Annotated in this window: 45 protein-coding genes and 2 pseudogenes (1 of these 47 running past the window's edge); 19 read left to right on the forward strand and 28 right to left on the reverse strand. The window is 38.8% G+C overall.

Annotation, left to right across the window (positions count from 1 at the left end; genetic code table 11):
- Nucleotides 1–113: 113 nt before the first annotated feature.
- From tnpA to H3001_RS05415, 7 genes and pseudogenes are all read right to left on the reverse strand, one after another.
- Entirely contained in the window at nt 114–437 is a 324-nt protein-coding gene (tnpA, locus tag H3001_RS05385) for an IS66 family insertion sequence element accessory protein TnpA (RefSeq protein WP_087212315.1), read from the reverse strand.
- A gap of 427 nt (nt 438–864) precedes the next feature.
- On the reverse strand, nt 865–1893 hold the full coding sequence (locus tag H3001_RS05390) for a helix-turn-helix transcriptional regulator (RefSeq protein ID WP_061411157.1): 1029 nt from the start codon (nt 1891–1893) through the stop codon (nt 865–867).
- A 2-nt stretch (nt 1894–1895) separates the two neighbouring features.
- On the reverse strand, nt 1896–8039 hold the full coding sequence (locus H3001_RS05395) for a DEAD/DEAH box helicase (protein ID WP_181214290.1): 6144 nt from the start codon (nt 8037–8039) through the stop codon (nt 1896–1898).
- A complete protein-coding gene (locus H3001_RS05400) occupies nt 8036–11233 on the reverse strand; it encodes a hypothetical protein (RefSeq protein ID WP_181214291.1) in 3198 nt (1065 codons plus the stop codon). Before H3001_RS05400 ends, H3001_RS05395 begins: the two co-directional genes overlap by 4 nt.
- A 539-nt stretch (nt 11234–11772) precedes the next feature.
- Nucleotides 11773–12846, reverse strand: a pseudogene (locus H3001_RS05405) (site-specific integrase); the annotation flags it as partial.
- 603 nt (nt 12847–13449) lie between these two features.
- A complete protein-coding gene (locus tag H3001_RS05410) occupies nt 13450–13944 on the reverse strand; it encodes a hypothetical protein (RefSeq protein ID WP_181214292.1) in 495 nt (164 codons plus the stop codon).
- Nucleotides 13919–15118 (reverse strand): hypothetical protein, encoded by a 1200-nt coding sequence (locus H3001_RS05415; protein WP_181214293.1) that lies wholly within the window; start codon nt 15116–15118, stop codon nt 13919–13921. Before H3001_RS05415 ends, H3001_RS05410 begins: the two co-directional genes overlap by 26 nt.
- A gap of 455 nt (nt 15119–15573) precedes the next feature.
- Here H3001_RS05415 and H3001_RS05420 point away from each other — a divergent pair, with 455 nt between their 5' ends.
- Together H3001_RS05420 and H3001_RS05425 are read left to right on the forward strand one after the other, a co-directional pair.
- Entirely contained in the window at nt 15574–17172 is a 1599-nt protein-coding gene (locus tag H3001_RS05420; RefSeq protein ID WP_181214294.1) for a ParB/Srx family N-terminal domain-containing protein, read from the forward strand.
- Nucleotides 17162–18019: a DNA adenine methylase gene (locus tag H3001_RS05425; protein WP_181214295.1), complete on the forward strand. Its 858-nt coding sequence runs from the start codon at nt 17162–17164 to the stop codon at nt 18017–18019. The genes H3001_RS05420 and H3001_RS05425 overlap by 11 nt, the downstream gene beginning before the upstream one ends.
- Before the next feature lie 80 nt (nt 18020–18099).
- Here the strand turns inward: H3001_RS05425 and H3001_RS05430 are convergent, their stop codons facing one another.
- From H3001_RS05430 to H3001_RS05455, 6 genes are all read right to left on the reverse strand, one after another.
- Complete coding sequence (locus H3001_RS05430) at nt 18100–22092, reverse strand: Eco57I restriction-modification methylase domain-containing protein (RefSeq protein WP_181214296.1); 3993 nt, start codon at nt 22090–22092, stop codon at nt 18100–18102.
- Entirely contained in the window at nt 22089–23123 is a 1035-nt protein-coding gene (locus H3001_RS05435) for a restriction endonuclease subunit M (RefSeq protein WP_181214297.1), read from the reverse strand. The genes H3001_RS05430 and H3001_RS05435 overlap by 4 nt, the downstream gene beginning before the upstream one ends.
- Nucleotides 23124–23378: 255 nt before the next feature.
- Nucleotides 23379–24581, reverse strand: a complete 1203-nt coding sequence (locus tag H3001_RS05440) for a site-specific integrase (RefSeq protein WP_181214298.1) — start codon at nt 24579–24581, stop codon at nt 23379–23381.
- A gap of 1 nt (nt 24582) precedes the next feature.
- Nucleotides 24583–25062 (reverse strand): hypothetical protein, encoded by a 480-nt coding sequence (locus H3001_RS05445; protein ID WP_181214299.1) that lies wholly within the window; start codon nt 25060–25062, stop codon nt 24583–24585.
- A 3-nt stretch (nt 25063–25065) separates the two neighbouring features.
- Complete coding sequence (locus H3001_RS05450) at nt 25066–25986, reverse strand: relaxase/mobilization nuclease domain-containing protein (RefSeq protein ID WP_181214300.1); 921 nt, start codon at nt 25984–25986, stop codon at nt 25066–25068.
- Nucleotides 25983–26348: a MobC family plasmid mobilization relaxosome protein gene (locus H3001_RS05455; protein ID WP_009319097.1), complete on the reverse strand. Its 366-nt coding sequence runs from the start codon at nt 26346–26348 to the stop codon at nt 25983–25985. Before H3001_RS05455 ends, H3001_RS05450 begins: the two co-directional genes overlap by 4 nt.
- An 857-nt stretch (nt 26349–27205) precedes the next feature.
- Between H3001_RS05455 and H3001_RS05460 the strand changes: the two genes are divergently transcribed.
- Together H3001_RS05460 and H3001_RS05465 are read left to right on the forward strand one after the other, a co-directional pair.
- The gene (locus H3001_RS05460) at nt 27206–27517 is read left to right on the forward strand and encodes a helix-turn-helix domain-containing protein (protein ID WP_181214301.1); all 312 of its coding nucleotides are present in this window, start codon (nt 27206–27208) and stop codon (nt 27515–27517) included.
- 33 nt (nt 27518–27550) lie between these two features.
- The gene (locus H3001_RS05465) at nt 27551–27853 is read left to right on the forward strand and encodes a helix-turn-helix domain-containing protein (RefSeq protein WP_022459656.1); all 303 of its coding nucleotides are present in this window, start codon (nt 27551–27553) and stop codon (nt 27851–27853) included.
- A gap of 75 nt (nt 27854–27928) precedes the next feature.
- Here H3001_RS05465 and H3001_RS05470 read toward each other — a convergent pair whose 3' ends face one another.
- The 3 genes and pseudogenes from H3001_RS05470 to H3001_RS05480 all read right to left on the reverse strand — a co-directional run.
- On the reverse strand, nt 27929–29053 hold the full coding sequence (locus tag H3001_RS05470) for a Fic family protein (RefSeq protein ID WP_181214302.1): 1125 nt from the start codon (nt 29051–29053) through the stop codon (nt 27929–27931).
- 96 nt (nt 29054–29149) lie between these two features.
- Nucleotides 29150–29524, reverse strand: coding sequence for a hypothetical protein (locus H3001_RS05475; RefSeq protein WP_181214303.1), 375 nt, complete (start codon nt 29522–29524; stop codon nt 29150–29152).
- Nucleotides 29525–29527: 3 nt separating this feature from the next.
- Nucleotides 29528–29719, reverse strand: a pseudogene (locus tag H3001_RS05480) (tyrosine-type recombinase/integrase); the annotation flags it as partial.
- A 279-nt stretch (nt 29720–29998) separates the two neighbouring features.
- Between H3001_RS05480 and H3001_RS05485 the strand changes: the two are divergent.
- Together H3001_RS05485 and H3001_RS05490 are read left to right on the forward strand one after the other, a co-directional pair.
- Nucleotides 29999–31228 carry a site-specific integrase gene (locus H3001_RS05485; protein ID WP_117892900.1) on the forward strand — a complete coding sequence of 410 codons (1230 nt, stop codon included), beginning with the start codon at nt 29999–30001 and terminating at the stop codon, nt 31226–31228.
- 19 nt (nt 31229–31247) lie between these two features.
- Nucleotides 31248–32474, forward strand: coding sequence for a site-specific integrase (locus tag H3001_RS05490; protein ID WP_181214304.1), 1227 nt, complete (start codon nt 31248–31250; stop codon nt 32472–32474).
- A gap of 329 nt (nt 32475–32803) precedes the next feature.
- On the opposite strand, the gene H3001_RS05495 is transcribed toward H3001_RS05490, so the two are convergent.
- The 5 genes from H3001_RS05495 to H3001_RS05515 all read right to left on the reverse strand — a co-directional run bounded on the left by H3001_RS05495 (nt 32804) and on the right by H3001_RS05515 (nt 36210).
- Nucleotides 32804–33685: an SDH family Clp fold serine proteinase gene (locus H3001_RS05495; protein WP_087383685.1), complete on the reverse strand. Its 882-nt coding sequence runs from the start codon at nt 33683–33685 to the stop codon at nt 32804–32806.
- A 4-nt stretch (nt 33686–33689) separates the two neighbouring features.
- Nucleotides 33690–33890, reverse strand: coding sequence for a hypothetical protein (locus H3001_RS05500; protein WP_087383688.1), 201 nt, complete (start codon nt 33888–33890; stop codon nt 33690–33692).
- Between the two features lie 469 nt (nt 33891–34359).
- Nucleotides 34360–35382 (reverse strand): Fic family protein, encoded by a 1023-nt coding sequence (locus H3001_RS05505; RefSeq protein WP_181214305.1) that lies wholly within the window; start codon nt 35380–35382, stop codon nt 34360–34362.
- Between the two features lie 161 nt (nt 35383–35543).
- Complete coding sequence (locus H3001_RS05510) at nt 35544–35849, reverse strand: helix-turn-helix domain-containing protein (protein WP_072541409.1); 306 nt, start codon at nt 35847–35849, stop codon at nt 35544–35546.
- Between the two features lie 40 nt (nt 35850–35889).
- Nucleotides 35890–36210 carry a helix-turn-helix domain-containing protein gene (locus H3001_RS05515; RefSeq protein ID WP_117892891.1) on the reverse strand — a complete coding sequence of 107 codons (321 nt, stop codon included), beginning with the start codon at nt 36208–36210 and terminating at the stop codon, nt 35890–35892.
- Nucleotides 36211–36663: 453 nt separating this feature from the next.
- Here H3001_RS05515 and H3001_RS05520 point away from each other — a divergent pair, with 453 nt between their 5' ends.
- The 8 genes from H3001_RS05520 (at nt 36664) to H3001_RS05555 (ending at nt 46011) form a co-directional block, all read left to right on the forward strand.
- Nucleotides 36664–37128, forward strand: coding sequence for a DUF3408 domain-containing protein (locus tag H3001_RS05520; protein ID WP_117892888.1), 465 nt, complete (start codon nt 36664–36666; stop codon nt 37126–37128).
- A gap of 229 nt (nt 37129–37357) precedes the next feature.
- A complete protein-coding gene (locus H3001_RS05525; protein ID WP_181214306.1) occupies nt 37358–37732 on the forward strand; it encodes a plasmid mobilization protein in 375 nt (124 codons plus the stop codon).
- Nucleotides 37729–38655: a relaxase/mobilization nuclease domain-containing protein gene (locus H3001_RS05530; protein WP_181214307.1), complete on the forward strand. Its 927-nt coding sequence runs from the start codon at nt 37729–37731 to the stop codon at nt 38653–38655. Before H3001_RS05525 ends, H3001_RS05530 begins: the two co-directional genes overlap by 4 nt.
- A gap of 49 nt (nt 38656–38704) precedes the next feature.
- Nucleotides 38705–39478 (forward strand): hypothetical protein, encoded by a 774-nt coding sequence (locus H3001_RS05535; RefSeq protein WP_181214308.1) that lies wholly within the window; start codon nt 38705–38707, stop codon nt 39476–39478.
- Between the two features lie 4 nt (nt 39479–39482).
- Nucleotides 39483–40685, forward strand: a complete 1203-nt coding sequence (locus H3001_RS05540) for a site-specific integrase (protein ID WP_181214309.1) — start codon at nt 39483–39485, stop codon at nt 40683–40685.
- A 240-nt stretch (nt 40686–40925) separates the two neighbouring features.
- Nucleotides 40926–41573, forward strand: coding sequence for a DNA methyltransferase family protein (locus tag H3001_RS05545; RefSeq protein WP_181214310.1), 648 nt, complete (start codon nt 40926–40928; stop codon nt 41571–41573).
- Nucleotides 41563–43095: an Eco57I restriction-modification methylase domain-containing protein gene (locus H3001_RS05550; protein ID WP_181214311.1), complete on the forward strand. Its 1533-nt coding sequence runs from the start codon at nt 41563–41565 to the stop codon at nt 43093–43095. The genes H3001_RS05545 and H3001_RS05550 overlap by 11 nt, the downstream gene beginning before the upstream one ends.
- A 3-nt stretch (nt 43096–43098) precedes the next feature.
- Entirely contained in the window at nt 43099–46011 is a 2913-nt protein-coding gene (locus H3001_RS05555) for a GIY-YIG nuclease family protein (protein WP_181214312.1), read from the forward strand.
- A 557-nt stretch (nt 46012–46568) separates the two neighbouring features.
- Here H3001_RS05555 and H3001_RS05560 read toward each other — a convergent pair.
- The gene (locus tag H3001_RS05560; protein ID WP_181214313.1) at nt 46569–47450 is read right to left on the reverse strand and encodes an AAA family ATPase; all 882 of its coding nucleotides are present in this window, start codon (nt 47448–47450) and stop codon (nt 46569–46571) included.
- Between the two features lie 113 nt (nt 47451–47563).
- On the opposite strand from H3001_RS05560, the gene H3001_RS05565 reads away from it, so the two are divergent.
- From H3001_RS05565 to H3001_RS05575, 3 genes are read left to right on the forward strand one after another with little or no spacing between them, the layout of a single operon-like run.
- Entirely contained in the window at nt 47564–48562 is a 999-nt protein-coding gene (locus H3001_RS05565) for a hypothetical protein (RefSeq protein WP_181214314.1), read from the forward strand.
- The gene (locus tag H3001_RS05570; RefSeq protein WP_181214315.1) at nt 48559–50004 is read left to right on the forward strand and encodes a hypothetical protein; all 1446 of its coding nucleotides are present in this window, start codon (nt 48559–48561) and stop codon (nt 50002–50004) included. The genes H3001_RS05565 and H3001_RS05570 overlap by 4 nt, the downstream gene beginning before the upstream one ends.
- A gap of 4 nt (nt 50005–50008) precedes the next feature.
- Complete coding sequence (locus H3001_RS05575; protein WP_181214316.1) at nt 50009–51088, forward strand: S1 family peptidase; 1080 nt, start codon at nt 50009–50011, stop codon at nt 51086–51088.
- A 133-nt stretch (nt 51089–51221) separates the two neighbouring features.
- Here H3001_RS05575 and H3001_RS05580 read toward each other — a convergent pair whose 3' ends face one another.
- The 3 genes from H3001_RS05580 to H3001_RS05590 all read right to left on the reverse strand — a co-directional run bounded on the left by H3001_RS05580 (nt 51222) and on the right by H3001_RS05590 (nt 53446).
- A complete protein-coding gene (locus H3001_RS05580; protein ID WP_246368500.1) occupies nt 51222–52340 on the reverse strand; it encodes a site-specific integrase in 1119 nt (372 codons plus the stop codon).
- Nucleotides 52341–52850: 510 nt separating this feature from the next.
- On the reverse strand, nt 52851–53153 hold the full coding sequence (locus H3001_RS05585) for a helix-turn-helix domain-containing protein (protein WP_181214317.1): 303 nt from the start codon (nt 53151–53153) through the stop codon (nt 52851–52853).
- Nucleotides 53154–53155: 2 nt separating this feature from the next.
- Nucleotides 53156–53446, reverse strand: a complete 291-nt coding sequence (locus H3001_RS05590; protein ID WP_181214318.1) for a helix-turn-helix domain-containing protein — start codon at nt 53444–53446, stop codon at nt 53156–53158.
- Between the two features lie 240 nt (nt 53447–53686).
- Here H3001_RS05590 and H3001_RS05595 point away from each other — a divergent pair, with 240 nt between their 5' ends.
- On the forward strand, nt 53687–54514 hold the full coding sequence (locus H3001_RS05595; protein WP_181214319.1) for a phosphoribosyltransferase: 828 nt from the start codon (nt 53687–53689) through the stop codon (nt 54512–54514).
- A 172-nt stretch (nt 54515–54686) separates the two neighbouring features.
- On the opposite strand, the gene H3001_RS05600 is transcribed toward H3001_RS05595, so the two are convergent.
- The gene (locus H3001_RS05600; protein WP_181214320.1) at nt 54687–56027 is read right to left on the reverse strand and encodes a hypothetical protein; all 1341 of its coding nucleotides are present in this window, start codon (nt 56025–56027) and stop codon (nt 54687–54689) included.
- Nucleotides 56028–56413: 386 nt separating this feature from the next.
- On the opposite strand from H3001_RS05600, the gene H3001_RS05605 reads away from it, so the two are divergent.
- Nucleotides 56414–56710, forward strand: a complete 297-nt coding sequence (locus H3001_RS05605) for a helix-turn-helix domain-containing protein (protein WP_181214321.1) — start codon at nt 56414–56416, stop codon at nt 56708–56710.
- 152 nt (nt 56711–56862) lie between these two features.
- Here the strand turns inward: H3001_RS05605 and H3001_RS05610 are convergent, their stop codons facing one another.
- Nucleotides 56863–57654: a PRTRC system ThiF family protein gene (locus H3001_RS05610; protein ID WP_181214322.1), complete on the reverse strand. Its 792-nt coding sequence runs from the start codon at nt 57652–57654 to the stop codon at nt 56863–56865.
- Nucleotides 57651–57671: the end of a prokaryotic E2 ligase family D protein gene (locus H3001_RS05615; protein WP_181214323.1), read on the reverse strand. 684 nt of this gene lie beyond the right edge of the window; 21 of the gene's 705 nt are visible here — the last part of the coding sequence; the start codon falls outside the window, past its right edge — the gene reads right to left on this strand; it ends in the stop codon at nt 57651–57653. Before H3001_RS05615 ends, H3001_RS05610 begins: the two co-directional genes overlap by 4 nt.

A 57671-nucleotide genomic window follows, 5' to 3' on the forward strand; every position in this document is an offset into this window, starting at 1 on the left:
CGTTCCTCACTTCACTGTTCATTTTCTCATGTACCACTCCGCATAGCGAACTGATACCCTTGCGCATATCTGTCCTGCCAGGACACAGGAAGTAGCGCATCGTGTCGTTCAGGTTAAACATGACCGTCTCGAAGACTTTGGGTAAATATTTCCTTCAGCAAATCTTCAGAACCGCTCCCGAAGTGGGCACGAAGTCCATTGGGAAACAGCAGCGCAACACCATGCGGCAATTGTTCTTCTTGGGAAGACTCCGTAAATGCCTGTTTAAAACTGATAGGAGCCAACTCGTGTTTGATACTGCTCCTGTCAACGGAACATTTTCTACGCCAGTAGTGATAGGTTGAATAACTTACACCTATCTGTTGAAGGTACGACTTCAACGGCAGCTCGCTTTGTTGCACCTGCAATTCTAATTCTTCAAATTCTTGTCTGTTCATAATAATTGAGGTTTGATTGTATTCACTGCCGCAAAGCTACAACCAAACCTCAAAGTGTAAAAGGTGCATTTCTTCGAATGAACTATACAGCCATATAGCTCTTTCATTTAATACTAATACTTCCCTGAAAGATGGGATATTTAAATGAAAAAGCCATAATACTGCCGTAGATAAAGAGTGTATATGTATAATCAATCTTCTATACAAAATTCGTAATCAGATAAAAATATATCAGATTTTATATACTTTCGCTTTTTGAAGAGTAGATTTAAAGGACTCTTAAAAGAGGCGTATCATTACTCAATACAAAGCTTGATACGCCTTTTCTTTTAGAATGTTCAATTTTAATATTTTGCACACTATCACGTTCCATATAATGTTGGTTAATATCTGCTCTGTTATATCTGTTTATTATAAAAGTATAATTTTATATGCAATCGCAATGCACAGAGCGATATTTGTTGAGACATTTCTCAATTTTAGTCTTAATGCTCATTCTGTATTTATCTGGAGCTAGGACTTCAACATCAGGTCCAAAAGCTAGAATTAATTGGTCAAGTTCTCGTGTTGGTATTACTTTGATGGTAACTATGCACTTGTATTCATCAATAATTTCCTGTGAGGTGTGCAGTGGCTTTGAAACAATGTATTTAAATCGTTCTGAACTAAATTGCAAAATAATTGTTTCGGCTTCCTGTACTTCATAAGGCACCGATACCCCTACAATATCATCAAAGTAAGAGTTAAAATCCACAAGGTCATTTTTACAGAATGGTACATCACTTCTACTTATCCCTTCAATTCGGTCAAGGGCTCGGTTGACAATATAATCTCTCCCATTAATACGTCCGAATATGAACCATCTGTTATTATATTGTTTCATATAATATGGATGAAGCACATTCGTTGAACTAATGCCTGCGTGTGTTGTGTAGCTTACTTCGAGGGGCTGGTGATTGATTGTTGCGTCTATGAGAGTTGAAAGGTATTCAAGCCCTTTTAAACATGAGTTACACTGAAATGAAATAAGATTTTCTCTATCCGATTTTACTCCAAAACGAAGTTCTAGATTGGAGATAACATCTTCAAGCCAAGCATTACCAGTAACTCCACGATATTTACTAAGCATTTCAATTATCGAGCGTAAAGAGTTAACCTCGGTAACCGATAGACCATTCTGGTAGATTGAATAGTTTGGCTCAGAATATCTGTAGTAGCATTTCTTTCCTCCAAATGGTTTGGCATCAAGATAGATGTTATCGGGTAGCATCTTTCTTATGGCATTTAGGTCACCTCGTAACTGACGCAACTTGATGGTAGAGTCCGAACCTTCCAATTCATAAAGATGATTGTTGACTATTTCAAGGAGATCTTCGATAGTATATTTCTTATTCCAGTCACTGAAGCATCTGTCCAGCACTTGATAACGATACTGAGCGTTTCTATTTTCTGACATTGTTAGAGTTGCTTATATGAGATGGTGTAAAGTATTCCGTTTCCTATCTGCTGTTTATTGAACAGTTCGAGATCTATATTCCAATCTTCTCTGAAATCGCGGTCGGTGCATTCAGCGTTATCTCTTCCAAATGGTGCCCATCCTTTTGCTATACCTGCATCTGGACGTATACAGACCTCTGCATTATCCGCTTTAACCGTCAGACACCGTTCATGCTCAACATAACCTGTATCTTGAATCTCCGGTTCTATTCCGGTCAGTTCAAATATAGCATCCTTCAGGAAATGATTTCTCTTCTTACCGTTGGCAAAATCTTTTATAGCATTTACTGCCACATCTGAGTCATTAATTGAGACGATATTTGTGACGATAACCTTAATTGATACCAAAACTAAGTCTGCTTCATTCTTCAGACTGGAAATCATTTTTGCCAAAAGCATACAGCCTAAGGGCGTTTTTAGGTATCTATCAGAATATTCAATAGAAACAGCCTTGCCTCGTAGGTTAGATATTATTCTATTCCAATTACCAGTTTCCGGAGCTTTCAGAGAATCAAAAAAACGACCCAACGAGCTGTGTTCTCTTATTCTATATTCGAACATAAAGGAAGAATCGTCCGATGAAAAGGCGCTCAACAGTTGCATTCTATTTATGTCGGCATAGGACAATGAATTTGGCTGTGTGGTTATGAATACATCTCCACTTCCCCAATTCTTAGAATAGGATGTATCAATATTTTTCCCAAAGTATGTTTTGACGATTCCGTCATTCATAATCACGACCATCAACGGAAATAATCCTGTCGGCAGTGTGTTTTCAAGACATTTAAAGTTGGTTTTAAATACCTCCGCAATTAAAGTTGCACTGTCAGCTGACGAGAGCGATTTTACATCTGGTACGCTTGGCAGTATAAAGGCAACGTCAACTCCTTCTAGAGATAGTTCTGTGAGAATTTTTTTAAATGGGAATGTTTCCGCATCCCATTGAGAAATGTTGTCGTCGACAAATATTCTGATACCAGAGATGTCCTTGTTCCGTGTGAGCTGATAAAACTCGGTCGTGATGTCTGATGTCACAGCATGAGAATCAGGCATTAAATAAATAATTTCCTTTGGGGCAACACGGGCCTTGACTTCCTGTCTTAACCATTCTAGAGCCTTGGGCCGGTTAAGATAGTTCGTATACCATTGCGATCTGCGATCTATAAGGCACTTCGTGCAAGACCGTTCACAGTCGCATCTTTCAAGAGTCTCCAAAGCCATTTTTAGGACTTCATCTTTATATTCTCGGAAGAGTAATGAATAACCTGCACCACCGAGAGCAGTATCATATATGAAAATAGAATGATTTATGCCATCATAGCCGAATTCAATCTCTCCATCGTTGACTCCGAGCAGCTCCGTGAGTTTACGGCTAAGAATCACGCCGAGAGAATAGAGTGTCTCTGTGTCTTCTACCAGATTGTTGTCCTTGTCATAAAACTTGATCTCAACAAAGTCAGTCTGGTATCTTCCGACCAACAACACATGACGTCTTACTGCAGCACCGTCATTTTCGCCACCAGGACAAGAGGTCGAAGCTAGAAGATGTTTATGGTGCGACAGCATCCGCTCTGTGGAGTCTGGTGATTTTTCTGATTTCATTCTACCGCAATAAGGACAGAAAGCATATCCATACCCACTCGTTCCTTTATTATAAAAGAGAATCTCAGACCTTGGCGTTGAACAGCGGATAGACATTTTTGCAGAATTTGTCTTCAGAAGCCAGGCATCCATTTCAAGCAAAATAGGCTGAATGAAATTCATACTGCCGAGAGAGTCCATTTTTCGTGTCGGGGTCGAATCCCATGCTACGGAGAATGCAGCAGGTTCAACGACCTCTGTAAAACGCTGATCTGTCGATAGTGAGATGTCCTTTATGCCATGCATAGTTCCATGCCGACCGCACTTGGGACAATCCGTCTTAGCACTTCCATAGATAATAGTTGTATAACCACAATGAGTGCAATTTTGTATGATATACCTTGAAGTGCTGTCATCGTATTTTGTCTTCAGACGAATACCATTGGGCTCATAGACCCATTCGTTTTTCACTACTGGATTACCGGGAGCATAAGAGGAGATGGCCTGACTTATATGCAATGTCGGTGAGTTACCGTCAACCTTTTCCTTACCACCTAGCAGACACTCAACTAGTCCTAAGGGTAAACCTGCACTTGGCAGAAAAGAATTTTCAGCAAGATATGACAACATCGAGGTCTTTAAAAGATTTTCCTCTTGTTTCTCTATAGCTTTGATAGCATTGGTCGTTCCTGATTCATTCTTCAGAGATTCAATCGCCTTTGCAAGAGCTCCTTTATGAGCATCAAAGACATTGTAAACAGCAACTATGTCTTTCTTGACTACTTGTGCGGCATCCGCCAATGTTATCTGAGCAAGACTTGTTCCCTTGATTAATTTTGAATATGGTTCTTGAAGACGTTCAACCTTTCCGCTGATTACACTATCAATATAATTTAGAAACTTATCAAAGAAAGACATCCCTTCTGCCGTGACAAAAAAGTCCCTAAGAGTTGCCGTAACCCTGATTCCCCCTTGATCTGCTACAAAGGATGCGAATACCATCGCATTAACATGACGTTGAATCAACTGACGGCTTTCCAATTTTAACAACGGAGTTTCTGTTACATGTGTAATCGGATAATCTGGATTGTTCCATGTATGAGTTCCAATAGGATTGGGAGCACAAACAGTTAAAGCCAAGGCTTTAGTTTCATTTCTTCGTCCTGCACGTCCCGTACGCTGAAGGTAGTTTGATGATTTTGGCGGCACATTATTCATGACGACTTCTGTAATACCGCCAATATCAACCCCCATCTCCATTGTTGTTGAGCAAGAAAGAATATTGATTTTCCCCTCATTAAACTCTCTTTCGTATCGGTCAAGATCTTCTGACGATTGCTGAGCAGAATGTTCAGCTGATATAAAAATCGGTTTTGAAGCAAATACTCTGGAGTTCATAACCCCGAACACACCAGCAGCCTTTTGTTCAAAGAAGTTCTTCTCAATCCATTCCATGACATTCTTTTCTGTCTGATCCGCAGACTTGAATGGGAAAAGCGGATTTACAAACTCCGTCTTGATTTTGAATCTATCGAAATTTTCACGACCGATGTAACCGTTCATTCTTGGGCTATAGCCACAGAACGGTGCATCTATAATAACATTGTCAACAGGACAGAGATAACCTTTTTCGATAAGTTGCAGCTTAACTTTATCCCCCATGAGATCGAGCATATATCCTTGATTTTCTACATCTGTTGCTTCAAGAACATTTTGTCTCAGAAAATCCCATGCGGCATCAAGCATTGAGTTGATGTCAGCAATCTTTATCTGATTGATTTGAGAAATATCATCATAACCTAGAACTGCACATAGAAGAAGAACGAGTCTATTCTGATTCTCATTAATCCCTTTTGAACTTACATTGACTTTAAACCATTTCGATACAGGGCTCCCATTCTTCCTCAGTTCTGAATTTGAAGGATATATAGGAGAACAGTACTTATTTTGTGTAAGGTAATCTTTATAAGCTCCAGAAAGCATATAATGACGACCTCCACGAATGACATAATCCATACAAATCTTGAGAAAATTCTGCCAGTCGGTGTCTGTACATCTTTTCTGAATGAGTGCTGGGCATTTCGCATTTTTAAGTGCTGGATAGACAAGACGTACGAATCCCATCGTTTCCAATGAGTTCGCCCGTTTAGGAATCCATCCGAATTGGTCGACAAGAAGTGCTTTCAGATAGTCCGTTGCATTCTTGAAATTTTTTCTGCCACGTGCTTTATCAACATGTTCATACAACTTCTTGAAATTTGAGTCATTTTCAAGAGACTGGCTTATTTGCCCCCATGACACCTCCTCTGGATTGGGGATTACTGGTGTGCCATTCTTTTTTTCTTCAAGTCGTTTAAATTTTTCAAAAAGTAAGGTCGGAAGATGTTCCCGAATACTCAGATATGCATTGTATTCTGCTTCCTCATCAGGAGTCAGACCACCAGGTTTCACATCATTCAAACGCATGTCGGCAAGTTTATGAAAAATGGAAGCTCGAATCCATGAACGTTCTACATCCTGATTAAGTCCCATCGCAGAACGTGCAGACCCTTGACGGCTATCGGTAAATGTTATATACTTTCGGCCTTCATATACAACGTCTGCGTCATTACTGTCAATGGGTTCAGCATTATCAAGAAGCAATGTTGCTAAAGTACGTCCAATTTGAGTAGCACTTATTCTGAGATAATCAAGGTTTTTAAACTCGCTGAGATTATTGCCACAATGAGGACAAAGAACGTGATTATCTCCTGAGTGTCGAAGAGATTGATATATTACAGGAATACTTTCTTCACTTTTTAAAGAAGTAAAACACTTGTTGCTTCTATTGTCTTCAGGGACTAGTTCTATTTTACCATTCCGATGATTGAAGATGTGATATGTTCTATTCGCATTTTTCCTTAGACATGCTTTCTTCGGAATGGCGAAAAAGAAGCGAGAAAAGCCATCCGCCTCATTTTGCTCAACATCTTCTATATTTCCCATATCTTCCAAATCAATGAGATCTTCCTTTTGCTCATAGAAAAGACTCTTGTCAAGATCAATTACATTGGTGTGCATCCTAAATCCCTTAGTTGTGCTTGTTTCACCCACTATAATGGGAGAGCCGCAAGACGAACATGTAGCAAGTTCCAGCATCTTTGATTTACAAACTGGACAATTCATATTTTGATATGTTGTCAGACTTCCTATCGACAATCTATATTCCTTATGACGCTGACAATCGGGATTGGTGCAAACATACACTCCACTTATCGATCTAACAAATAAATGAGCACGTGTTGGCAATAAAGCTCCAAGGCCGCCTCCTTTGTTTATACCTTTCACTTTTTCCCCGAGAGCATCTATTATTTCCAATGAGGTATCCACATTTTTCCCAATTCCTTTATCAAGCATACGACCAATTTCCTTTGCTTTCAATACCGGCGAAGAGTTAAGCTTTTTTCTCAACTTCTCAATATCAGAATAACTCAATTCGATACTAAACTTTTTGTTTATTTTGGACAATTGATCTTCTGCAATTCCCTTGTTTAGTTCTGGAATAATGCGCTTGCCACTAATTATTTTTATATCTTCAAATGGTTTTCCAGTGAGTTGAGACACAAAAGTTTTTAGCTTTATCGTCGTTTTGGGGTCACTTTCATCCCCGATAGTCGCTGATGTTACAGCAAAATTCACTTGATCAATAGTTACGCCAAAAGCATCTAGTACACGACGGATTTGCAATGATAATTCAGCGGCTGAAGAGCCAGTATAAGTATGTGCTTCATCTAAAAGAATCCATTTGAGCTTCCCTTTGGATTTTTCCAAGATTTCACGGTCTTCTGCTCGTACCAACATATAGTTGAGCATAGTTGGATTAGTAAAGAGAATCTGAGGCGGAGTTTTCCTTATTTGAGGCCTTGTTACGAGCTGTGGATAATGAGATGCAGTATATCTGTCAGACCGATTTTCTTTGTCGGTCTCTCCATTATATATCGCATAGGTAACCTTTTCGGGAAGAGCTTTGCACCAAGCATGAATACGTTTCTGTTGGCTTTTCATCAGTGCATTCAAAGGATAAAGGAATATGGCCTGAACACAATTTTTTTCATTGGTTTTAGCCAAATCTTGCAACACTGGTATCATAAAACACTCTGTTTTACCTGATCCTGTTCCGGTAGTCACGACAATGGTTTGTGGTCGAGAAGAAAGCATAGTTCTCCAGCTTTCTGTTTGATGCTTATAAGGATGCCTGTCTAATGGAAATCTCAAATCCTTGTCAACTTCTTCGCTACTCAGTGCATTAACAAATGAAGGAGTTAACAATCTGAGTTTAGAAGAATGTTCCTCAAAACTGTCGGCACTCTCCTCCCAAGGGAATATTGATTGGAATACAGGTTCTGCAAAAAGAGGCTCATCCTTAGTCAAAATCCTCTTGATATATTCTTGTTCTTGGGCTTGACCCTTGAACCAAAGAGAGGCAAGAGAATCTATTAATAATTCCTTGGCCTTATTGTAGAATGAAAAATAATTCATATTCATTTGTTTACAATTTGTTTTACTGTCCCAATGAATATCTCACTGTAGGTTTCTTTAAAGTATTTTCGGTAAAAATTAATGATACGAGCATAGTCTCGACTTTCCAATAAAAAAAGATTTGTGCGATTTTTTACTTGTGCGAAGTTTTCCGCAGCACACATTGCGGACTCAATCATTACACGATAGGACTTGTGCATCTCTTGATCTACATAATATTTATTTTGAAGTACAAATCGGGTTAGAGGTAGGTCTATATTGTTATCTGTACACCCATGTATTTTTGATTTAAATTGATTTATGTCCGCTCTTGAGAAAATCCTGGCATTTCCGATATTCCCTCCCGCAACATATTGGGTAAGTTCAGACGCAACTTCTGCAGATAGTGTAGCGTTGAAAAGTGCATTTATCAGTTCTGTAATCTCACCTAATTTTGTATTCATTATATTAATGAGTGTTGGAGGAAGCGAACGTATGAAACTCTCAATACATTCTCCCCACACAGTGTGCGGAATCCAATGTACTGCAATGTTTAATTCATCTTCAAAACGGTCAATTTCTTGAATGAGAACATCGGAAGCGCCATTAATCCAACAAGCTAATATTAAGTTAACCAATAATTTAGGTTCACAACCAATAGCTTTGAAAGCATTATATGTGGTAAATGGAAGATTAAATTCTGAAATAATACGGAATGCTTTTACTGTCTTTGCCCAATACTCGCCGGCAAAAACATCATCCTTGCAAAGCCTTTCACTCCAAAGTATTGTGTTAGCAGCAGACATCTCTCCACGTACTTCCGAACTGTAATCTTCTTGTTCAAAATTGTAATACTTAGGAACAAGCCTGCGCGAACTTTCGGGACCAGAGAAAAGAATTGCTTCCGAATTCAAAAGCTCATCAGGAATTGTAAACAAGTTCATTTGTCGATTATACGGCTCAAGCTTTATCTGCACTAATTCAGCTGGTTTTATATTTTCTGAAACCGGCAATGCATATACATCACCGTCATATATGAAATCGGAAGTGTCTTCGCTGGTATAATCTGTGATTCGAATTTTATCTGAACTCAACTCACTATCAAGAACAAATTTTCTTATATAGATGCGTTTGTCACATATTTTTAGTTCTATGGAACTACTACGGTCAAAAGTATTTGCACCATATAATTGAAACATTCTTGCAAACAAATCACGATAATCGGATAATGGAACTATACCTTCAATTACTGGACTCTTAAGATGCTTGATTGTATTGTCATCCTTTATTTTATCAGATTTGTAAGTTACATCTATCATACCAGACTGTCCATGACTGATTATATTAAAATATCTCAGGTTATCATAAGATATGATTTTTCCCGATGGCACAATTTTCCCTTCCAAATCAGATATTACTATACCCTCAAACGGTGCTACAACAGATACTTTCAAAGGAGGATTATTCTCGGCAATTATTTTCAAATTACACGTAGGAGAATATTTAGAAGCACAGGCATCTCTGGAAATCCTCCAGGTATTTTTATCCGTCATTTCAACAGATAAGTTTTCGCATTCATCAACTTTTGCAGAGATAACATGGCGAGAATATAGGTGTAGCTCTGTGGAAAACATTGTTTCGTTGCGAGAGACAAATGTCATATCGTCTATGAAATAAAATGTTTCCATCACGTATTTATTGTCAGGAAATTCAACCTTGATATCAACAAGCCCAAATGGCAAAAGGCATGAATTGGACAAATTCCGCCACTCAGCCTTACTATTATGAACACGATATTTAGGCTTGATATTCCCGACTCTAGTGCCAGTTTGGTCAAAAACGCTTATTACTGGAATGCGAGTCAATAACTTAAAATTGGATTGCTCTACCCATTGTATATATGTACCTCTGAATTCAGCGCTATAAGGCGTGAACTCATTGGTTATGGTTATATCCTCATTCGACATGCAATTGTGTAAATCTACTTTATCAGTAAACTTAATCGCCGAATAAAGTTCTCCATTTAGTAATAGATTGTGACTACCATCACACTTCCAATTAGTAGAGAAAACAGCTATATTATTTTCAGCATTCGCTGTCGATTTCAAAGAATATACATTATCATCAAGCATTTGGAAAACCTGAGGGCATTCAAAATTCGGAGGATAACTACCACATAAAGTTGGAAACAATCTGTCATCGTTGTCACACCTGATCTTAACTTCAACTACAGGTTCTCCACTCCACTTTATATCATTTGCTACGCCAACAGTTATACGAGAATATATCGCACCGATAACCTCTCCTTTGTCATCTTTAACTAGGGATTTTCTTACATATTTTCCAACAAGTATACCAGAGACAAACACATCGAAGGTGTAGCACGATTGATAGTTTAGACCTTCAATAGATTTTGATGAAATCTCTTTTACTATATTTAAATTGACAAAAAGATTTGCAGTTTTACTTGAGGTCAAACGAAGTTTCCAACTTAGAGAAAGTGGTTTGGTTCTATGTTCACTCTTAACTCGCCGGTATTCTCTTTTTAAGGATTTAGTCAGTTCCGACAAAGAGGAATCCGTATCATCATATGGTAGCCAGCGGTCTTCTTCGGATATGATTGCATGAGCAATCTGTAATGAAACATCGTAAATATTGTCATTTTTGAACGCTTTCCCAAGATAAGCTATACAATTAAAATTCTTGATTAAATCTATATTATTATCATCCCAATCAATATTTATTGAAGACAATTCTTCAACCAATCCAATGAGAAAACGTGAAAACCCGCTAAGATTAGTTCCGTTCTTTATGTAATTTACAGGAAGACCTCCTTGATTTAGTAAAGTTCTAAAATATTCATTCCCCTTGAGAGAGTGAATAAATGCAAATCCATGACTTTTAAGCCCATGACGTGCAGCTTTATATAGTTGCTCCCAACAATAATGAGGCAGTCCTAATCCGACTGCAACATCTTCTCTGGAAGGAATTCCTCCATTATAGTCTCTTCTCCACCATTCAGCGTAACACAAGGCCGCCTCTATTCCAAAATCTTCTAATCGATACGCATTTTGGATAAGAGTCTCCTTTAAGTTTGTATATTCTTCCTCGGTTAATTTAAGTTTCCAAAGGGGCATATCTGGGGTTATGGACGGTCTGTTACGAGCATCCAAAATCCTCATCAAAACAACATGCTGTTCACTATTGCATATATTAACCATGTTCTAAAAATCAATTGGTTTATAATCTTTTGTAAAGATAGCGCAATTCTGTGCAATCACAATGCACAGTAAACAAAAAATCCAAGATGGATACATTTCTTTCCATGTATTGATAAATGACTTAATTACTAGACTCACTTAAATTTGTTGGTATTGCAATAGATTTGGAGCGATAATCGAAAATAAGAAGTCAAAGCAATAAACGATTTTACCAAAATTCTGCAATGATAGAGAAAGTAGACACTGGACATTATCCATATTTTGCAGTCCATCTAGCTTTTCTCCAAAGGCAAGGGATGATTTAAAAACTAATATGCACAGCATTGTTCTTCGTTTGAAAAGCTTGTTTGCTATTCCTTTTTCCCTAACAATTGTTTTGGCAATTATAGAAATACTCTGTATTTTTGCATTTAATAGAGCGTTCTTTTGTTTTAATGCAAAACAAGAAAAATATAGAACTTCGCTCGTTTCTAAATCGTTACCTGTTAAAAAATATATTCTTATAAACTGCTTATTTTCAGCGTGTAGGATAAATGGTGATGCCTAGCGGTGTGTGTGGTCAGATTCTTTTTGATGCCGCAGAAGTCCGCAATCTCCTTCAGGTAGCTGTTTGCCTTCTGATTGCAGACAACAGGAAGGCAAGTCCCTTGTTTAAGACATATCGGATGTGATTCGTTTTTCTTCAGGATTGCCAATGGAACAGGAAGAAGCGGAACATTTGCTATGGAACTTGACTTTCTTCTTCTCTCCAGCTTTACACGTCCTTTTCTTATCCACCAGTCACCGTTATTGTCCTGCTCCAGATGTTCCGGTCTCAATGTGGATACATCAGCGAACGCCAGACCGGTGAAGCACGCAAACAAAAAGATGTCCTTGACAAGCTCCAGTCTCGGAATATCAAATTCCCTGTTCATTATAGCCTGAAGCTCGTTATTTGTCAGGAATACCGGATCAGTCTCGTCCTGTTCCATCTTATATCCGTAAAACGGGTCTTTCCGCATCCATTCTTTGGCTATTGCCATATTGGTGATTTTCTTCAGACATTTCATGTAGCGGACTATTGTGTTACGGCACAGTCCGGCTTCTGTCTTCAGAAAAACATCAAAAGCCTTGATGAAATCAGGGGAAAGTTCATGGAATGTAATATCATCCTTCTCATAAAAACGCGGCACAAACGTTTCAAGTTTTCTGAGCACATTCTTATAACGGTTGATGGTAACGGGAGAATAGTCTATGTCAACAACCTTTTCCATAGAGGAAATTTCTTCTTTGACTGTTCCAAGCAACGTCCGGACAGTCTCATCCTTTCCGAACACACGCTTTAATATCGTCTTTGGAGTTATCAGTGCCGATTCAAAGGTCAGTTCCTTGTGCTTTTCGTATGCGCGTGTAGTGAGGGCGGAAATATAGTTATTCAATTCGATGGAAGCCCTGTCTTTTCCTTTGCTGCATCCCTTTGCCGGATTCCAGTTCTTTAATGGAATGCTTCTCTGTATTCTTATTTCTTCATATTGCCCGTTGATGGTAATCCTCATTAGGATTGGAGCCTCGCCATTTTTCAGCAGTTTTGTTTTCAGAACGAAAAATAGAATGTTCATTGTTCCTTGTTTCATGATCATTTTCTTTTTGAAGTTGCACATTCGGTTATTTCGTCAATCCTGAATTGAGCGGATGGCTGGAGAGAAATGTTAAATTCGGTGGCTTTTATTATTGCCGGCTCTAAAAAAACACCGTTTTTTGTTTCTCTTACTATTATCCGCCTGTAGGTACAATCATTATCATCGGATAAGAAAGCCTTTAGCAGACGTTGTATTTCATCCGTCATTCAGTAGGGTATGCAAATGTAGAATTTCATCCCTGAAAATGATTCACGCAAATCGTTGAGAATAAGTGAAGTATGGTACATATCGGTGGTTTTTTCATGGGACTCAAAAAAAGCCACCGAATCAGCAATTTTTTATTGCACCAGATTGCATATTTTTGCGGGCAGTACATAAAGAAAAAACCGCTGAAATAACTGTATTTCAGCGGTTTTCATGATTTTTCGTTTTGTAAAAGTGGTGCCACCAGGAATCGTAATCTAACGATAAGTGGCTGAATATCTTTGATGTATCTTTTAGCTAAAGAAGTAATCTCCCGCTATTGCTCCACCGGATTCTTGCAATATTTTGCACTAGGTTGCGTGGAGGTTTCCGCAACAAAGATACGGAAAAATATTAAAAGATATTACATAATGATTTTAGTTTATCAATTTCTGTTCTTAAATTAATCAAACTAAGGTTAGACTCTAAAATTAGCTTATTAGAAACATAGGATATTTTTGATTTAATAAAGAGTGACAAATCTAAATTAATATTATAAGAAGAAATAAATGAATTTATGGAATTCAAAGCTAGATATGCCATCGGGAAAACTATATTTTTACTGTTTCCTATTTCATATTCAGCTAATTGTAATGCATATATAATAGCATGAGTTAAATATGTATTTCTTTCATTTTCTATAGAATGAAGGCTGACCTTTATATTATTTTGTTTAACAAGATTTTGGATATTCCGTTCACTATCACTATTACCATATTTCAGATTAATATCTATGAGTTGTAACTCAAATTCCTTTTGTGAGATCTGCATTTGGCAATTATTCGCTTGTCTTAACTCATTTGAGAATTGATTGTATAACTGACTACTGTCCATCTTGCTGCCCTCCATTTTCAGAATCATTTTTTATTTGATTTTTTTTCATTGCTTCTTGAAGCTTTTCAATAAACTTAGCAAGGTTTGCATTTCCTTCTGTAGTATCATTAATACTATTTTGTAATGTAGTTATGATAACTGCAAATAATCTTTTTTGTTCTTCAATAGAACTTATTTGTTCTTTAACATCATTTAGATAAGAATCTAATTTCTCTTTTACTTGTTGTAATGCAATTGTAAATTCTCCTATTGAAGCTAGTTTTGATTCAAAACCTTCAGTTTTTTCATTTATCTTTTGGGTGTAAGTCTTTGACTGTTCTTGAAGTATATTATAATATTCTGATAATATTTTTTGACTCTGCTCATCAGAGTTTCTTCTCAGTCCATTTAAGTATTCATCTGCTCTTCTATATAGATCGTTTTGTTGTACACTAAAATTAGAAGATATGCCTTCCAGTTTTTCTCTATGCTCTTTAATGATTTGTTCTGTATCTTCTTTTAGTTTTGTAATTTGTTCATTATTCTTCGCCTTAATATATGCGATACTATCATCTCCTACTTTTTTAAGTCGCTTTATATCTTTAACCCCTTCTCTTCCTTGTTGAATAAGTTCGTCCATCTTGAAAATAGAATAAAAACTAAAGACTAGAAAAAGTATGGTTAAAATAGCAGCCCACATAGTAATATTATTGTACTCATGGTCAATTTTAGTCAAATGTAAATCTATCATTGCTTTAGTTTGTCCTTCTAATAATGTTCTTTCAGCATTAAATTGTAAAGAATCACGTGATAACTTTGACTGATGTTGTTCTTGTATCTTAATTGACTGATTATAATAATTAGATATAATAGTAGACAGATCTTTATATTGATTTTCGGATAATTTTTGTTTGGAACCTAATGTATATTTTATCAATGAATCAGCCAATAATGCATTATTGGCTTTCTGGATATTTTCAATCAGTGCTGTATTATATGCTGAAATGCTGAAACATAAACTGTCTGTTTTATTGATATGATTAATATAATAATCTTTTATTCGCTTTTGAGACAGATTCAATGTATAGCTAGAATAACATAGATATCCAATAAATAAGCAACAAAATAGCCCTGTTATACTTAAGAAAAACTTCCCATAGGAAGTAGCCATTCTTTTTAATATTGCGAAAAATAATTTTTTATCGTGCATCTTTTATTTTTTATCTTAAAGATTCTTTTTACATGAAATATAATGTTGCCAAAGTTACTTTATTCATGGCTGAAAAACAAAATTACTGATTACAAACTAAATTAGGATTTTCTTTTTTATCTTTCATTATTGCGCTATCGGAGGTTTGTAGTGTTTATAAAAGTTAGATGACTAATTTTAAAATTTAAGATTTTTATAACAATGGTACAAATCTTATATTGAATAAGATTTCAAGATAGTAATTATTAATAGTCCATTTCTGCCATTCTATATAACTGGGGTAAATAAAAAATGAATATTAATTATATGCTATTAGAGGATGAAATTATTAGAATATAGTCTGCTTATGTATATAAGTCTTTTGCTACAAGTTTACTTATTTCGATAATCTATGATTATTATTAAAATAATATAACTATCTTTGTATCAAGATTAATTAGATTATATAATTGAGTATGAAAATAGATTATTCAAGTTGGAGTACCCGTTTATTATCAATTGACAATCTAAAATTAGATGTTAAGAATCCTCGCTTCTCCTATCAATCTACAAAAGAAATGAATCAAACAGAGATAGTAAAATATCTCATTACGAACTATGCTGTATATGAATTGGCTAAATCCATTGCTATAAATGGATATTTGTTGAATGAAGAACCTATTGTTTGTAAAGAAGGAGATTATTATGTCGTATTGGAAGGTAATCGCCGAATTGCAGCTTGTAAAATACTATTGAATCCCTATAAATACCTTTCTCCACAACGAGCAAAAGAACTATCTAAATATGGTTCGATTGAAGATAAAATAAGATGCAATATAGCACCTACTCGAAGAGATGCAGATACTATCATTTACAATAAACATACAGGTATTCCATTACAGAAATGGGATAAGGTTAGCCAAGATGCATTTTTAGTAAATTTATTGAGAAATGATAATCTGTCGGCGGAAGAAGTTGCCTTAAGATTAAGTGTTCCTGTTTCTGAAATAAGAAAAGCTTTACGTCGTTATTCTATACATCAATATAGTATTAAACTTTTTCAAACTGAGCCATATGAACTAGAACAAATTCAAGAACAAGGATTTCCTATAACTAATTTTGAGCGTTTCTATGATGATGAGCGAGGCTTGAATTTTCTTGGACTAAGTTTTGGTAGTAATGGTGAAATATTAAAGCGATTACCTCAAGAAGAATTTGATAAACGTTTCAAATTTATAGTAAATCAAATCTTATCGCAAGACTTAACATCTCGAACCTTTAATAATGAAAAGGATAAAGAAGAGTATTTTTCTTCTATTAAAAGTTATAACAAAGATAAATTTGACTTAGATATAAAATCATCTCAAGCACCAATGGAGTCTAAAGAGGTTAATGACTCTAATAATACCAATAAAGATCAAATTGAAGTAAATGTACAAGGAGAAACGGAAATAATTGCAAAGACAAAACGTACTCGTAAAAAGTCTGGATTATTTGCTGATTATAATTGGGGAGATACTGGTGTTAATAAATTAGATGCATTATTCAGGAGTTTACAAGAATTAAATCATAAGAAACATACTGATATGGCAGGAATAATCTTACGTTGCTACGTTGATATGCTGATATATGAATTCTTGAAAAAGAAAAAACAAATTGGAGAAGTTAATAAAGAAGATGCAATTAATAGTGCAACTAATAATGATAAAAAATATAATGAATTAAAACAGTATATAAAATCGGCATATGCTTTGAGTGATGAGGAAATAAAAGATGAAGAATTAAGACGTTATACTAGATTTACAAATAAAGAATCGTCAGGTAAAATACCTGAATTAGGAAATATGGTTGCATATATTATTCGCCATCCTGAATTGCTTGACGATAATACGCGATTAATACAAGTTTTGGATAAATTCAAGAAAAGTCGTACTGATTTCATTGATTTGACAGCTTGTAATATGTTTGTACATAACCAATATTACTCTGCAAATGCAATAGCACTTGAGGCAAGTGCAAATGATTTAGCACCTGTTTTAGATGCTATGTATATAGCGATAAAGAATGAAGAATAATAATTATAGCCCATTAAGGTATCCAGGAGGAAAAAGTCGCTTAATAGATTTTATGAAATCTATAATAGAGCAAAATAATCTGAAAGGAGGCACATATATTGAGCCATTTTCAGGTGGAGCAGCTATTGCTTTAGCATTGGCTATCGATGGATATATGAAACGCGTTGTTATTAATGATTATGATCGGTCTATATATGCATTTTGGCATAGTATACTATATTATACTGATGCATTTATTGATAAAATACGTAATACTCCTTTATCTATTGATGAATGGTATACACAACGACAAATTCAACAAAATAAACAAAATGTAGATCTGTTTGATTTGGGGTTTTCTACATTTTTCCTTAATCGTACTAATAGATCTGGAGTTCTAAAGGCTGGTGTAATTGGAGGATTACAACAAATTGGCACTTATAAAATCGATGCTCGTTATAATAAAGAACAACTTATAGAACGCATACAACTCATTGCTCAATTTAAGGATAAGTTTATTTTACATAATGAAGATGCAATAAACTTATTACGTCGATATCGTAATATCGCTCGCAAAAATTTAATATACTTAGATCCACCTTATTATATAAAAGGGAGAGAACTTTATGTAAATTTCTTTAAAGAGGCAGATCATATTGCATTGTCACAAGCTATACAACAAAGGGATAACATGAATTGGATTATTACCTATGATAATCATGCCTTTATTCATAATTTGTATCCCAATGCAAAGTCATTATCTTATGCATTACCATATAGTGCTGGAACCAATAAGCATGGTGTAGAATTACTTTTTAGTAAACAAGATATAATTATACCAGAAAATCTTTTACCTTCTTTGGTATAAACCTTAAGCTACATCATAGATAAAAATGTAGAATTTATAATGTAGTTCTATTCTATCTATATAATATTCTTGATAATGTATTAATTATTGTTTTTTGAATTATGGACGTTTTGTATATATTTTTGACCATTTTCATCAATACCCAATAATTTATAAAGCTGTGTATTTATATCTTTATCATAATCAATCAAACTATTGGTATCCGTATAATCTAATAAATCTGGAACTTTTTTCGCTAATGAAGTAAGCGATTCGTCCGTTAGGAGAAACGCAAAACGAATAACCTCACTCGTTGCGTATTTGAAGAAATTACGAGCTTCTTTTTCTGTCGCAAATGTTTTTAACGCTACACGTGAACGTCCAAATGCGCTATGATTATCAACAATAGCTATCTGGTTACTACGCTTTTGTCCTCCAGCATTAGCACTGGAAACAATTACTTTCCACTTATTCAAATATTCACTTCCTGATGTTATAACGTTTTTATCAGCAATATACCAACGAGCTCTTCCGCTTTTACCAGCTTTGTCATTAGTAAAAAGTTTTATCTCTGTCTCCGGATTATAATAATCACCATCATTGTATTCTTTTACGAGAGAAGGATTCTTTTCAACAAAATCACTTTCAATAGAGAATAAATTACGAGGAAGTATGGAGTCATGCAAACATCCGAATGATTTGATTGCATTATCTAATCTTTTTATAATTTCATTATCTTGTGGGTTAAGAGAAAACATATCATTTCCTGGATTGTTAGCTTGGACAGTAATCGTTTTACCATCTACAGAATATTTATATGTAAATCCATATTCTTTCTTTTCCATGTTTTTTAGTACAATGGAAAGTCCATCTGCAATAGCTACATCTTTAAAAATATCTTTAGAACAAGGGAAAAATTCAAGTAGAGCTAAATGGGGATCATTCATTTGAGTCAAACCGAATTTTTCAAGTCCTTTTCCTGAACGATGAATCCACCGAGAGCCTGGATATATTAAGGCTGTATATTTCCCTATCTTTTCACTGATAGTTTGGAAATATTGAAAGATACTTATGCTAACTTTTTGTCCGTTTGTACTTTCTTTCTGATCAACAACCTCTTGATATGGTGGATTTCCCACTATAGCATTAAATTTCATATTGTCATTATCTATGGCTTTCCAGTAAGAACGACCTTTGGCAACTTTGGCTATAAAGTTTTCGGGCTTATTCTTAATCTGGTTGATTAAATCTTCAAAATATCTTGTATTTACTTTAGCTTTACGGAATCCTACAAGCGTGCGTTTGGTAATACTCTTTGCCATCGGAGTCTTACAGATGACAAAGATGTTCTCAGCTATTACCTTATCCCATACAGCCTGCTGCTCCTCTACCGTTTCTACAGCAAACAGAGAAGCCTTCACTCTGGCCCGGTAAATGCCATACGCCATATAGAGCGGATAAAGTCCGGATTTGGAATTGATTTCCAGAATACGGGATTCAGGAGAAAATACTTCTGCAGTAACTTCTCCTTTGTCTATAAACCGTGGTTCAGAAATCACATTCTGATACTCCGTGTCATAGAAGTTATAGCCTCCAAGACAGTCACCGAGGTGCATGTTTACCACGCGCCACGGAGTAAGCACCGTTTCCTTGTCCGGATTACGGAAAGTACTGAAGATGTCCGTAATTCGTTCGATTCGTTCCTCAATACTCAGTTTGTCCGCAGCACGGGCTATCGCACGGATTCGTTTTCCGGCAGCACAGAATATTTCCGGATCATAGTATTTTTTGAAGCTGTTGAATTTCTGTTTGGTCACTCCCTTTGGCATGAACTCTTCCCATGACTGCGGGTCAATGAGTGAGGCAAAATTATCAATCGTGATTTCCTGATTCTCATCACTCAGTTCCGCACCATAAATCAACAGGGGCATACGGATGGATATGCCACGGAGTATGGAAATGGCCGCTTCTCTGTTCTTGGTTTTCTTTTTCAGTTCTTCCAGCCGCTTCCGATCTTCCTCTGTAAGTTCCTTCTTTGGTTTCTTCTCCAGCTTCTCCTTTTCCTCGTATTCCTCATTGTTCAGGCCTTGACTGTTGATGTCCACCTGGTTGGTCTTGGGCATGGCCTTGGTCTGACCGATAATCTTTTTCAGGTCATCGAATTCCTGTAGTTCCAAATCATCCAGTTTCATCAGCTCATCGTTATACAGACTGCTGTCTTCAAACCCGTTACGGACGACACGTTCCACATATACCCGTTTCAACTGTTCCAACATACGGGGTACATCAAAGCGGTTCATCTGTGAGCCCTCTATGGATATGATGGGACAGAAATTGATAAACTCACCCATAGCCTTACGGTCGCTTTGTGAAGTTTTTCCGGCTTTGGACGATATTTTGGCTGTTTCGGCAATCACTTTCAGGGTACGGTCAGGAGCAAAATCAAAAACATAGCACTGCTCCTTCATCCGTCCGTTGATGGTGGCTGGTGTCTGTACGCGGAAGATGGTCTGCATATAACTGGATGCGGCTGTATTATAAGAACCGGACAACATGAATACGGCTGTCCATGCCTTTACACTTACTCCGGTCGTCAGCCGTCCGCAAGAAAGGGTAATGGTCCGTGTGGCATCCGGATCTTTTCCGATAGCCTTTTCCACGGCTTCCAGGGCATCACGGCTTTCCTCGTCCTGATCACCGTCACCGGCTACATTGACCACCTTGAAATGCTGGAACACCGGATGTGTCTGGAGCATGGCACTCAGTGCCCGTGCTTCCTTCACGCCGGGCACCATCCAGAGGGTATGGCGGAAAATATTCCGATATTCCTCGTTGGCATATGGATAAAGGCTGTCCTTGTCTTCCTTGGTAAGAAGATTCAGAAAAGCCAGCACATCTTTTTCATGACAGAAACCGCCGGATTCATTGACCCGGAAAAATTCCCTGAAGTTAAAGGCGACATCCTCATCCACAAATTCATGAAGCAGCCGTCCCAAATCGTAGGTATAGATATTGAGTGTAGGCAATGAGGCATACGGATTGGGATCACCAAAATGTAGTTCGTCCCAGCTCACCTTGGCCCGCTGTTCCATCACATAGTCCCATGTATAAATTTCATCTTCCTTGAAATCATCCAGCAGGTTGAATGGAGTACCTGACAGACGCAATACTTTGGTCTGTTCTTTGACCAGCTCTCCCATAACCGCTTTACCCAGTTCGGTCTGGGTGCCTTCGTGCGCTTCATCCACGATAATCAGGTCCCAATCGGTAGCAAACACTTCGTTGTTTTTGTCGAAGTTACCACCCACAAGTTCAGAACCACGCAAATCCTGCATGGAGGCAAAATAGACATAATGCAATCCGTGGCTTTCTGCCCGCCGTTCAAGACTGCTGTAGCTTTCTCCGTTGTTCTTGGAACCGTATGCAAAATCCTTGCGGTCGTAAAATATCTTACCGAAATCCTCAAACCATCCGGAATCCACCACAGGGCGATGAGTCAGAATCAGGGTGCGCTGAAACTCCATATCCTTGACAACCTGCAGAGCAGAAAGGGTCTTTCCGAAACGCATCTTTGCGTTCCAGAGCATCTGGTTGCCTTTCTTAAACTGTTTCTTGGTCTTGCTGATGGCTTCCTGCTGTTCCGGTCGAAATACAATTGGGGAATATTCACGGGTAATTTCCGTTGATGAAAGGGAATTCCGCCCTTCCTTTACAGCCGCAATGGCACGCTTGACGGTTTCCAGGTCGGTGATGAACCATTCATTGGCTTTGTTGACTGTATCGAAGACTTTCTTTTTGACGCCGGAGCGTTCCAAGACATTGTGTACCTCTTTGTCGTTGAATGAATGGAGTCCGCCACGGTTGTAAACGGTCAGTTCTGTATATAGCAGATCGTATGCGATGCCTGCCGTCTGCGTGTATTGGTTGATACGCTTTCTTGCCGTTTCATTGAGTGCCTTGCTGTTAGGAGACAGACCGAACACGTTTTCATCCTCACAGGTTGCCTCGCCAATCTTCAGGCATCCATGGTGCGCCGTATCATTGATACGAAACACATAGATAAGTTTTAGTTTCAGGGACGATGTGAATCTCATGCTTCTTCATTTATGAGGTCGATAAATCGGATTCGTTTCCCCTTTTTGCCTGTTGCCTTGTCCGTAGCCCGCCAGTCCTTGATAATACAGTAAATTCCGTTGTGCTTGGTCAGGTCATTTTTCAGACAGCCCTCGCACGGCTCCCGTCTTTCAATCGTACCGAACAGACTTGGTTCCATCCGCACACGTTCTCCGCAACTGTCAGGAACAACACCTTTCAGTCCGTCCATCTGCCATACATTCCAGGAGATGATATAGGCTATATGGTTGATGGATTTAATTTGCGGATCTTTACCGAACTTGTTCCGGTAATATTCGATGAAGGATAAGAGAAGGGCTTCACGGGCAAGAAGAAGACTGTCACCCTGCCATTCATAGGCATAGATGCTTCTGTAAGCATCCTTGGCTGCCTCCAGCCATTCACGCGTTGTAGCAGTATTCTCACTGACAATACGGAGCTTACGGTCAAGCAGACCGATACGTTTCTCCACGGGAATGAATGTTCCGGTAGTCGTATCATACCTGCTTACCAGATAAGGAGCTTCTCCACAGGTGATTTCCAAGCGGTTTTCTCGTACATAGTCTTTCCATGTCCTGCCTTCAGGAAAAGCAATCTTATTAGGATTGATTTCCCATGAATGTGTACCGTCTTTAGATGTCACTTCATGGTTGAATACATCCTTTCTGCCAAACCAGGCTTCATCGATAAGGTTGTTCTGGGCATTACATATCCAGGACGGAGTAAATACTTCCGCCATTTCCCGGGAACGTGTGCTTTGGGTATCCCTGTGTTTCAGAACACGGGGCATGACCACATGACCGTTCTCTCCGGTTATCAGCTCCGGAAGAATCTGCGATCCGTATTCATAACCTCTGCCTAGCGGTTCATAATCGGAAGTAGCCCAGAATATGTTACACTGTTTTCCTTCCTTACTCGTTGTATGATCTTTGAGCAAGGTATTCAGCAAGTCGGGTGAAAGTTCTTTCAGCTTGTTCTCCTGTATGTCGGCTTCTCCGGTCGTTCTCTCCATCTTCTTTCTGTGCGTAAAGGGGATGAGAAAGTCCCGGTGTCTGCGTCTTTCTTAGACAGAGGGAGATTTCAGGCTATAAGGCTGATTTGCTGATGAATTATATGTAGGATTGCTAAACTACAATTGAAATTCAATGACTTCCGGATGAAAATCCAACGGCCGGAATTGCAGGATTTTCAATAAAATGTATAACTTTGCGCAAGAGTGAGTCCCTCTGTCTAAGAAATGAATGCTTTTGCTAAACGTTCTCCAATCCTACAGACTTTTCAGAATTTGTGCGTTGGCTTTGTCCACTACGGAATTGTCCAATGAGGCCAGATAAATTTGTGTGGTCGCCTCGGAATCATGTCCCATCCCTTCACTGATAACCGAAATCGGAATGTTCTTGCCTTTGGCTGCGCTTGCCCATGAATGACGGGCACAGTACATGCTAAGAGGAACGGATATATCGGCCAATCTGGCTATTTCTTTAAGATTTCTGTTTATTCCGGACATGACATTCCTGTAATGCTTGTGCGTATCCTTAAAAGGATATTTCAATACCGGCAAAAGATAAGGACTGAGACTGTCTTCCGGGTATTTGCCGACAATCTCCTGCATACATTTTTCCCATCTGATAACCAGCTGCTGCCCGGTCTTTCGTCTGCGATACGATAAGAATCCATTCTGAAGATCTTTCTTTTTTAGGTGAGCCATATCTATGAACGACATGCCACGGGTATAGAAACTGAACAGGAACATGTCCCTTGCAAATTCCAGATTAGGCTGTAAGGACAGATCCAGATTCTTCATACGCTTGATGGCGGATAAGGAAACGGCACGCTTGACGGTCTTGTCCACTCCCGTATAGACATGCCTGAAAGGATTACGCTGTTCCACCAGTTCCTTTTCCAGGGCACGGTTATATACCGCCCGAAGGATACGCATGTAGAATGAACTGGTATTCCGTACGGCACCTTTCCCATGAAGGTAGGCTTCATAAAGCTGCATCAAATCCGAATCAATTTCGGACAGCAGAACATCCCTGTCCCTTCTGAACTGCATGAAACTTTTCAGGGTGCAGGAATAATTTTCAGCCGTGCGCATCTTGCCCATTTGTTTGAGACGGGCTATGATGCCCTGCATAAAGTTGAACAGCGACTGTCCCTCTGTATTGTTTTGAAAAGAAGCGACAATATCATCTGCCGTATATGCAGCTTTCCGGTTATCCAGTTGGCGGATAATCATGTCCAGTCGTTTCAAGTCCCATTCCATGCGTTCCTGCAAGGAAAGAAGCAGATTGCTTCGTTCCGAACTAACAACAATGATACAGCTTCCAGCTTCGTTCCATTCATCCGTAAATATCCGGTAATCCGTCTTTAACTGACGGATTACACGGTTCTGAATAATCTGATAATAAATGGTACCTTCCTTTCCCTCTATGGTGGAAGGTCTGAATTTTACTTTCACACTGGCCATATCAATCGGATTCAGATTTTACCTGTAATTTAAGTTTCTCCTGCATCAGGCTGTCGGAAACAGCTTTCAGCTCGTTTTCGTACCCGTCAGCCTGTTTTCTGACCCAGTCGATGGCCTTCTCGTCACGATGGATGTCGAAAACCTTGTTCAGCCAGAGAATATCTTCCGGAGTACACCCGCTCCAGGAGCGGATGGCACGGAACTTCAGGGCATCATCCGCATATTGCCGGTTGGACTGCCAAAGTCTGATATTTCCCCATAAGGACAGGCTGCATACCACGCCCATTCCGATCAAAAGAGAAAATACTTTGCTTGACCTGATGTCAAAACTATGCCGGTGAATATGCCTTACGCATGTCGGGATCACTTCTTCTGCCTGTCTGCCAGTTGGTGTTCCGGTCTTCTGTTCCAGCTTCCCGTTTATCATCTCAATCTTGTTCTTGATTTCTTCAAACAAAACATATACATTGTCTTTTTCCATACTTTACCATCTTATTTTACGTTGTTTTTTCTTTTTCTTCTTTCTCAAATAATCGTCCGGATAACCTTCCGGTTGTTCCGGTTGCAGGTTCGGTGTGAACAGACCTAAAGAACCGCTGTACAATTCACTGCCATGCGATTCTTGTTGCCATATCGGTTCACTTTGAACAGCTACCTGTCTTTGGGTTTCCGAATGTGACGGTGTCTTTAACGCGGCATCTATCTTGGAATAGCTGAACTGCCTGTCAATTTTGGAACCGCTGAAGGAATAGCCGTTCATGATGAACACGATACCCTGTACTTCATCGGATTTCCCCTTGTATTTGAACCGTACATCCACTCCCTTTTCGCTTAATCCGGCAATCAGCTCCTTCCAGTTATCAGATCTTCTGACTTCCGTTTTAAGCAGACTGTAAAGTTCATATTTTGTCTTGTCCGGTTCCCTTAAGCGTTCAGTCTTGACATGATCCTTGCCTTTGGCCATGTGCAGACCATATTTCAAGGTCAGTTCCTTGCAGATGCGTGCACTCCGTAACCGCTCGTTTTTGTCGGATATGGTCCTGCCATCATTGTCTATCCGGTTGTAGGCGATATGTATATGGGGATGCTCCTTGTCGAAATGTCTGGCTATAAAGAACTGCGTGTTCCTTATGCCCATCCGTCCCATGTATTCCAGAGCAATTTCTGCCATAATCCGGCTGGTCAGCCTGCTTTCATCCTCTCTGGAAAATCCCAGTGCAATGTGTCCGACCGGTCTGGATACTTTCGGATTCATGCCGGCCTGTGCTTCGAAAGCCTTTGTTATTGTGTTAACATCCTCAATGAACAAGCCGGCATGTGCGATAATCCTGGCATCCTTTTTACTGTCAATGATATAGCCGGTAACCTCACGGAATCCGCTTCCCTTTACAATCTTCGCAATCATAGCAGGATATGGTTCAGCAGTTCTTCGATTCTTGCCACCTGTACACGGCATTCCAGCTTTGCCGTATCGAACCCTCCGGCATTTGCCTTATGAGCCAGCTGGTTCAGATTGTTCGCCATACCGCATAGCTTACGGATATAGTCGGAATGTTCCGCTGTAAGTCTTTGCCGGACATATCCCTTACGGAAACATTCCCTCAGGTATTCGCTTGCCGATATGCCTGCGCTTCTTGCCCTGCTTTTCAGCGTGTAGTAATCCGGTGTCGCCAGTTTCACGGTAACACGATATTTCAGTTTGTCGGTCGTACTCTTTGGAGGACGGCCGCCCTTGTTGTTTCTTTCTGTATTCTGTTTCTTTTCCATCTGTTGACTATTGTATAAAATGAATGTACTGATTAGACCAGCGGGATGAACCTCTCACTGCCTCTTGTAGTGGGAGCAAGCGGTTTCGGTCTGCCCGAAACACAAACTTGCTCCACTAAAAACCAGAGTCCCGCTATTTTGAGCAGCTCTGAATATGCCCTCTATAAATTCGGGAGAAATAATACCGTTGTCGGTATCATCTTATGGAGGGGACAGGCCTGTTTTTCCGTTTCTGTTCATCATGTATTTTCTCATTTTGTTTGCCATGTTCCGATATATCTCGGAATGAATTGTCTGGCAAAAAAAGAATATAAGTTTCCAATAGTCAAACAGTTGGTAGGGATGTGGCAATAATGTGCCTTGTTGCAGTTTGCATGCAGGGCAATCGGTGTAGAATGCGGCATTTTTCCTGTTTGATGAAACAATGAACCGGGGATTCAAACAGTTACTGATCTATTGACTTGAATATTTACTGACTTAATGTCGTATTGTCGTACTGTAGTAAATATTCATGTCTGTGAATCATTGAAGGAACACTTCTTTGCTTCCTTATCTAATCAATGGCTTGGAAAAGTGATGAAGTAAGGTTACATGGAAATAAACCATTCCTTATCCATTGCTATGGACCTTTATTGAATCAGGTTCATAGATCTTTTATTCTGTAATTCATTATCGGATGGAGTCCCTGAATATAGGGATATTTAAAGAAAAGGATATGAAAGTGGCCTCATAACTAAGATAATCAGCGCCACATGCTGCCAGTTAGGCGGAAACCATTGCCTTTCAGAATATATGGCTTTTCTTTGTCGCAAACAACGAAAAAAGAATAAATATCAATCAACAAAAAAGGAAACGATATGGAATTTGTAGGAATAGAAAAACAACTGTTTGAAGAATTGGTGCGTAAGTTTGAATACTTTGAACATCGGGTCATGGAAATTTGCAACTGGGAGAACGACAGGACGTTGCACAAGTGGATGGACAATCAGGACGTATGCCGGTATCTGAACATCTCGCCCCGTACCCTGCAGACACTCCGTGATAACGGTACCCTGCCTTTTTCTCAAATCAATCACAAAATATTCTACAAACCGGAAGATGTACAGGGTATCGTCAAGAAAGTTGAGGACAGAAGAAAAGAGGCTCTTTACAGAGGCCGTAACATATAACAGTTAAACAATAACCACTAAATCCATAATAACATGAGTGAACTGAGAACAGACAGCAGAGAATGGGTACACCGTATCATGGGAAGTCTTGACCGTATGCTGGTCGGGATTGAGAATCTGGCGGTCGGAAATCGTCCCGTACTGGGTGGCGAACGCTATCTGACCGATAAGGAAGTGTCGGCACAATTAAAACTGAGCAGACGTACGCTTCAGGATTATCGTAATGAAGGGAGAATATCCTATTATCAGTTGGGAGGTAAAATCCTTTATCGGGAGAGTGATATTGAGAAAATGCTTCAGGAAAATTATCGGGAAGCATATATGAGTGGTAAATAAAAGATAAGCATAAAGGCTGTGTGCCGGTCTGGATGAACCGATGTCACACAGCCTTTATGCTTGTATGATGAACGATTATACATCTTCCGGCATGGGGATGACAATGATAGACTCATTGCACTGGATTCCGTAGAATACGTCACGAACCCGCCCCTGCTGGGGTATCAGAATACCCTTTTCTACCAGATCTTTTATATCGCGTGCTGCTGTATCTGGTGATACCTTTACACGTTTTGCCCAGTTCTTAGCCGTCAGTTTGCCGGGATAACCGTCCAAATATAAATTCAAGACTTCACGTTGTCGTTCGGATAGGACTGTTTCGGCATGGGTTTGCCAGAATATGGCCTTGTTAAGAACCTTCGACAATGTTTCGTCGGATTGCTCGACAGAACGGAGCAGACAGTCAAGATACCAGATAATCCATTCAGTAATCTCGCAATTTCCCTTCTGTGTTTTCTCCAATATGTCGTAATACTGTTTTTTATCCTTGTTTATCTGATGTGAGATACTGAAAAAACGCATCTTTGAGTTTTCGGCCTGTGAAAGTGCCATATCAGCAATGGCTCGTCCGATTCGTCCGTTTCCGTCATCGAAAGGATGGATGCATACAAACCACAAATGGGCTATCGCCGATTTTACATAGCCGTTATGTGCATCTGAATTGAACCAGTCCAGAAACCGATTCATTTCTTCGTCTATTCTTTCAGGAGCAGGCGCTACATAATGTACCTTTTCCCGACCGAACATTCCAGAAATAACTTTCATCTCTCCACTGCGGTATCGGGCTACATCGATTTTCGTTGGACCGCTCCATCCGGTAGGAAACAGGCAGTTGTGCCAGCCAAAGAGTCTTTCATGGGTAAGCGGACTGTTGAAATTGACAGTTGCATCAAGTGCCATTTCCACTACTCCGTCTATATATCGTGAGGATTCGGTCGGATTCGGTAGTTGTACTCCAAGTTTGCGGGCTACAGATGAACGTACCTGCTCATTGTTCAATTCCACTCCTTCAATTTCTGATGATGCAATGATGTCATGAGAGATGGATTCAACTACGGCAGACATCTTGTCGTTAAAACCGATTACACTAAGGCGTCCCATCAGATAACCGACAGCTTTGTTTACCTTGTTCAGTTTCTCACCGACAAGTTCCTTGTTCCACGAAAAGGAAGGCCATTCTTTATGTTCATGTATATACATAGGCATCACTGTTTTCTGCAAATATACGGTTTTGCGGATAATTAACCGCAAATTTTGCGGCTTATTATCCGCATGAAATAGTAAAATCAATATTTATCAGCATTTTAGATATGACTTATGATTTCCATTCACCATGCAGATAACCATTGGCTTTTCAGATTGGAACAGTCTGCTTATTATATACTCACGTAATTGTTGGGCCGGATAAGTATTAATCTGAAAGGCAAGTGCAAATATCATTTCCAAGTTATAGACTACCTGATACCCCTCTTTTAACGGAATACGTTGTTCTGCGGTGAATGGTTGCAATATCCCAAGTTTATATATTCTTCTTTTCGCAGCCCTTACAGTCCGTGCAACCACATTGAACAAGCCGACGAGTTCGGCTTCGTCCATACGAATCTTATCAGGATGGACAGCAGGAATAACAATCCTGCCGTCCTCCGTTATATGGATAATTTCTCTTTTCATAAGCTACAGACAATTTGAAAGTACATCCCTTACATTATTCATATCTTTCAGAATAGAACTGTCGAGTACCCTTGCATAGTGTTGCGTCATCTTGATATTGGAGTGACCGAGCATTTTGGCTACATTCTCAATGCTTACTCCATTGGCCAAACAGACAGATGTGGCGTACGAGTGGCGGGCCGTGTGCATAAGTAACAGGAAAGCAAGCGATAACAGAAATTAGTAGATAAAACTTAAATGGTTGGTATTTAGCATATTTGCTGAATTCTGCCAAATGAGTAAAACGCAAAAAAAAGTGATTTATAGTATTCGTTCAGTTACCAAAGCGTTAGCTGTCCAGTTACCGAAGCATACAGGTAACGCAATGAGGAGTACAGAAGTTATCACAATGGACTATTATTCACTGGTTGTCAATATTTTGCATATCAAAGAACGCTTATAAATTAGGTAATTTTGCCATTAAAGGATAAGCGTATGAAAATAGAAAAATTCAAGGTGTTGCTCTACCTGAAAAAGAGCGGTCTTGACAAGTTCGGAAAGGCTCCAATTATGGGACGAATAACGGTGAACAACACGATGGCGCAATTCAGTTGCAAGCTGTCATGTACTCCAGAGTTATGGAATTCACGTGAGAGTCGGTTGAATGGGAAAAGTAAAGAAGCGGTGGAAACCAATGCAAAAATCGCCAAGTTGCTATTGGCTGTAAACGCTGCCTTTGATTCTCTCGTGAAACGGAAAAATGATTTTAATGCAACGGATGTAAAAGAAATGCTTCAAGGCAGCAAAGATACCCAAATGACATTGCTCAAGCTGTTCGACAGGCATATCGAGGAAGTGAAGTCCCGTGTGGGGATAGACATATCCCACCGTACACTTCCAAACTATATTTATACCCGTAACCGTCTTGCAGAATTCATAAATTGCAGATTCAAGGTGTCAGACCTTGCCTTTTGCCAGCTTAATGAGCTGTTTATACGTGAATTTCAGGAATATGTTGTAATTGAGAAACGACTGGGAGTCCAAACTGTACGTCACTATCTGGCCATACTGAAAAAGATTTGCCGTATCGCATTCAAGGAAGGGCATTCGGACAAGTCCTATTTTGAACACTACCAGCTGCCAAAACAGAAAGAGACACCCCCGAGAGCATTGAGCAAGGATGATTTCGAAAAAATAAAAGATGTAGAGCTTACCGGCTGCCGCCCCGAACACTCTATAGTCAGGGATATGTTTCTTTTCGCCTGCTACACCGGAACTTCATATGTTGATGTAGTTGCAATTACCCCTGATAACCTATCCAAGGATGATCAGGGAGCGCCATGGTTGAAATACCGAAGAGGCAAAAACGGACAACTGTGCCGTGTTAAGCTGTTGCCGGAAGCCGTGGCTCTTATTGAAAAGTACAAGGATGAGACAAGGGCTACCTTGTTTCCCGTCATCCCCTACCAGGCTTTGAAATGGTGTCTTACAAGCATCAAAATGAAAGTCGGGATAAAAGGCCGTTTGTCATACCACATGGGGAGACATTCGTTCTCGACCCTTATGACATTGGAAAACGGAGTGCCGATTGAAACTGTCAGCAGGATGCTGGGACACGCGGATATAGGTACAACCCAAGTATATGCCCGTGTGACTCCCAAAAAACTTTTTGAGGACATGGACAAATATATCGAGGCGACAAAAGACCTGAAACTGATTCTATAACTCTTAAAATATTTAAACAATGCGAAGTACATTTTCTATTCTCTACTATATTAACCGAGGCAAGGTCAAAGCTGACGGAACAACAGCCATCATGTGCCGTATTACGATTGACGGCAAGAGCAGTGTATTTACTACCGGATATTATTGCAATCCTGAATGCTGGAATACCAAAAACGGAACGGTAAAAGATGGCAGGACAAACGGTCTTCTTGCGGACCTACGGGCAAGGCTTGAAACTTCTTACACGAACCTGTTAAAGGAAACGGGTATGATAACTGCTGAAATGCTGAAAAACGAAATAACATGTGTAGGGACTGTTCCTGTAACTCTTTTGAAAACCGGAGAAGAAGAACGAGAAAGGTTGAGAATCCGTTCCGTAGCGATAAATTCTACCTCATCTTACCGTCAGTCCAAGTCTACTCAGGCATACCTGCACGAGTTCCTGCTTTCTATGGGGAAGAATGACATAGCCTTTGAAGACATTACAGAAGATTTCGGTTGGGAATACAAACTTTACCTGAAGGGAAAAGGTTGCGGTGCGAGTCACATCAACCATTGTCTTACATGGCTGAACAGACTGATATATATTGCCGTTGACAGAGAGATTCTCCGTTTCAACCCGCTTGCGGATGTACCTTACGAGAAAAAGCCCACAGGCAAATTGAAACATATAAGCAGGGCTGAGTTGCAAAGAATTATGGAACAGCCCATGTCGGAAAGATTGCAGGAACTTACACGCAGGGCTTTCATCTTTTCCTGCTTCACCGGATTGTCTTATGTTGATGTTAAACGGCTTTATCCTTCACATATTGAAACGACTTTAGACGGAAGAAAGTACATCCGTATCAACCGTAAAAAAACGGATGTGGAATCATTTGTACCTCTTCATCCCATAGCTGAACAGATATTGGCACTGTATAACACAACGGATAAAAGCAGACCCATATTCCCATTGCCCAAACGTGACATGTTATGGTACTGCATACATGAGATAGGTATTGTGGCTGGTATAAAGGAAAATTTGAGCTATCACGCCAGCAGGCATTCGTTCGGCACCTTGATGCTTTCTGCAGGTGTCCCGATAGAAAGTATAAGTAAAATGATGGGACATACGAGTATTAAAACGACACAAGGATATGCCAAAGTAACCGATGATAAAATATCTGAGGACATGGACAAATTGATGAAACGGAGACAGGAACAAAAGACCCCCCGGACAGCCGCCCGTTCCCTCTGCCGTCCATAAAAGTTAGTACAGACTCTATTGAAAGCGAAAAGGTCTGACGGCTTTGTCGTTACGGGCAGAATCTTCCTCTTTCAGAGTGTATTCATCCCGAAAACCTTTTCACTCATTAAAGCCCGTTGTTTTCTGAGGACTTTGATTGTTACTGCCAATATCAATCATGAAAAGTATATTAAGATGATGGATTATAAATTACACAAGATGGCAAGTGACAAGACTTTAGAGACGTAAAAATGTTTTTTATACAAAAAATATATCGAGATTTAATAACCAATTTTTCATATATTTAAAGTCTATGAAATAAAAAGGGGGATTACCTCCCCCTTACATGATTATTTTGCATTATAATTTTGCATATACCGTCCTCCAATATTGTTCTCTACAACTTTGGAAATAGTAAATTTATCAAATAGAATCATATAGCAGTGGTGCAAACTAAGAACAGCATCTTGTAATAGGGGATTCTCCTCTAGATCCACAATATTTAATCCGGCATTTTTACAATCTTGTTTAGATAAATGTCTACTATGTGAATAACTATTATTGTGATTCAAAAAGACATCTTTTACTTTTTGGAAATCTATATTAGGATTAACTTCTTTTAGCCATTGTTCTGCTAACTGAGCGGACCATTTTATCGCATTATCACATGCCGTTAAAAACGTAGGATCATATTTCGATATTATGACTTGCCACAATCCTAATGACGCAGGATTAGCTGCAATTTCTTTTACTGCCCGTTTGAATTCATCTACTACAGCTTGACAAGCATATATACCCATTTGCGGATCGATCGGCCCTAAAGAAGATTGTTCCCCCATAATTATTTCCTTGCAGGCCATAGACATCATTGTTCCTGCAGACATCGAAATTTGTGGAATAAACGCCCTGATATCTCCTTTGAAAATATTTTTCAAGTAAGTGATAATACTTTCTGTAGCAGCAATATCTCCACCAGGAGTATGCAAAATTAAGTCTAACCCTTTTGTCTTGTCTAGTTTATAGACAGCAGTCATAAACGCATTTTTATCTTGGTCATCAATGCCGACATGTGGTGCATCAGGCTTTTTCAGCCATCCTGAATAATACGCAATTACATTTCTACCAGTTATATCGTGTATCTTGTCAAAAAATTCTTTACGCTTTTTATCTAATTCTACTCCTACATTGGAATATGAATCTACTTCTGTTAAAATTTCGCTCCAACTAGGCATAATACTAATCTTTAATAATAATGTTTGATGATAAAACTGTTTCGTACTTAGATAAATCACAAACAGAATATTGTTTGTATCTATCCTTATTATTTAGATCAGAGGATAACTGAAATGATTTAGATGGAAAACCCTCCATAATATTTTTATACATTTCCTCTAAAGAAAGATCTGTATTCTTTTCTGTTATATAGTCTTTGTTCATAATTTGCTAAATATAATTGACAAAGATAATAATTTTTAAATAGAACTTGCTATATATTCATGATTAAATCATTGTAGATTCTATTTTCTCGTTTGACAATAAGAAGATAAAGTCCTTTAATTATACTTTTGCAATCAGCCGCCCGTTCCCTCTGCCGTCCATAGAAATTAGTACAGACTCTATTGAAAGCGAAAAGGTCTGGCGGCTATGCCGTTTCGGGCAGAATCTTCCTCTTTCAGAGCGTATTCAGCCCGAAAACCTTTTCCCTTTCACGTCTGTACAATGGAAGCCGACGGCAGCGGAAACAAGCGACTGACGGAAAAGTCAGAATAAAAAGACAAAACAGCATATAGATTGGTTCAAATAGGGCCTAATACTATATGCTGTTTTTTTAATCATTTTGGAAAGGCTGTTTTTTAGAAACACAAATAAAATGGGCAGGCGGTAAACTGCGCTCCCTCCAGAAAAATCAATCCGTTTTTTCTACGACCTGCCAGTGTCCGCCTTTATCCGGTCCGACACGCTTGAGTATTCCTTCTGCCTTCATCTTGGCAATATGCTTTTCCACAGCTTTAGGGGTTATGCCTATCCGCTCGGCAAGGGCAGCTGCACTTAGTGAATTGTCTTGAGATAGCAGAGCAATAATTTTCTCCCTACTTTTCACCTTTTTCTTCCTACTTTCTGTCAGTTTCTCCCCACTCTCCGGAATATCTTCAATGGATTTACGATAAGTTTCAATGTCATAAGCAAGATTCTTCACCATAGTGTCAGTCATAAAATTCCGGAATATACTTAAATCTTCATTTTCCCGGGTTTCCACCAATGCTTTGATGTATTCCTCCTTATCATCCTTAAGGATTTTGGTCGGAATCAATCCAAACTCAAATTGAAGCATATTCATTACAAGACGTGCCATTCTGCCGTTACCATCAGCCCACGGATGTATAGTCACCAAATGATAATGGGTATCAAAACTGAGCTCGTATAATTGTGTAACACTTTTGCTTGCATAATTTTTTCGTTCTTGATTCAGCCAATTGCAAAATTCCGCGAGTTTTACCGGGACTTTACTGTAATTCATATACGATTTGCCTCCAACTCCTGCCGTAACATTCAACAGGCGTAAGTCTCCCTGTGCAGATGAGAAATCTCCCAATGCAGTCTTATACTCCTGTCCGGTATTTTTCATGACAAGAGCAGAGAGACTTTTCAATAAATCAATAGTGATATCAGTATGTGCATGAGCTAGTTTTATGGCAGTCTCATAAGCGTTTTTAAGATCAAGGTTCATGTTCTGCTCCGTGATACTTTTCCCTTTCAGGCTGATTCCCTGGTCGAACATGATTTGATTTTCAAGCTCTGTTATAGTCGATCCCTCGATAGCCGTGGAATGAGTAATGAGTGAATACAAATAGAACTTGTCATAATCTATCTGCTTGTCTATTTCCAATTCCCGATAAAGGGAAATCAATTTTTCAAGTTCGGTTTGCATATTATCTTCTATTTTTCACAAATATATATTTTTCTCCCTACTTCTCATTATTTTCTCCCCACTTTATTTGCTTTCTCCCTACCTTTTGCAATAAAACAAATAGAATCTGCATCACCACCTGTTTGATAAGTGATACAGATTCCAATAGAGTGATACCGATTTTATTCATTAAGTCGGTACGCTTCCTTGTACCCTTTCATCAGTGTCTTTTCTATGTCGGAAGCCCGGTAGAGAATCTTACCGCCTACTTGCGTATAAGGCAGAATTCCGTTGTTGCGGTAGTCCTGCAAGGTTCTCCGGCTCACTTTCAGCAGATATGCCACTTCCTTGTCCGTCAGCAACTCATCGCCATAGGCAGACGGTTGCCGTTTTTCCAACACTTTTTCGAGCAGGGCCAACAGCCTGTCGAAATTCGAGTGGAATGTCTTTACCCACTCGTGGTCCTTTTCTCTGATTTCATTACTCATACGTGTTTGATATTGGTTATACATTATTCTTGAAACTCACTCAAATGGTCTTGCCTTTCCAACGGGCTTCCTTGCGTTTGTCCTCCACGTTTCCGACTACCCGTTCCACATCGTCAGGACGGTAATAAGTTCGGTTTCCGATTTTCGTAAAGGCAAGCGTCCCGTTATCCCTCAGGGTCTGCAAGGTTCTCGGACTGATACGCAACCTGCGGCAGACCTCGTGGTTGTCCATCCATTCACTTGTTTCCTTCCCGCCGTGTTCACGGCACAGACTTTCCACCCGCTGCACGAAGCGATCCAGCTTGGCGGCTATCTCCTCGAAAGTCCTTTTTTCAAAGCTGATGATTTCCATTGTCTTCATTATTTTCTGTTAAACATATATTCAAATTTTCGGAACAGAACAGGTCTTTTACAGCCGATATTCCATCATGTCTCATCGTCCTATTCTCGGCAGGAAACGTGACCGTTTTCTCTGTTCCCACTGCAAATAAAAGCAGTAGAAATTACACTGCAATGGATTTTCGGACCGGTGACGATGCGTTGCCCGGAATGACATCATGTTACATCTCAACTGCATACAATGAGCCTTCTTCATAAACGGAATCCGCTTGAACAATTCGGTATGGAGAGATCACTCCGGCAAATCACGGCAGGCAGCACCGACCGCCCAATCGGTATAGTGCATGAGATTACATAATTGCCACGGTATCTCCATTCGCTTGATTCTGTTCACTATACACATTTCCTTTGCTCACGACAACGAGTCAAGGTGCGCACCGAGACCAGTGAGTAAACCGATTAAAATCAAAAATGTATGGTAACAAAAAAGAAATTGACCAAAGAAGAATGGGAGGCCATGACAGGTACGGATATGTCGTTTATACTCCCGTCAGATGGCGGCATTGAAACTGCCCGTGAATCATCCTTGAATGATACCGGAAAAGAGAAGTCAGAAGGAACGGTAGAACAGACCGACACCACATCCGAGATCCGGCAACCGCCAACAGGAAAAGAGGAAGCCGTTCCCGCGTCTCAACGTCGCATAAGCAGCAGGCAGAGGAAACTTTCTCTGGACGAATACCGGAAGGTCTTTCTTCAGGTCCCGAGAATCGAAGACCGCAAGCCCGTGTTCGTAAGCGGCGAGGTACGTGACAGGCTGGACGAGTTTGTCCGCAGGTTGGGAGGACGCAAAATGAGTGTTTCCGGACTGCTTGAGAACATCGCCCGGCAGCATCTTGAAATCTATTCGGAAGACTTCGAGCAGTGGCGAAAGCTGTAACATTTTCCTGAATGACAGACTTGCTTACTGACTTCAGTCATTACAGTATTCAAACTGCCAACAACCGCCCAGACGGGGCAACGGACAAAACTTCAGTTTTGGGAGTTAGCGAGGTTATCTTTCGGGCATCCCGAAAAACCTCGCTCCACTCCCGAAGAGTGGAGGCAATCCGCTCCCGGTGGTCACAGATTGTGAGAAAAAGAATAATCAGAAATCAAACGAAGAAAATATGAATGACAGAAAGAAAAACAGACCGAGGGGACGCCCCAAAGTAAGCGGAGTGTGCAAACTCAGCAAAGCCGTTACAGTGAAATTCTCCAAGATAGACTATGAACGGTTATGCCGACGTAGCAGACAGGCTAACCTTACATTGGCCGAATTCCTTCGCGTATCAGCCTTTGAGACGACGATAACGGCCAGGCACTCGGCCGAGGAAACTGCCGTCATACGCAGTCTTACGGGGATGGCAAACAACCTGAACCAACTGACCCGTCTGTCCCATCAGACTGGATTCCACCGTACCCAAAAGACGGCGACGGAACTCCTGCAGAAACTCAAAGAGATTATAGTCCAGTATAGGCACGGAGAAAGGAGGCCGTCATGATTGGCAAGATCAAGAAAGGGAAATCCTTCGGCGGCTGTATCCGTTACGTGATGGGCAAGGACAACGCGGAAATCATCGACTCCGACGGTGTACTGCTGGGAAATATCCGGGAAATAACGGACAGTTTCAACTACCAGCGGGAGCTTAATCCGAAGATAAAACAGCCTGTCGGGCACATCGCATTGAGCTTCAAACCGGAAGACAAGGCATTGCTGACAGATGAATTTATGGCTAAAATAGCCCGGGAATATATGGAACTGATGGGGATAAAAAACACTCAGTTTATTCTTGTAAGACACCATAACACGGACAATCCGCACTGCCACCTGGTCTATAACCGCATCGGATATGACGGCAAGATAATCTCTTCCCAAAGCGATTACAAGCGTAATGAAATCGCCACAAAATTGCTTAAGGATAAGTACGGGCTGACATACGCCGAGGGAAAGGGCAAGACTAATGTGGAGAAACTCCATGCTTCGGAACGTGTGAAATACGAAATCTTCAATGCCGTCAAGGCAGCTTTGAAGCATTCCAAAACATGGAAAGAGTTCAACGATTACCTGCTTCACCGGGGCATCTGGCTGGAATTTGTAAAACGTACCAGGGAGATAAAAAGGCCGGAGGACATACAGGGAATCCGGTTCACCAAGGACGGGCAGACCTTCAAGGCTTCACAAATCAGCCGGGAGTTCAGCTTTGCCAGACTAAATGCCCAATTGGGCTGGAAGACTTCGGAATCCCAACAGGAATCCGAACGTAAGGTGCAGCAAAAGATACCGGACGGAGGCCATCTTCTCGAAAGTACGGGACCTGGACTGTTCAGCCCGACAAACGGCACCGCTCCCGAAGAGCCGTTATCTCAGGAAGAACTCTTGCGCAGACGCAGGAAAAAGAAAAGAAGGAAAGGATTCGGGCTGTAGCCTGTCCTTTCCCATTCAAATTATTCATGAACATTAAAATTGCAGGAATATGAAATTGGAAGAATATATCGAGAGCATCTTCGGATGCCTGGAAAGAATCGAGAACAAAATCAACGGGTTGTCCGTCCCCTTGCCGGAAGGTAATAGCCCGACAGTTAACAATGAAAAGGAAAAGGATGAGTCCGTGCTGAATGAAGTCCTGAAAGGTCATGAGACATTTCGCAAATTGTTGACCCGCGTATGCGAAGGTCTTGTCGCCATCAAGAACGATATGGTTTCCATGGACAGGAAGAACTCGTCACAGGAAAGACTTGGACAGGTCTTGTCGGAAATACGGAATGAACAGCGTAAGAATCAGGAGAAAGTGGAAACCCTGTTTTGTGAGACCAATGATACAATCAGAAAGAATGCCGTCAAGACAAGCAACATCAACCATCATTTCAGCCTGAGTATAGAATCCCCGTACACTCTCTGGAGTTTTTTCGTGATGTTCGTGACAATCGTGATTCTGTCCGTGGCTCTCTATTTTTCGGCGAGGACAGATAACGTGCAGGCCGATAATGATCTGAAATATCGTTATGTCAAGATGAAAGGAGAGGCTACCCCAGAACAACTTGTGGAACTTGAGAACCTCTTTGGACCAAACCGGAATAACGAACGGATAAAACAGATGCGTGAGGACGTGGAGGCCTACGAGGAAGCGGTACAGAGACAAGCTACTCTGACTGAGCAGGCACGACTGAAAGAACAGGCCGCGAGAGAATTTGACAGCAAGGCGAAATCCATCAAGGACAAGTCAATTACGGACGAACCTAAAAAGTAAGCCTATGGCCAGTGTCAAAGTGAAATTCAGACCTTCCACCATAGAGGGAAAGGAAGGTACCATCTATTATCAAATAATCCACAACCGTGTAATCCGTCAGTTAAAGACGGATTACCGGATATTTACGGATGAGTGGAACGAAGCTGGAAACTGTATCATTGTCGGTAGTTCGGAGAGAAGCAATCTGCTCCTTTCCTTGCAGGAACGCATGGAGTGGGACCTGAAACGGCTGGACATGATTGTCCACCAATTGGAAAATCGGAAAGGGACATATACAGCAGATGATATTGTCACTTCTTTTCAAAGCAATACAGAGGGACAGTCGCTTTTCAACTTCATGCAAGGCATCATAGCCCGTCTTAAACAGATGGGCAAGATACGCACAGCTGAAAATTATTCCTGCACCCTGAAAAGTTTCATGCAGTTCAGAGGGGACAGGGATGTCCTGCTGTCCGAAATTGATTCGGATTTGATGCAGCTTTATGAAGCCTACCTTCATGGAAAAGGTGCCGTACGTAATACCAGTTCATTCTACATGCGTATCCTTCGGGCGGTATATAACCGTGCTCTGGAAAAGGAACTGATGGAACAGCGCAATCCTTTCAGGCATGTCTATACGGGAGTGGACAAGACAGTTAAGCGTGCCGTTCCCTTATCCGCCATCAAGCGTATGAAGAATCTGGATCTGGCCTTACAGCCTAATCTGGAATTTGCAAGGGACATGTTCCTGTTCAGTTTCTATACCCGTGGCATGTCGTTCATAGATATGGCTCACCTGAAAAAGAAAGATCTTCAGAACGGCTTCTTATCGTATCGCAGACGAAAGACCGGGCAGCAGCTGGTTATCAGGTGGGAAAAATGTATGCAGGAGATTGTCGGCAAATACCCGGAAGACAGTCTCAGTCCTTATCTTTTGCCGGTATTGAAATATCCTTTTAAGGATACGCACAAACATTACAGGAATGTAATGTCCGGAATAAACCGGAACCTGAAAGAAATAGCCAGACTGGCCGATATCTCCGTTTCTCTTAGCATGTACTGTGCCCGTCATTCATGGGCAAGCGCAGCCAAAGGCAAGAACATTCCGATTTCAGTTATCAGTGAAGGAATGGGACATGATTCCGAGGCAACCACACAAATTTATCTGGCCTCATTGGATAATTCCGTAGTGGACAAGGCCAACGCACAGATATTAAGGGATTTGTAGGAATGTATGGAGTGTTTAGTAAAACTACTCCATTCTATGTAAGAGAGACATAATTTGTTGCGAAATTACACAAAATATAGCAACTATTATTATTTAAGAGCCAATAAAAGCACATGACAATGTTCAAAAACATAAAATTGTTTATCAGATTCGAGTTTTGATACTTAAATAACAGTTGATAACCAGGATATTCCATCTGTCATACTACCTCTTACATAGAGAGACTCAGCAAGATGGAATATGAGTCAGATAAAGTCTAAAGAAAGAGTTGCACAACGAGGTGAAGTATTCACAGCAGAGCGTGAGGTAAACGCAATGTTGGACCTTGTAAAAAATGAGTGTTTGAGACCGGATTCCCGATTTCTGGAACCAGCTTGTGGTGACGGGAATTTCCTTTCTGCCATACTCAGACGTAAACTCGCAGAATTAAGAAGAAAATATAAGAAGAGCCCCCGTGATTATGAGAGACAAGCAATAGTGGCAATAGGAAGTCTATATGGAATAGACATAATGGACGACAATGTTTTAGCATGTCGTAAACGTCTTTTTTCCATATGGGATGAAGAATATACTGCCCTTTGCAAAACAGAATCTTCGGATGACACTCGTCAGGCTGCAAAATTTATTATCAGTCGTAATATCATTAACGGCAATGCTCTGACTTTAATGTGTGTTGATAATGAAGGCAATGACACATCTGTTCCTATAGTGTTCTCTGAATGGACCCTTATAGGTAATACCCAAATGCAGCGTTCCGATTACACAATGTCAAGTCTTCTTGGTAAAGAAAGTAATCTTTTCCCTTTAACTGATGTACAGCAGGAAGGCGGAATATTCTTAAGGAGATATATTACTCACTATAAAAAGGTTCAGGATTATGGAGAATAGCTTGTTTCAAAATGCCTATAATCCGGACGTACTATCGTGTATAGCAAATCTTAGCAGTGATGAGGTATTCACTCCTCCGGAATTGGCTAACAAGATTATTGATATGCTGCCACAAGAGTTGTTTGAAAATCCCGATACGACATTCTTGGATCCTTGCTGCAAAAGCGGTGTTTTTCTACGGGAAATCGCAAAGAGACTGATAAAAGGGCTTGAACAGCAAATTCCTGACCTTGAAAAGCGTATAGAACATATATTTTCAAAGCAACTCTTTGGCATTGCTATTACAGAACTCACAAGTTTACTTTCCCGTCGAAGTGTTTATTGTAGTAAATATCCGAGTGGGGAGTTTTCGGTATATCAGTTCCCTGAAGAAAAATCTCAAGGAAATATAATCTTCCAACGTATTAAACATACTTGGAAAGATGGTAAATGTACCTATTGCGGGGCTTCGCAAAATGAATATGATCGTGGGACTGAACTTGAAAACCATGCTTACCAATTTATCCACAACTTAGATGTAAATAAAGTATTCAATATGAAATTTGACGTGATTATAGGCAATCCCCCTTATCAAATGAGTGATGGAGGCGGGACAGGTTCAAGTGCTATGCCAATATATCATAAGTTTATAATTAATGCAAAAAAACTAAAGCCTCATTATCTAACAATGATTATACCTTCCAGATGGTTTACAGGGGGAAAAGGTTTGGATGAATTTAGAGATGAAATGCTTCATGATGAGCATATCAGAGAAATACATGATTTTGGAAATGCAAATGATTGTTTTCCTGGCGTTGCCATTGAAGGAGGCGTGTGTTACTTCTTATGGGACCGAGATCAAAAAGGATTATGTAAGGTTTATTCCCATTCACAAAACCAAATTACAGCCATATCAGAACGCCCTCTTCTGGAAAAAGGTGCAGATGTATTTATCAGGTACAATGAAGTAATCTCAATTATTCGAAAAGTTGCATCTTTCAATGAAGAAAGTTTTTCTCAACTTGTTAGTCCAAGAAATCCGTATTATTTCCGATCTCCATTTGTCGAAAGTAAAAAAGCTATCAACACATGCAAAGTTTTTGGAGTGGAAGGTGGAAAAAGACAATATAAGAATATTGATAAATCATTTATTGGAAGAAACAAAGATGAACTGGATAAGTATAAAATATTTATCTCTAAAGCAGACGGAGCAGCAGGACAAATAGGTTATCCCGTTCCAGCCAGAATATTAGGGAAGTCTGAAATCGCAGGTAAAAATACTGCTTGTACAGAAACATTCTTAAGAATTGGTCCATTTGGCAGTGAACAAGAGTGTAAGAATGTGAAGTCATATATAGAGACAAAATTTTTCAGATGCCTTGTAGGTGCTAGAAAAAATAAAAATATGACTCAAAGTACGTACTCTTTTGTCCCTATTCAAGATTTCTCAAAATCTTGGACTGATAAGGAACTTTACGAGAAATACAATCTAACACAAAATGAAATTGATTTTATTGAATCAATGATTACATCAATGGAGTAATTTATGGAACATAACTTCTTTCCCCAACGACCTGCTGTTACTCCTACAATATACGCCTACAGATTGCCTGGAGTAGATTCACACAAAGGATTTTTGAAAATCGGTTATACAGAACGTACTGCCAAAGAACGTATAGAGGAACAACTTCACACAAGCAAAATCAAGTATGAGATTGTATTAGTGAAGTCAGCAATGGCTAATGACGGATCTTGTTTTACAGATAAGGACATACACAAGATTCTTGAAAGCAAAGGATGTCATCGACTGAATCCTCTTGACAAAACCGATGAGTGGTTCAAGTGTTCAGTATCTGATGTTGAAGCGGCTATATTATCCCTTCGTACAGGTTCAGACAATGTTGAGAACAGAACACAGAACTTCACGATGCGTCCTGAACAGTTTCGTGCCGTAGAACAGACTAAAAAATATTTTGATCAGGCACTCAAAGAAGAGCCTGGTCACACACCAAAGTTCTTGTGGAATGCAAAAATGCGTTTCGGGAAAACATTTGCTAGTTATCAGTTGGCAAAGAAAATGGGTTTGTCGCGGATTTTAATCCTTACATTCAAACCTGCTGTAGAATCAGCCTGGAGAGAAGATCTTATATCCCATATCGATTTTGAAGGGTGGCAGTACATATCCAATAAAGATGCACGCAACAATAATCTGAATATTGACCAGGAGTTTAATCGTGTGGACAAATCAAGACCAATTGTCGTTTTTGGTTCGTTTCAGGATTTGCTTGGCACAAACGAAAGTGGAGGAATAAAGACAAAAAATGAGTTTATCCATTCGACAAATTGGGATTTGGTAATATTTGACGAATATCACTTCGGAGCTTGGAAAGAGAGAGCAAAGGAATTGTTTGAAAAGGAGGATGAAGAAAATGAGGTAGATTTTGATGTGGAAAAATATCAGAAAGATGAAGCAAGCAATGCCATCAATGAAACATGGCTTCCTATTTCAACACGATATTATCTGTTTCTCTCAGGAACACCATTCAGAGCCATCAATACCGGGGAATTTATAGAGGAGCAGATCTTTAACTGGACTTATTCTGATGAGCAGCGAGCTAAAACGGAATGGAAAGGTAACGACAATCCGTATATAGCCCTGCCACGAATGGTAATGCTTACTTACCGTATGCCTGATGAAATACAGGAAGTAGCAAAGCAGGGTGAGTTTGATGAGTTTGACCTGAATGTGTTTTTTGCAGCAGAAGGCAAAGGTACAAATGCTAGATTCAAATATGAGAACGAGGTACAGAAATGGCTGAATCTTATTCGTGGTTCATACCTCCCGGCTAGTATAGATGATATGAAGTTAGGACATGATAAACGTCCTCCAATGCCATTCAGTGATACTCGATTACTCAATGTGCTTTCTCATACACTTTGGTTTTTACCTAATGTTGCATCTTGTTTTGCTATGGCCAATTTGCTTGCTCAACGGCAAAATAAATTTTACCATGATTACAAAGTAACAGTATGTGCTGGAACTGCAGCCGGAATCGGTCTGGATGCTTTGTATCCGGTTCAGGCAAATATGGGAAATCCTCTTACAACAAAGACAATAACACTGACTTGTGGTAAACTGACAACAGGTGTTACCGTGAAGCCTTGGACTGGGATATTCATGCTCCGTAATTTGAAAAGTCCGGAAACATATTTTCAGGCCGCATTTAGAGTTCAAAGTCCATGGGAGGTAAAGGATGAGGATGGAAATCGTATCATAATGAAAAATGAATGCTATGTCTTTGACTTTGCCCTTGACAGAGCCTTACGGCAAATATCCGATTACAGTTGCAGACTGGATATCAATGAATCCAACCCAGAGGCGAAAGTCGGTGAGTTCATAAAATTTCTTCCTGTGCTGGCTTATGATGGCAGTAGCATGAAAGAAGTTGATGCACAAGACATCTTGGATATCGCTTTGGCAGGAACTTCGGCTACGTTATTGGCAAAACGGTGGGAATCAGCCCTGCTTGTAAATGTAGACAATGATACACTGAAACGTTTGCTTGCGAGTCCTGAAGCCATGAGGGCCTTGATGAATATAGAAGGGTTCCGTAACCTGAACAATGACCTTATTACCATCATCAATAAATCCGAGGCTGTCAAAAAAGCGAAGAAAGAAAATCCCAATCCAACCCCAAAGGAGAAAAAGGAAATCTCTGACGAGGAAAAGGAAATGAAGAGTAAGCGCAAACAAATTCAAGAGAAACTGATAAAATTTGCTACTCGTATTCCCGTATTTATGTATTTGACTGACTACCGTGAAAGATGTCTGAAAGATGTCATTACACAGTTGGAGCCAGGACTGTTCAAGAAAGTTACAGGTTTAAGTGTTGAGGACTTTAATATGCTCTGTTCACTTGGTGTGTTTAATGCACCGTTAATGAACGACGCTATCTTCAAATTCAAACGCTATGAAGATGCGAGTCTGACATATACTGGTATCAATAAGCATATAGCAGAAGAAGTGGGTGGCTGGGATACTACCATCCGCAAGGAACAGTATGAAAAACTCTTCTACAATCAACAATCCTCAATGACAAAGGTAGATTCTGATTACTATGCAAAAGGTAATAATACAGTCAATAAAAAACAAACTGAACAAGGAACAACAAAGGCCTCGCAACCTCATTCTGTACCAATTGTACAATCTCGCTCTATAAATGAGTTTACTACTGCGAAGTCACCATCTGTGCAATCAACGAAAGAGGATAGTGATATCAAAAAACAACTTGAGAAATTAATGATTGACAGTACCGTAGTTCACAAGAAGTTTGGTAAAGGAATAGTCGCAAAAATCAATAAGAATGAAAAGTTTATCTATGTCAGATTTACATTAGGAGAAAAGAAGTTTATCTTTCCTGATGCTTTTTTGATGGGATTTTTGGAAATATATAAATAAAATTATGGGGCTGACCAAATAGAATTAGTTAAGCCCCATTTTCTTGTTCTTTGATGTATATTATAGATTATCTTAATATATTAATCAGTAATTCTATTGATGTTCTCAACTCATCAGGTGAAAAGACAGTAGTTGTGCTTGGATGATCAATAGCATTTCTTATATATGTCGATAGTGAATGATATGTTGTTTTGCCATTAGGATGGGTATATATTTTTTCATGTAATAATGGATTATATAGTGGATGGGACACGATGAAATTGTCTGTATCGGCTATACTTGTTAAACTTTCTTTCTGTTGTAGCCAACCATATAGTTCTATATGAAAATCATTGGATACTATGTCAAATGCAAGAAAATTAGTTTCTGCAATAGTTATTGAAGGCAAAATATTAGGAGCAATAATATGTTTACTTTGAATTATTCCATTACTTTCATTAAGAACTATTACCAAAGTATTAATTTGATCCCTAAAAGCTTCTTTAAGGACATGGTCTGAATGTGTGGCTATAAATAATTGAACAATCTGATTTCCAGCATCATCCGTAAAAAGAGTTTTATAATATTGAAGAATCTTTTCTTGCCATTTTAGGATGCATACTCAATTCTGGCTCATCAATCATTATTGTAGAATTATTAAGAAGAGAAAGATTCTTAAGGAGGTATGCACCTCTAAAAACAATTTGTTTTTCTCCCGTACTTAAATGTTCTAATGAAATTTCAGCTCCGTTCTTCTCGAATAATACAACTTTTTCATTTGCTTTATTAGACACTTTTTTATATTTAATTTTGTCAAAAAAGTTGTTAAATGCATTTTTGAAACGATATATTTTTGAAATTTGTTCAAATTCACCTTTTGTCATTGCTGGCAAATTCTGTGTTTGACGTTCGTCATTAATATCACTATATCGTTCATTGTCTTGATTTTGAACGTCGACAATTAGTTGTTTTAATGATGTGAAATTATCATCATTATCCGAGTCATACTTGTTTTTATCAAGTTCGTTTGTTTTTACAGATTCAATTTTGTTTGTTTTATAATCTGCCCTTGGTCTGGAAAATACACTTCCATAAGATCTTGGATCTTTATTATCTGATTGAATAGAGTTTGAATTATTATTCCGGTCACTGTGAATGTTTTCTGAAATTTCATTCTCGACATCATATCTTGTAAAAAACGTTTTGAGTGAACCCGGTATGTTTGATGGTGTCAAAATGTATTGTTTACCTTCTATTTCATATTCAATTGCATTGAAAGGTTCAAAACTACCAATGCTCAAAAAAGTATTGAGTGTTTCTAATATTGTAGTTTTTCCCGTACCGTTCTCTCCTGCTAAAACAATAGTAGAATATGGTTTATTTGTAGTTGGGTCTATAAAATTTAGTTCTAAATTCCCCAATATGGGGTGATTTGCCCATTTGACTTTTCTTATCTTCATATATTTATAAATTAATTAGTTATTACAAAATAACAATTTTATTACTTGTTAGTTAAGTAGTTATATAAAATAATCACTAATTTTGTATAGGTATATGTAAATGTAATACAATAATGACAAATAGAGCGGCTACCTCAGTATTGTTTGGGTTTGATTTTCAAGCGAATGCAGCAATAGTGTTAATGCTTGAGAATATTAAAGATATGTCCAGTATCCGTTTAGAAGGATCTGAAGATATAGAAATCAATCTAAATGATGGCAGCAGTATTTTGGCTCAAGCAAAGTCTGTTGTAAATAGTAGTACTGATTTTTCAAATGTACTATCCAATCTTAAAAAGTCTATAATATCTTTATCAGAAGCAGAGCATAAATCGGGAGTAGTGAAAGAGCTTATATATATAACTAACACTCCAAACCCATTCAATGAGAAACAATTGAATCCTATATTTTATGGTGTTTCACAAAGGGATTATAGCTCATTGCCTAGATCTTTAAAGGATAAAATTAATAAGATAATCTCTAATATTGAGAAACCTCTTGATACGAGTAAATTCAAAATACAGATTTTACCTTTTGAGACAGATAATGACAATGAAAGATATAAATGTGTTATGAATGCTATTGGTGATTTCATTCCCAAATTAGGAATTATATCTATAGCTAAAGACGATTTACACGGAATTTGGGTGAAAGATATTTTTAGAAGTGGAACGAAAAGGATATCTGATATAAAACTAACTAAAAAAGATATTATATGGCCTTTAATAGTTCTTGTAACTCAAAATAAAAATTATGATGAAGATGAATTTGATGATTCTGAGATATATGAACTATCGAGAAGCTACGAAGCAATTATAAATACCTGCTCGGAAAAGTACGAATTTGTAACTAAGGTGCTATGTGCATATAATGGTTTCTATAAAGGAGCAAAAAACGGTGAAAGAAAACAAAAATTTATAGAAACAGAGAGTAGTAAATTCGCATATCTTTTTGAAGGAGAACGTGTTTTTTTGTCTAGTTCTCTACAAGAAAAACTTCTGCAAATTATTGTTCGCAATATTTTGAACAAACGTATTCAAATAGACAATATTAAGAATGCTGTAAACCTATGATTTTCAATTCAATTTATATAGAAGAGGCTGATAATAAACGTTTGATTGTTTTCTCTGATGGAAACAACCTGATACATAGTCTTGCTAACAGTAGGGGTAAAACGACTTTACTAAGAATTATGTTATATTCAATCGGATATAGCGTTCCCAATACTAAGCATATCAAATTCGAGAACTGTAAAGTCGAAAGTCAAATAACTCTGGATAGTGGAGAGGTTTTAGTATTATGCAGAGAATCGAGGGATTACATTGAATTGAAACAGAATGATTCTGTAACGACATATGTTTTGCCAAGCGATGAAGCGACTCTTCATAAAATTATTTTTAAAGCTAATTATCCAGAACTTATAAATAATCTCTTAGGAATATTCTATTTTGACCAGGAGAAGGGATGGACTTTGCTTAATCGAGGAGTTGTCATCGGAAGTATTCGCTTTAATATTGAAGAACTAATTAGGGGAATAGCAGAGATTGATTGTTCTGAATTATATAGACAAAAGGAGACAAAGAGACAAGATTTGTTGAAATACAAACAGATGTTTAGTGTTTCTAAGTATCAAGAAACTATTGATTCCGAATCCAACAATCTTGCAGGAGAATCATATAATTCTTTGATTGATAGCAAAATCAATCAATGTAAGATTCAGCATAATATGTTAAAGAAAGAATTATGCAGAATAGATAAGGTCCTAAAGGAAAATAAATATTTTAGAAATTTCATTGCAGAAATAGGTCTATTAGTTCAAGCTCCTAATAGAGAAATCTTTGCCGTTACAGAGGATAATATTATAGGTCTTAACGACACTATTGATTTTCTTATAGCCAAACGAAAAATAATAGCTTCTCAATATAATCAAATTCAGTCGGAAATTATTGAACTTGAAAAGGAGCGTAGAATAGAAGAACAACAGTTGTCCTTCTTTGATAATGTTGAAACGATTTCGGATATATTTGATAAAAGAATTTCGAGTATACCTATAAATGAAGTTGCTGTAAAAAAAGGAATTGCGAAATTAGAAAAAGAAATAGCGGATATCAATCTAAAGATTAGAGAATTAACACGAAGTGCAAATAGTGTAATCTCTTCGATATTCAATACTACTAAAAAATATCTTCAAGAACTAGGAATAGATGAAAGTCATAATACCGAAAAGTATTTATTTACTTCAAATCTAAAAGAATTATCAGGAGCCATATTACATAAAACAGTTTTTGCTTTTAGACTTGCTTGCTTGTTAGAGGTTGAAAAACATTTGAACATTAAATTCCCAATAATTCTTGATTCACCAAGCGGAAAAGAAATTGATAAACAAAACATAGAAGCAATGGTTGAAATATTAAAAAGAGATTTTGCTAATAACCAAATCATTATCGCATCTATATATGAATATCGTTTACCAAATATTAATAAAATCAGTATTATTAATAGATTAATTGAATAATATTATGGCTGAACTTGAAACTGCAACAAATGCTCCCATCACGTTTATAGAATTGGAATTACTTATAAGACGGATTATTGAGGATTTCACCTTAATAAATGCAGCTCAAATTAAAAAGGAACTCCATAATTTATCTGATGAACAAGCTAATACAATAGGACTTTCTGTACAAGATTTTATAGATTATAATACAAAGAAAAATAGCTTTGGTAAAAGTGCATTTACTTATTTGTATCATATAAACCATTTGTTACAAAAGTTAGTTGAGAAGTCAGTTATTAATAAAGTTTCGTCTTTAGGTGGCTTACCAATATTAAGTGATATGTACGTATCTCTTAATATGCCTTCACCAGAGGAGGAATGGCTGAAAATAACGTCTTATGCAGAATATTTAGGTCTTGATTATGTTAGAGAAAGAATTTCTCCTTTTACCGCCATTATAGTTGTTTGTGACGATAAAGGAGATAACCATATTGGTAGCGGTCTACTTATATCAACAAATCATATATTAACATGCCTGCATGTTATTGAAGGAGTGGAAATTAAGGAAGTATTAGTTAAAGAGGTGCAATACGCTGTTAGAAATATATATAAATCGGACTCTAAGGATATTGCTGTTATTGAGATTTTGGACTGCCCATTAAATCCTGAAAATGATGTGGTATTTAGTGCCGGACAAGTCTTAGACACAATTCTTACTTTTGGATATCCACCTATCTCCAGAATTAGGGAAACTCCCCTAATAGTACAAAAAGGCGAAATTAATGCTATTTCAACAAACTACAATGGGGATAAATGTTTAATATACTCTTCCGTTGTGCGACCTGGAAATAGTGGCGGTCCAATATTTTCGGATAAAGGTTATTTTGTAGGAATGGTAACTGAGCATCTTGAAAGAAAAACAGCCATAAATACTATTTGCGTTGATAAGAACAACTCTGTAGAAGAACAAATTCAATCTCTTTGTGACCAAATTAATATGATTCCCCAAGTGGTTCCATTTTATGCGGGATTAACAGCTAAAGAGATATTTGAAGAACTTAAATTATTAAAACCGGAACTTGTGGTTTCCTGTGAATGGTAAAAATAAAATTTAGATTATGATTTTAATCATAACAAAATTAATACTACCTTTGTATCTAGATAAAGCGTTCTTATTCAATAATGCAGAATAAAACAGATAAGGGAACCTTGCTCGTTTCTAAATCGTTACCTGCTTAATAAAGCGACTCGTATAAACCACTTATTTTCAATGAATAAGAAAAGATACAATGCCTAGCCGTGTGTGTAGTCAGGTTCTTCTTTATCAGACACAGGTCGGCAATCTCTTTCAGGTAGCTGTTCATCTTCTGATTGCAAGGGACAGGCAGCAATACTCCTTTCTTTTTGCAGGCAGGATAATCTGCATATTTTCTCAGGATTTCCAAAGGAATATCCAGCAACGGAATGTTACACATGTTCTTTGTTTTCTGACGTGGCTTCCTGATCCACAAGTTTCCGTTGTTGTCTTTTACGACATGCTCATGGGAAAGTTGTTGTACGTCAATGAAAGCCAAACCGGTAAAGGCGGCGAAAATAAAAACATCACGGACTACGGTGATTCGTTCCAGAGAAAATTCCTTGTGGTAGATGGTCAGCAGTTCATCCATAGTAAGAAACTCACGGATTACTTCTTTTTCGTGGAACTTGATACCGATAAACGGATCTTTGGCTATCCATTCATTGGCCAGTGCCAAATTGGTAATTTTCTTCAGACATTTCATATAACGGATAACGGTATTCTGCTGACATTCCTTTTCTGTCTTCAAATAAAATTCAAAGGCACGTACCAGCTCACCGTTGACTTCCGCCAGCGGCAGATCATCCTTTCCGTATTTCTGTCTGATAAGTTCGGCAAGATAGCGCTTGCAGCTTTCATAACGGCGAACGGTAATCAGGGCGTAGTCTTTACCGACCAGGGCACGGCATTGGTCATTGTGCTCCTGCATGGTACCGATGAGCGTGCGTACCGCTTCCGGTTCTTTGTCCTGTCCGAAAAATATTTCCTGTAACAGACGTGCCGTTATAGGCTGGTTCTGTTCTTCCAACTCACAAAAAATCTGATGTAATTTGATTCTCGCATTTTCGATATAGGCATTCAGATCACATGATTTGCGGCTTTTGCCTCTGGCGGATTCCTTAGCCTGACTCCAGAGAGACGGGTTAATGCTTTTGCGGATGTTGTTTTCAACTCGCGTACCATCTACAGTGATACGCATACAAACGGATGCTTCTCCGTTTTTCAGCAGCTTGGTCTTCTTCAAGAAGAAAAGCACATTGAATGAACTTCTTTTCATTTTCCTACAGTTTTTGGTTTGGACAAAAGTAGGAAACCGACCACGTTTTCTTGATGCGCAAAACATTGCAAATCAGCGAGAAAGACTCTAATTCGGTGGAGATTTTTGCTCCACCTTTTATCTCCACCTTTTACTCCACCTCGAACGGTAATATTTTGCCGTTTTTTGCCTGCTTGGGAAAAACAAAAAATCCCGATTTCGCTTGGAAATCAGGATTTTACTGTCTTTTGCTTTTCTTCAAAGTGGTGCCACCAGGAAATGAGCATTTCTAATATTATGCTCTTAATTTACTGATGGTCAATACCTTTATATTTCTTGAAATTATTGAAACCACTGAATCAGCCTTAATTTAACTTCTTCTTATTTCAATAATTCTGTATTGTTATCTTTTTGACATTGCAAAGGTATGTATTAAGTTCGATTCCTCCAAATATATGTGGAAGTTTTTTCAAAAATATCATATAGTATTTTTTTTTGTTTTTGATAATGAGAAGGATAATGTCAGCACTTTTAATCGGTCTTGAAGGCTTCCATTCTGTTTTTCTCTAAAATCTGTATGATGTCGTTCTCCTTATATAGGATTCTTCCTCCGAACTTATAGTACGGCAGCTTTCCGTTATTCCTGTGTTCTATCAGGGTTCTTTGTGTCACTTTAAGAAGTTTGGATAATTCCGTTTCTGTAAGATAGCGGTCTCCGTTCAATATGGGGCGGTATTCGTGATTGTCTTTTTCCAATAATGACGACAGGTATTCCAAGTGTTGGAAATATCGGGTTACTTCGGGACTGTCCAGATTAAGTAATGTATGTGCCATAGTCATTCAGTTTTTTGTTTTTTCAATTCTTGTTCCATAAAGCTCTGGATGTCTTTCTTCTTATAATAAATCTTACGGTCTATACGGCTGTATGCGATGGCTCCGCTGCGCCGTAGGCTGAGCAGTTTCCCGGGAGATATATTCAATAACATGCATACATCCTGGTTGTCTAACCATTCCTCCAATCCTTGGCGGTTTCCCGTTTTTTTTCCTTTCTGCAAATTCTGGATAATGTTTTCCAATGCCTCACTCATTTTGTGGAATGTTTCGGCTTCGATGCTTACAATTTCCATAGGTGTAAACTTTTTGTTTGTTGCAAAAATAGAGGGGAAACGGTTCATAACCAAATGAATGGGGGCGAATGGCATCAGATTTCATTAAGTGTCTGGAAAAAACATGAAGAAAAGTAATCTATAATGTTAAAAAACATCATATCTATATTGGATATATGGATGTTTTCATATGGAATGTTTATTTTGAAAACCAAATTTTACTGGAATGGATTTGGGTTACAGTAGTTAAAAGGTATTTTTATGGTTTGGACCTGGATATGGGAATGGGCTGTGCTTTTTGCTCTCGTCGGACTTTGGCTGTATGCGCGTTATTGGAAAAGGGCTGCTTCAAAAGTGCTTTTCCAGTATGCGCTGGCATGTCATAAGAAAGAGGATCGTGATGTGTTGGCAAGGCGTGCGGTAATAGCCGGAAACCGTCCTGCACGTCTGTTGTATGCCCTTAACAACCCGGAATATTTTGACAAGTCCCGTCCGATGCGCCCTTTCCTGTTCGGGAATATCCCTTGTATATTCGGAAATTACTATTTTTCGCAACGCTATGATGGATGGTTGCGCGAGGAACAGGAGGAATTTGTACAGAAGGTATATGCATTCAAGGAAGGTGAAGAGGATTGCAGGGAGTATTTTTCCCGGATGTTCCAAACTCTCTGTTATGAAAGGGGGATAACTGTCATGTTCATGCCTTGCAGCACGGCTGCCCGATATTATAAGCGGTTTGGCAGAGTTGCCGGTTTCCTGGAAAACGCGGGATATGCCCAATCCGGATTGGAACTGATCCGTATCACGGAAAACAGGGAAAGCAAACATACGGCGGCTATACGTTCTTCTGTCAATATGAATAATTATGTGATGTCCACGGAACTGTGTGGGAGGCGGGTTGTAATTCTGGATGATTTGCTGACTACCGGAGAAAGTCTCTTCGATTATGCCCGGAATCTGGAGAGGTGCGGTGCGAAGGTGGTGGGTGCATTTTTTCTTGCCCGGACATTCCAGGTTCCTTCTTCCTCCACAATCAGGTGGACGGCATGGAAAAGAGATATGAAAACTCGGTTTCTGCGGAAATGTTAGGAAAGGGCTACCTCTTTAAGTCTAGAGTGATTCGTGGATAGCCATACTCACGGACGTATCCCATTTCAGAAAGTTCCGGTACACCTCTTTCAAGTGTCTTTTCCGCTTGTGGTGACAAGTTATCTCAGATTATCAGTTTTTGAAAAGATTGAGACTTCGAAGTTTTGTATCTTTATATAGGCTTTTTCCCCCATAGGCCTAAACTTTTCCAAAACACGCCAAACGGACATAATGCCATAGATGATGTTGTGTTATAAATCTTTTGTTGTTCAGGACAAATCTTAGTATTAAGTATTTCTTTATCGATTATCTTTGAACGAACACAATCTTTGTACATTTGACATTTATAATTTGGGATATTTAAAGCCGAGAATACCTCTTTATATGCTTCAAAATACCATAAGCATAGATTCGTTACTTGATGAAACTTCAAAGCTCGTGCAGGCGGTTGTATTATCGCTTCTGATATATCATTCTTGACTGTAGGATGACCTAACATATCCATAATAACCCTTGCCATACGAGATAGTTCAGTCTTTTTGTATTGCATAAAAGAACGCATAATTTGAGAGTCTTGTCTTAAGAATCTTATTCGCTCAAATTCAACCTTTAACCAATCTTTATTGCCATCAAACATTGGAAGTCTAAATATTTGGTCTAATTCATCAAGAATTTCTTTGTGTATTTCCATTAGAGTGTATTTGCCGCCATTTATAATTTTATCAAAAATAGCAAGTAGTTTTTCATTTGTTGGAGCCTTGACAAAACTATTGTCTTTTAAGTCTTTAATCAAAAGAAAAAATACATAGCCAGGATTAAATGATTTTGATAAACATAAATCCATTATCCAAAATAACCATTCTTTAGAAAGGGATGCGATCTCAGGATAAATAAATTCTGCGAGTTTTTCTGCCAAATAGTATGGATATTCTGTTGTCTTTGAAGGTAAAAGCTGCTTATTTTTTAGATATTCACGTTCAGCTAAAGATGCCATATTTTCACAAATAATCTCTCCTCCAAAACAAACAGTATTAGTGGTGCCATTTTGATCTTCAATGGTTATTTGTAAGGTTTTAATTGTTTCATTATTGCTGGGTTTTAGGTTACTAACTTCTTTTATTTGTTTTATTGTTATTGAATGTTTGTCAAAATGTTGAGACAAACTATTAACTCCATCTCCTCTATATAATTGAAACATATCATAGTTACGTTTAACATAACTATAAGAATGGGAGTCAGATGGTGCATGTGCTGGTATTTTGATTTTTTTATATCGCTTTTTTACAGCATACGATGCTTGGGCTTTCGTATAAAGTAAAATATTAGAAAATTTCATTAGACCATATATTGTGGAAATATCTTGCAGAAAATGTATATATTCATGAAGATAAAGTGCGAATTGATGATCATTGAGTCCATTCTTAAAGTTTGTAAGGTCGATAGGAAGGTCTAAAACAATACAAAAAGCAGATGTGCTGTATTTATTATGTCCTAAGTAATTATATAATTCCATATTTAATTTTAGTTTTTTACAAAGTTATAAATTATAGCTATTAGTTATGGACTCGGTTGTCTTAAAAGCAGGAAAGATTTTAAAATAAGATACATTGTAATGGGGAGGTATTATAGAGTTACAAGAGTGTTAGATGAAAATTTAGAGAAATCAAGTAATATGTAAATTTACTGTAAACAGTTTACAGTGTTTACACTTGAAGGCTTTACACTTCATACTCGTAATACAAGTATTCTTGTTTGATATTAAGTTGATATATAGGTGTTTATGTTTATTTGCCTTGAAAATGTAATGTTACGGCACTGTTTTTTCACTGTAATATGCATATACTCTTCATGTGCGCACAAAAAGAGGGTATGGAGTATTCACTTAAACATGGAAAGATTATGTCGTATATAGATAATGAAATACTTGAAAGGCTGATTGCCACGATGGTGGAAGGCTTTGCCCGTATCGAAAAGAAACTGGATCACATGAATCATTTGAAGGAGTGTCTGAACGGAGACAAGTTGCTGGACAATGTGGACCTGGCAGAGTTGCTCGGTGTTTCGCAGCGCACGCTTGCCCGTTACCGTGAAAAGGGAATCATTCGCTATTACTGTATGGATGATAATGGGAAGAATTTCTATCTGGCTTCTGAGATTCAGGAATTCCTTAAACAGCGGGGGAAAATAAAAACTTGATGTGGGAATTGTTTTCTGACAGAGATGTACGGCATACATGAATTGATTTGCCGGTGTGCAGGATAATGTCAATGGCTGTAGCCGTCATTTCTTATGACACGGCACTTTCCGTATCTGCTATAGTAAAACGGGAAGCGCCGTGTCGTTTGTGGTCATACCGGTATTGGAGTGAGCCGCAGGGTTTCCATGTTCAGGTAAACTCCCCGGTAAGGGGTGCATCCTTCATGTATCATCTTCCACAGGATTTCACATCCGGCCTGTGCCAGCATGGAATTGATAAAGAGGTCCTGTTTTTTCAATGCCGCAGCCAGGGAACAGCTCGGGCCGGAATCGGTGTCGCGGAGCATGGAATAACTGACCTCTTCGGTAACGGTGTTCATGCTTGGTATGGCAAGATATTCCTTTGAGGCAGGTTGTCTGATTTTATTGCGTATGGTACCGATCAGTACCTGGCCGGTAAACTGCGTGTTGCCGAAGTCCATCCAGTAAATAGGCGTTTTTTCGTCGTCGTTTCTTGTGTCCCGGTGTTTTTTCAGGAAACGCCAAAGGTCAAGCCGCGAGCGGACGTTGTCCGTGCAGGTGATGATGATGTTGGCCAATCGTTTGTTCTCGGAATCCCCCGTCGTGAGGATGGGGTAACGGCGGCTTTCCGACATCCACGAGTTCCCGAAGAAGCGGTTGATGCGTGAGACCAGTGTGTCTGCCTTGTTCAGTCCTATTTCAGATTCGCTGAAAAGCAGTCTTCCGATGTTGGCTTCGGATACGGTATCAGGGTCAAATACGGTAACGTATAGTCCCGGATGACCGAGAGCGCGTAAGGCGGCATCCATACGTGCGAGATTGGTCACTACCTGCGATCCGGTTCCTCCGGCTCCGATGACGAATATGCTTACCGGATGGTAGGGGGCAAGCAGGTAAGAGTCTGTATAATGAATCTTTTTCATGTGAGCAGATCTTTTAA

This window comes from Phocaeicola faecicola (assembly GCF_013618865.1).
Lineage (GTDB): Bacteria > Bacteroidota > Bacteroidia > Bacteroidales > Bacteroidaceae > Phocaeicola > Phocaeicola faecicola.

Coding starts and splice junctions, on each gene's coding strand:
- tnpA (WP_087212315.1), bottom strand. CDS start 437: ATGAACAGACAAGAATTTGAAGAATTAGAATTGCAGGTGCAACAAAGC.
- H3001_RS05390 (WP_061411157.1), bottom strand. CDS start 1,893: ATGTCAGAAAATAGAAACGCTCAGTATCGTTATCAAGTGCTGGACAGA.
- H3001_RS05395 (WP_181214290.1), bottom strand. CDS start 8,039: ATGAATATGAATTATTTTTCATTCTACAATAAGGCCAAGGAATTATTA.
- H3001_RS05400 (WP_181214291.1), bottom strand. CDS start 11,233: ATGGTTAATATATGCAATAGTGAACAGCATGTTGTTTTGATGAGGATT.
- H3001_RS05410 (WP_181214292.1), bottom strand. CDS start 13,944: ATGGAGGGCAGCAAGATGGACAGTAGTCAGTTATACAATCAATTCTCA.
- H3001_RS05415 (WP_181214293.1), bottom strand. CDS start 15,118: ATGCACGATAAAAAATTATTTTTCGCAATATTAAAAAGAATGGCTACT.
- H3001_RS05420 (WP_181214294.1), top strand. CDS start 15,574: ATGAAAATAGATTATTCAAGTTGGAGTACCCGTTTATTATCAATTGAC.
- H3001_RS05425 (WP_181214295.1), top strand. CDS start 17,162: ATGAAGAATAATAATTATAGCCCATTAAGGTATCCAGGAGGAAAAAGT.
- H3001_RS05430 (WP_181214296.1), bottom strand. CDS start 22,092: ATGAGATTCACATCGTCCCTGAAACTAAAACTTATCTATGTGTTTCGT.
- H3001_RS05435 (WP_181214297.1), bottom strand. CDS start 23,123: ATGGAGAGAACGACCGGAGAAGCCGACATACAGGAGAACAAGCTGAAA.
- H3001_RS05440 (WP_181214298.1), bottom strand. CDS start 24,581: ATGGCCAGTGTGAAAGTAAAATTCAGACCTTCCACCATAGAGGGAAAG.
- H3001_RS05445 (WP_181214299.1), bottom strand. CDS start 25,062: ATGGAAAAAGACAATGTATATGTTTTGTTTGAAGAAATCAAGAACAAG.
- H3001_RS05450 (WP_181214300.1), bottom strand. CDS start 25,986: ATGATTGCGAAGATTGTAAAGGGAAGCGGATTCCGTGAGGTTACCGGC.
- H3001_RS05455 (WP_009319097.1), bottom strand. CDS start 26,348: ATGGAAAAGAAACAGAATACAGAAAGAAACAACAAGGGCGGCCGTCCT.
- H3001_RS05460 (WP_181214301.1), top strand. CDS start 27,206: ATGGAATTTGTAGGAATAGAAAAACAACTGTTTGAAGAATTGGTGCGT.
- H3001_RS05465 (WP_022459656.1), top strand. CDS start 27,551: ATGAGTGAACTGAGAACAGACAGCAGAGAATGGGTACACCGTATCATG.
- H3001_RS05470 (WP_181214302.1), bottom strand. CDS start 29,053: ATGTATATACATGAACATAAAGAATGGCCTTCCTTTTCGTGGAACAAG.
- H3001_RS05475 (WP_181214303.1), bottom strand. CDS start 29,524: ATGAAAAGAGAAATTATCCATATAACGGAGGACGGCAGGATTGTTATT.
- H3001_RS05485 (WP_117892900.1), top strand. CDS start 29,999: ATGAAAATAGAAAAATTCAAGGTGTTGCTCTACCTGAAAAAGAGCGGT.
- H3001_RS05490 (WP_181214304.1), top strand. CDS start 31,248: ATGCGAAGTACATTTTCTATTCTCTACTATATTAACCGAGGCAAGGTC.
- H3001_RS05495 (WP_087383685.1), bottom strand. CDS start 33,685: ATGCCTAGTTGGAGCGAAATTTTAACAGAAGTAGATTCATATTCCAAT.
- H3001_RS05500 (WP_087383688.1), bottom strand. CDS start 33,890: ATGAACAAAGACTATATAACAGAAAAGAATACAGATCTTTCTTTAGAG.
- H3001_RS05505 (WP_181214305.1), bottom strand. CDS start 35,382: ATGCAAACCGAACTTGAAAAATTGATTTCCCTTTATCGGGAATTGGAA.
- H3001_RS05510 (WP_072541409.1), bottom strand. CDS start 35,849: ATGAGTAATGAAATCAGAGAAAAGGACCACGAGTGGGTAAAGACATTC.
- H3001_RS05515 (WP_117892891.1), bottom strand. CDS start 36,210: ATGAAGACAATGGAAATCATCAGCTTTGAAAAAAGGACTTTCGAGGAG.
- H3001_RS05520 (WP_117892888.1), top strand. CDS start 36,664: ATGGTAACAAAAAAGAAATTGACCAAAGAAGAATGGGAGGCCATGACA.
- H3001_RS05525 (WP_181214306.1), top strand. CDS start 37,358: ATGAATGACAGAAAGAAAAACAGACCGAGGGGACGCCCCAAAGTAAGC.
- H3001_RS05530 (WP_181214307.1), top strand. CDS start 37,729: ATGATTGGCAAGATCAAGAAAGGGAAATCCTTCGGCGGCTGTATCCGT.
- H3001_RS05535 (WP_181214308.1), top strand. CDS start 38,705: ATGAAATTGGAAGAATATATCGAGAGCATCTTCGGATGCCTGGAAAGA.
- H3001_RS05540 (WP_181214309.1), top strand. CDS start 39,483: ATGGCCAGTGTCAAAGTGAAATTCAGACCTTCCACCATAGAGGGAAAG.
- H3001_RS05545 (WP_181214310.1), top strand. CDS start 40,926: ATGAGTCAGATAAAGTCTAAAGAAAGAGTTGCACAACGAGGTGAAGTA.
- H3001_RS05550 (WP_181214311.1), top strand. CDS start 41,563: ATGGAGAATAGCTTGTTTCAAAATGCCTATAATCCGGACGTACTATCG.
- H3001_RS05555 (WP_181214312.1), top strand. CDS start 43,099: ATGGAACATAACTTCTTTCCCCAACGACCTGCTGTTACTCCTACAATA.
- H3001_RS05560 (WP_181214313.1), bottom strand. CDS start 47,450: ATGAAGATAAGAAAAGTCAAATGGGCAAATCACCCCATATTGGGGAAT.
- H3001_RS05565 (WP_181214314.1), top strand. CDS start 47,564: ATGACAAATAGAGCGGCTACCTCAGTATTGTTTGGGTTTGATTTTCAA.
- H3001_RS05570 (WP_181214315.1), top strand. CDS start 48,559: ATGATTTTCAATTCAATTTATATAGAAGAGGCTGATAATAAACGTTTG.
- H3001_RS05575 (WP_181214316.1), top strand. CDS start 50,009: ATGGCTGAACTTGAAACTGCAACAAATGCTCCCATCACGTTTATAGAA.
- H3001_RS05580 (WP_246368500.1), bottom strand. CDS start 52,340: ATGAAAAGAAGTTCATTCAATGTGCTTTTCTTCTTGAAGAAGACCAAG.
- H3001_RS05585 (WP_181214317.1), bottom strand. CDS start 53,153: ATGGCACATACATTACTTAATCTGGACAGTCCCGAAGTAACCCGATAT.
- H3001_RS05590 (WP_181214318.1), bottom strand. CDS start 53,446: ATGGAAATTGTAAGCATCGAAGCCGAAACATTCCACAAAATGAGTGAG.
- H3001_RS05595 (WP_181214319.1), top strand. CDS start 53,687: ATGGTTTGGACCTGGATATGGGAATGGGCTGTGCTTTTTGCTCTCGTC.
- H3001_RS05600 (WP_181214320.1), bottom strand. CDS start 56,027: ATGGAATTATATAATTACTTAGGACATAATAAATACAGCACATCTGCT.
- H3001_RS05605 (WP_181214321.1), top strand. CDS start 56,414: ATGTCGTATATAGATAATGAAATACTTGAAAGGCTGATTGCCACGATG.
- H3001_RS05610 (WP_181214322.1), bottom strand. CDS start 57,654: ATGAAAAAGATTCATTATACAGACTCTTACCTGCTTGCCCCCTACCAT.